Annotated in this window: 49 protein-coding genes and 1 tRNA gene (1 of these 50 running past the window's edge); 33 read left to right on the top strand and 17 right to left on the bottom strand. The window is 41.4% G+C overall.

Annotated elements, in window-relative coordinates:
* Both dnaE and trxA read left to right on the top strand, forming a co-directional pair.
* Positions 1–1,183, top strand: the 3' portion of a protein-coding gene (gene dnaE, locus PGR74_RS03050) for a DNA polymerase III subunit alpha (protein WP_041505294.1). 2,477 nt of this gene lie to the left of the window's left edge; 1,183 of the gene's 3,660 nt are visible here — the last part of the coding sequence; its start codon lies off the left edge, out of view; it ends in the stop codon at positions 1,181–1,183.
* An 88-nt stretch (positions 1,184–1,271) separates the two neighbouring features.
* Entirely contained in the window at positions 1,272–1,589 is a 318-nt protein-coding gene (gene trxA, locus PGR74_RS03045) for a thioredoxin (protein ID WP_041503141.1), read from the top strand.
* Positions 1,590–1,677: 88 nt separating this feature from the next.
* Here the strand turns inward: trxA and PGR74_RS03040 are convergent, their stop codons facing one another.
* Both PGR74_RS03040 and PGR74_RS03035 read right to left on the bottom strand, forming a co-directional pair.
* Positions 1,678–2,607 (bottom strand): DUF3137 domain-containing protein, encoded by a 930-nt coding sequence (locus PGR74_RS03040; RefSeq protein WP_041503140.1) that lies wholly within the window; start codon positions 2,605–2,607, stop codon positions 1,678–1,680.
* 9 nt (positions 2,608–2,616) lie between these two features.
* Positions 2,617–3,168, bottom strand: a complete 552-nt coding sequence (locus PGR74_RS03035) for a LemA family protein (RefSeq protein ID WP_041503139.1) — start codon at positions 3,166–3,168, stop codon at positions 2,617–2,619.
* 214 nt (positions 3,169–3,382) lie between these two features.
* Here PGR74_RS03035 and PGR74_RS03030 point away from each other — a divergent pair, with 214 nt between their 5' ends.
* Positions 3,383–4,237, top strand: coding sequence for an AraC family transcriptional regulator (locus tag PGR74_RS03030; RefSeq protein ID WP_160289140.1), 855 nt, complete (start codon positions 3,383–3,385; stop codon positions 4,235–4,237).
* Here the strand turns inward: PGR74_RS03030 and PGR74_RS03025 are convergent.
* The 3 genes from PGR74_RS03025 to araJ form a co-directional block, all read right to left on the bottom strand.
* Positions 4,234–4,770, bottom strand: a complete 537-nt coding sequence (locus PGR74_RS03025; protein ID WP_041503137.1) for a chromate transporter — start codon at positions 4,768–4,770, stop codon at positions 4,234–4,236. The two genes, PGR74_RS03030 and PGR74_RS03025, sit on opposite strands and share 4 nt — an antisense overlap.
* A gap of 20 nt (positions 4,771–4,790) precedes the next feature.
* Positions 4,791–5,360 (bottom strand): chromate transporter, encoded by a 570-nt coding sequence (locus tag PGR74_RS03020; RefSeq protein ID WP_041503136.1) that lies wholly within the window; start codon positions 5,358–5,360, stop codon positions 4,791–4,793.
* 93 nt (positions 5,361–5,453) lie between these two features.
* On the bottom strand, positions 5,454–6,605 hold the full coding sequence (gene araJ / locus PGR74_RS03015) for an MFS transporter AraJ (RefSeq protein WP_041503135.1): 1,152 nt from the start codon (positions 6,603–6,605) through the stop codon (positions 5,454–5,456).
* Positions 6,606–6,762: 157 nt separating this feature from the next.
* Between araJ and PGR74_RS03010 the strand changes: the two genes are divergently transcribed.
* A complete protein-coding gene (locus tag PGR74_RS03010; RefSeq protein ID WP_041503134.1) occupies positions 6,763–8,883 on the top strand; it encodes a DUF3352 domain-containing protein in 2,121 nt (706 codons plus the stop codon).
* Between the two features lie 10 nt (positions 8,884–8,893).
* Here PGR74_RS03010 and PGR74_RS03005 read toward each other — a convergent pair whose 3' ends face one another.
* From PGR74_RS03005 to PGR74_RS02970, 8 genes are all read right to left on the bottom strand, one after another.
* Positions 8,894–10,144: a peptidoglycan DD-metalloendopeptidase family protein gene (locus tag PGR74_RS03005; protein WP_041503133.1), complete on the bottom strand. Its 1,251-nt coding sequence runs from the start codon at positions 10,142–10,144 to the stop codon at positions 8,894–8,896.
* Positions 10,145–10,289: 145 nt separating this feature from the next.
* Positions 10,290–11,738, bottom strand: coding sequence for a carbon starvation CstA family protein (locus PGR74_RS03000; RefSeq protein ID WP_041503132.1), 1,449 nt, complete (start codon positions 11,736–11,738; stop codon positions 10,290–10,292).
* Positions 11,739–11,819: 81 nt separating this feature from the next.
* On the bottom strand, positions 11,820–14,099 hold the full coding sequence (rnr, locus tag PGR74_RS02995) for a ribonuclease R (protein WP_270516679.1): 2,280 nt from the start codon (positions 14,097–14,099) through the stop codon (positions 11,820–11,822).
* Between the two features lie 248 nt (positions 14,100–14,347).
* A complete protein-coding gene (locus PGR74_RS02990; protein WP_041503129.1) occupies positions 14,348–15,316 on the bottom strand; it encodes an NAD-dependent epimerase/dehydratase family protein in 969 nt (322 codons plus the stop codon).
* A gap of 101 nt (positions 15,317–15,417) precedes the next feature.
* Positions 15,418–15,903 carry a ribonuclease HI gene (gene rnhA, locus PGR74_RS02985; protein ID WP_110688445.1) on the bottom strand — a complete coding sequence of 162 codons (486 nt, stop codon included), beginning with the start codon at positions 15,901–15,903 and terminating at the stop codon, positions 15,418–15,420.
* A 1-nt stretch (position 15,904) separates the two neighbouring features.
* Entirely contained in the window at positions 15,905–16,915 is a 1,011-nt protein-coding gene (locus tag PGR74_RS02980; protein WP_270516678.1) for a DUF3089 domain-containing protein, read from the bottom strand.
* A gap of 219 nt (positions 16,916–17,134) precedes the next feature.
* Positions 17,135–18,463: a metal-dependent hydrolase family protein gene (locus PGR74_RS02975; RefSeq protein ID WP_041503126.1), complete on the bottom strand. Its 1,329-nt coding sequence runs from the start codon at positions 18,461–18,463 to the stop codon at positions 17,135–17,137.
* Positions 18,464–18,627: 164 nt separating this feature from the next.
* Positions 18,628–18,801 (bottom strand): hypothetical protein, encoded by a 174-nt coding sequence (locus PGR74_RS02970; RefSeq protein ID WP_270516677.1) that lies wholly within the window; start codon positions 18,799–18,801, stop codon positions 18,628–18,630.
* 208 nt (positions 18,802–19,009) lie between these two features.
* Between PGR74_RS02970 and PGR74_RS02965 the strand changes: the two genes are divergently transcribed.
* From PGR74_RS02965 to PGR74_RS02945, 5 genes are all read left to right on the top strand, one after another.
* Complete coding sequence (locus tag PGR74_RS02965; RefSeq protein WP_270516676.1) at positions 19,010–20,890, top strand: heavy metal translocating P-type ATPase; 1,881 nt, start codon at positions 19,010–19,012, stop codon at positions 20,888–20,890.
* A gap of 5 nt (positions 20,891–20,895) precedes the next feature.
* The gene (locus tag PGR74_RS02960; protein ID WP_041503123.1) at positions 20,896–21,318 is read left to right on the top strand and encodes a Fur family transcriptional regulator; all 423 of its coding nucleotides are present in this window, start codon (positions 20,896–20,898) and stop codon (positions 21,316–21,318) included.
* Between the two features lie 537 nt (positions 21,319–21,855).
* Positions 21,856–22,623: a DUF1573 domain-containing protein gene (locus PGR74_RS02955; protein ID WP_160289138.1), complete on the top strand. Its 768-nt coding sequence runs from the start codon at positions 21,856–21,858 to the stop codon at positions 22,621–22,623.
* A gap of 26 nt (positions 22,624–22,649) precedes the next feature.
* Complete coding sequence (locus PGR74_RS02950; protein ID WP_041505300.1) at positions 22,650–23,471, top strand: hypothetical protein; 822 nt, start codon at positions 22,650–22,652, stop codon at positions 23,469–23,471.
* An 87-nt stretch (positions 23,472–23,558) separates the two neighbouring features.
* Positions 23,559–23,969, top strand: a complete 411-nt coding sequence (locus PGR74_RS02945; protein ID WP_041503121.1) for a hypothetical protein — start codon at positions 23,559–23,561, stop codon at positions 23,967–23,969.
* 325 nt (positions 23,970–24,294) lie between these two features.
* Here PGR74_RS02945 and PGR74_RS02940 read toward each other — a convergent pair.
* Positions 24,295–24,369, bottom strand: a tRNA-Val gene (locus PGR74_RS02940).
* Between the two features lie 375 nt (positions 24,370–24,744).
* Between PGR74_RS02940 and PGR74_RS02935 the strand changes: the two genes are divergently transcribed.
* The 4 genes from PGR74_RS02935 to PGR74_RS02920 all read left to right on the top strand — a co-directional run bounded on the left by PGR74_RS02935 (position 24,745) and on the right by PGR74_RS02920 (position 27,697).
* Positions 24,745–25,218, top strand: coding sequence for a Dps family protein (locus PGR74_RS02935; RefSeq protein ID WP_041503468.1), 474 nt, complete (start codon positions 24,745–24,747; stop codon positions 25,216–25,218).
* Between the two features lie 174 nt (positions 25,219–25,392).
* Positions 25,393–26,271, top strand: coding sequence for an energy transducer TonB (locus PGR74_RS02930; protein ID WP_052649413.1), 879 nt, complete (start codon positions 25,393–25,395; stop codon positions 26,269–26,271).
* A gap of 188 nt (positions 26,272–26,459) precedes the next feature.
* Positions 26,460–27,371, top strand: a complete 912-nt coding sequence (locus PGR74_RS02925) for a DnaJ C-terminal domain-containing protein (protein ID WP_041505301.1) — start codon at positions 26,460–26,462, stop codon at positions 27,369–27,371.
* A gap of 11 nt (positions 27,372–27,382) precedes the next feature.
* Entirely contained in the window at positions 27,383–27,697 is a 315-nt protein-coding gene (locus PGR74_RS02920; protein WP_041503119.1) for a chaperone modulator CbpM, read from the top strand.
* 82 nt (positions 27,698–27,779) lie between these two features.
* Here PGR74_RS02920 and PGR74_RS02915 read toward each other — a convergent pair whose 3' ends face one another.
* Complete coding sequence (locus PGR74_RS02915) at positions 27,780–28,703, bottom strand: DMT family transporter (RefSeq protein ID WP_041503118.1); 924 nt, start codon at positions 28,701–28,703, stop codon at positions 27,780–27,782.
* Between the two features lie 282 nt (positions 28,704–28,985).
* On the opposite strand from PGR74_RS02915, the gene PGR74_RS02910 reads away from it, so the two are divergent.
* The 17 genes from PGR74_RS02910 to PGR74_RS02830 all read left to right on the top strand — a co-directional run bounded on the left by PGR74_RS02910 (position 28,986) and on the right by PGR74_RS02830 (position 50,732).
* Positions 28,986–30,206 carry a dicarboxylate/amino acid:cation symporter gene (locus tag PGR74_RS02910; RefSeq protein ID WP_041505302.1) on the top strand — a complete coding sequence of 407 codons (1,221 nt, stop codon included), beginning with the start codon at positions 28,986–28,988 and terminating at the stop codon, positions 30,204–30,206.
* 463 nt (positions 30,207–30,669) lie between these two features.
* Complete coding sequence (locus tag PGR74_RS02905; RefSeq protein WP_052649414.1) at positions 30,670–31,239, top strand: DUF6973 domain-containing protein; 570 nt, start codon at positions 30,670–30,672, stop codon at positions 31,237–31,239.
* An 11-nt stretch (positions 31,240–31,250) separates the two neighbouring features.
* The gene (locus tag PGR74_RS02900) at positions 31,251–31,634 is read left to right on the top strand and encodes a hypothetical protein (protein ID WP_041505303.1); all 384 of its coding nucleotides are present in this window, start codon (positions 31,251–31,253) and stop codon (positions 31,632–31,634) included.
* A gap of 11 nt (positions 31,635–31,645) precedes the next feature.
* On the top strand, positions 31,646–32,035 hold the full coding sequence (locus tag PGR74_RS02895) for a hypothetical protein (protein WP_041505304.1): 390 nt from the start codon (positions 31,646–31,648) through the stop codon (positions 32,033–32,035).
* A gap of 165 nt (positions 32,036–32,200) precedes the next feature.
* Positions 32,201–32,800 carry a TetR/AcrR family transcriptional regulator gene (locus PGR74_RS02890; RefSeq protein ID WP_041505305.1) on the top strand — a complete coding sequence of 200 codons (600 nt, stop codon included), beginning with the start codon at positions 32,201–32,203 and terminating at the stop codon, positions 32,798–32,800.
* Positions 32,797–33,399, top strand: coding sequence for a TetR/AcrR family transcriptional regulator (locus PGR74_RS02885; RefSeq protein ID WP_041505306.1), 603 nt, complete (start codon positions 32,797–32,799; stop codon positions 33,397–33,399). The genes PGR74_RS02890 and PGR74_RS02885 overlap by 4 nt, the downstream gene beginning before the upstream one ends.
* 106 nt (positions 33,400–33,505) lie before the next feature.
* Positions 33,506–34,942, top strand: coding sequence for a TolC family protein (locus PGR74_RS02880; RefSeq protein WP_041505337.1), 1,437 nt, complete (start codon positions 33,506–33,508; stop codon positions 34,940–34,942).
* A 26-nt stretch (positions 34,943–34,968) separates the two neighbouring features.
* Positions 34,969–35,964 (top strand): HlyD family secretion protein, encoded by a 996-nt coding sequence (locus tag PGR74_RS02875; RefSeq protein WP_041505338.1) that lies wholly within the window; start codon positions 34,969–34,971, stop codon positions 35,962–35,964.
* A gap of 51 nt (positions 35,965–36,015) precedes the next feature.
* Positions 36,016–37,188, top strand: a complete 1,173-nt coding sequence (locus PGR74_RS02870) for an ABC transporter permease (RefSeq protein ID WP_041505307.1) — start codon at positions 36,016–36,018, stop codon at positions 37,186–37,188.
* A 28-nt stretch (positions 37,189–37,216) separates the two neighbouring features.
* Positions 37,217–38,386, top strand: a complete 1,170-nt coding sequence (locus tag PGR74_RS02865) for an ABC transporter permease (protein WP_041505308.1) — start codon at positions 37,217–37,219, stop codon at positions 38,384–38,386.
* A gap of 73 nt (positions 38,387–38,459) precedes the next feature.
* The gene (locus PGR74_RS02860; protein WP_041505309.1) at positions 38,460–39,527 is read left to right on the top strand and encodes an efflux RND transporter periplasmic adaptor subunit; all 1,068 of its coding nucleotides are present in this window, start codon (positions 38,460–38,462) and stop codon (positions 39,525–39,527) included.
* A complete protein-coding gene (locus PGR74_RS02855) occupies positions 39,524–42,643 on the top strand; it encodes an efflux RND transporter permease subunit (RefSeq protein WP_041503109.1) in 3,120 nt (1,039 codons plus the stop codon). The genes PGR74_RS02860 and PGR74_RS02855 overlap by 4 nt, the downstream gene beginning before the upstream one ends.
* A gap of 34 nt (positions 42,644–42,677) precedes the next feature.
* Entirely contained in the window at positions 42,678–44,087 is a 1,410-nt protein-coding gene (locus PGR74_RS02850; RefSeq protein WP_041503463.1) for a TolC family protein, read from the top strand.
* Between the two features lie 140 nt (positions 44,088–44,227).
* Positions 44,228–45,307, top strand: a complete 1,080-nt coding sequence (locus PGR74_RS02845) for an efflux RND transporter periplasmic adaptor subunit (RefSeq protein WP_052634528.1) — start codon at positions 44,228–44,230, stop codon at positions 45,305–45,307.
* Between the two features lie 66 nt (positions 45,308–45,373).
* The gene (locus PGR74_RS02840) at positions 45,374–48,532 is read left to right on the top strand and encodes an efflux RND transporter permease subunit (RefSeq protein WP_270516675.1); all 3,159 of its coding nucleotides are present in this window, start codon (positions 45,374–45,376) and stop codon (positions 48,530–48,532) included.
* Positions 48,533–48,573: 41 nt separating this feature from the next.
* The gene (locus PGR74_RS02835) at positions 48,574–50,007 is read left to right on the top strand and encodes a TolC family protein (protein WP_041503107.1); all 1,434 of its coding nucleotides are present in this window, start codon (positions 48,574–48,576) and stop codon (positions 50,005–50,007) included.
* Positions 50,008–50,015: 8 nt separating this feature from the next.
* Positions 50,016–50,732, top strand: a complete 717-nt coding sequence (locus PGR74_RS02830; protein ID WP_041505311.1) for a head GIN domain-containing protein — start codon at positions 50,016–50,018, stop codon at positions 50,730–50,732.
* On the opposite strand, the gene PGR74_RS02825 is transcribed toward PGR74_RS02830, so the two are convergent.
* On the bottom strand, positions 50,719–52,059 hold the full coding sequence (locus PGR74_RS02825) for a S41 family peptidase (protein WP_041505312.1): 1,341 nt from the start codon (positions 52,057–52,059) through the stop codon (positions 50,719–50,721). The genes PGR74_RS02830 and PGR74_RS02825 overlap by 14 nt on opposite strands.
* Positions 52,060–52,470: 411 nt before the next feature.
* Here PGR74_RS02825 and PGR74_RS02820 point away from each other — a divergent pair, with 411 nt between their 5' ends.
* Positions 52,471–52,830, top strand: coding sequence for a hypothetical protein (locus tag PGR74_RS02820; protein WP_052649415.1), 360 nt, complete (start codon positions 52,471–52,473; stop codon positions 52,828–52,830).
* A 224-nt stretch (positions 52,831–53,054) separates the two neighbouring features.
* On the top strand, positions 53,055–54,392 hold the full coding sequence (locus tag PGR74_RS02815; protein ID WP_041503103.1) for a sigma-54-dependent transcriptional regulator: 1,338 nt from the start codon (positions 53,055–53,057) through the stop codon (positions 54,390–54,392).
* Here PGR74_RS02815 and PGR74_RS02810 read toward each other — a convergent pair.
* Complete coding sequence (locus tag PGR74_RS02810; RefSeq protein ID WP_270516672.1) at positions 54,387–56,870, bottom strand: hybrid sensor histidine kinase/response regulator; 2,484 nt, start codon at positions 56,868–56,870, stop codon at positions 54,387–54,389. The genes PGR74_RS02815 and PGR74_RS02810 overlap by 6 nt on opposite strands.
* A 304-nt stretch (positions 56,871–57,174) precedes the next feature.
* On the opposite strand from PGR74_RS02810, the gene PGR74_RS02805 reads away from it, so the two are divergent.
* Positions 57,175–57,660, top strand: coding sequence for a hypothetical protein (locus tag PGR74_RS02805; RefSeq protein ID WP_041503101.1), 486 nt, complete (start codon positions 57,175–57,177; stop codon positions 57,658–57,660).
* Positions 57,661–57,671 lie beyond the last annotated feature (11 nt).

Genomic DNA, 57,671 nt, shown 5'->3' with positions numbered 1-57,671 from the left:
AACCGGTTTTTTGAAGGCTCATTACCCGGCTGAATTTATGGCGGCCAACTTGAGTTGTAACTTATCCCAAATAGAGAAGGTGACCACTTTTATGGATGAGTGTAAACGAATGGGATTGAAGGTGCTGGCTCCTGACGTGAACGAGTCGGATAATGACTTTACGGTAAATCATAAAGGTGACATTCGTTTCGGAATGGCGGCAATAAAAGGAGTAGGGTTGGCGGCAGTAGATTCGATCATTAAAGAGCGTACGGAAAATGGCCCTTATAAAGATGTGTTTGACTTTTTTGAACGTATCGATTATCGTACCGTAAACAAAAAAACGTTGGAAAATTTAATTACGGCCGGAGGATTGGATAGTTTCGGTTTGCACAGGGGACAGTTTTTTTACCAAGTTGACGGGCATACTTCTTTGCTCGAGAATTTAGTAAATTACGGACAGAAGAAACAGGCCGACGGGCTGAAAATGCAAGCGACCTTATTTGGGGGGATGGACGGATACGAGGTGACAAAGCCCTCTATTCCTTTGTGTGAACCTTGGACGGATATGGAAAAGGCCCGAAAAGAGAAAGAATTAATCGGTATTTACCTCACTTCTCATCCTTTGGATCCCTATAAATTGGAGATAAAAACGCTTTGCACTCCTTTGGAAGAGTTGAATAGTAATTTCGCCTCTTTTAAAAATCGGGATGTTACTATTGCCGGGATTATCATCGCCATGAGGCAGGGAAAGACCAAAAAAGGAAATGATTTTGGTATTTTGACGATAGAGGATTTTAGCGGAACCTACGAGTTGCCTTTCTTTGGTGAGGATTATATAAAATTCAGGAACTATTTTATTTTGGAAACGGCAATATATATTAAGGGAAAGGTACAAACGAAAAAGTGGAACAATGAACTGGCCTTTAACGTAATCAGTATGGATCTGCTCAGCGTTATCGGAGAAAACCTGATTCGTTCCATCACGTTGCAGGTCGATATAGAGAATCTGACACACGAAATCGTAACGGAGATTCATAATCAATTGGTAAACGAAGCGGGAGACATCCCGTTGAATTTTATCCTTTACGACCGGGAAGGGCATAGAGTTAAGATGTTTTCAAGAAGCTGTAAAATAAAACGTTCGAGAGAATTATATGAATATTTTGAAAATAATGATGTGATTAAGATGAAAATTGATTAATATTGCACGGTAAATAAGGGTATTTTTATTCTTAATTATAGTGATTTTCATATAGATAAGAGAATGTAAACTTAAAAGATAAAAAAGTATGGCTATTGCAGTTAATGATTCAAGTTTTGAGGAAGTGGTTTTGAACTCAAAGCTTCCCGTATTGGTAGATTTCTGGGCGGAATGGTGTGGACCATGTAAAATGATGCTGCCGATTGTAGAAGAATTGTCTAAGGAATACGAAGGTAAGATTGTTGTTGCTAAAGTAGACGTGGACAATTGTGCTGGGACATCCGGAAAATTCGGAATCCGTAATATCCCGACGATTCTTTTCTTCAAAAACGGAGAAGTGGTTGACAAACAGGTCGGTGCTGTGCCTAAAACGGCTTTGGTTGCAAAAATCAATGCACTGCTTTAAAATTGTTGAAATATGATATATAATCCGTCTAACTTCAGGTTAGGCGGATTTTTTGTTTAATATTGTTTTCGGGAGGTGGAGGAAGAAGTTATTCTTTGCTCCAAATCCGTAGGTTTAGATTCAGGTCGTTGACAATACCTGTCAAGGCCGAGAGGGTATCGTACTCCTGTTTTAAACTGTTGTTATGGAGTTGAGAACGCCAAATACTGGTTTCGAAATGATCGGTTCGGTCGGGAATAGCGATGATAATATTGGAGTTATAGAAACTGACTGTAATTTTTCCCGGGAATTTTCGGTCGAGCATCAGAAGTTTTTCCATCATTCCCGGAGTCAATAGATAACGGGCTTCTACCTGATCGGTAGAATAAACGTCGAAACTTTTCTCGAAGTCCGGATTTTCCAATTTAACCCGTCGGTTGTTGAAATTCAGCTTAATCCAAGCATTTCGATAAATGATGGTTTGTCCTTTGAAATCTTTGTGGAAATCGGCAATAAAGAAAAAACCCCGGAAAATATCCACCCAACTTTCATGTCTGTGTCCTTTGGAATCTACTGTCACGTGCTTTTCTTCAGCGTGGACTTCCGAACATACGAAAGCTGTTTTTTCGAGCTGTCCGGTTATCATGTCTTCGGAATGATAGCGGTCGGGCGTGGTGGAAAATAATCCGCTACTCATAAAAGCGGTTTTCGAGATGCCTTTCTCGGGTTGGAACGAGGAATCCTTGCATAGGCTCGTTAACAACGTGGTAATGATATCCTTTTTATAATATCCGGATAGTACGGCAGATTGGCTATTGATACAGAGGAACAAGACGATTATTCCGATGAGGGTAGCAATTATGATTCCCGTATAGCCGGCTTCGATCCCAAAGGTTATGCCTGTTCCGACCATAAAACATATACCTCCGGCTATCAGACCGTTCTGAGTCCCTTTCTTTTTTAATTCCAGTCTTTTATCTTCCAGTTGTTTAAGGGCCGGGGTCAATTGTCCGTACAATCTGTCGAAATTATTATCCATACAACCGCTTTAGGATTGGAACAGATCTTTTACATCGGGTACCGCTTTTTCCTCTTCCGGAATACTCAGTACTTCTTTCTTGTAAAAATTGAAAAGGTTGGCAATGATATTCGAAGGAACGGTCGTGACAGCATTATTGTAATCAGTGACACAGGCATTGTAAGTTCTTCTGGCTGCCGCTAATTGTTCTTCTGTTTCATTTAGGGCTTTTTGTAATTGCATAAAATTCTCCGAAGCCCGTAATTGGGGATAATTTTCGGCGACCAGAAAAAAACTTCGTTTGGCCGTATTGAATGTTCGGTCGAACTCGCTTTTTTCTTCCGTGGTCAGTGAATCGTAATTCCGTGAACGTAATTCCGTGATCCTGGTAAAGGTATTTTCTTCGTGTTTGGCGTATTGTTGTACGGTTGCAACCAAATTCGGAATCAAATCGAATCTTTTTTTCAACATGGCATCGATCGAACCGAATGCATTTTCGGTGTTGTTGCGTTTACGTGTCAAATTATTGTACGCAATGATGCTGTAACCGAAAATAACGATAAGAATAATAAGTGAAATCATGGTGTCGACGGTTTAAATAATTTACAAAATTAGTTTTTTTATAAAACAGAGATCGTATTTGTTGAAATATTTTATGGTTGGAATATTTTTTTCCTCCGGGGAGATGATCTTAAAGAGCCTGTTTAGTTTATAAAAGAACTTATAAAATGTAATTTGTAGGCAATAAAAAAACGGAATGCTTATATTTGTTTGTACTATAAAGGAAAAGGGGCAAATGAATACGAGAATATGCGAGCAATCTACGTGTGAAAAATATGATCCGAAAAATAAATACGGCTTCGTTTTACAGGAGGTAGAAAGAAATACTCAAAAAGTTTACCAGGGAAGCAAGTTCTGTCATGAACTGATGGTCGTATTGGAGGGAGACATTTCTGTAACTTTTAAAGGACGACAGATTGTTTGTGGAAAGGAGGAGATGTTTCTTGTTCCCAAAAATTGTGAAGTGGAGATAAATACGTCGGATAATCCATGTAAATTATTGTGTATCCGATCTAATATGGAAGAGCAGATCTGCCTGAAAGATCATCAGGAAATTCTTTCGGGGTTGAAATATTTTCGGTGGGAGTATAGCTCTTTAAAAGTGAATGAGCCTTTACGGCTGTATTTAAATTACTTATTGTATTCCATTCATAATGTCATGCCTTGCCATTATTATTTGAATGTCTATAAATTGAATATGGCGGCCATTTTTTCTCAATATTACACGAAAGAAGAGATATATAAACTGTTTTATCCGGTATTGGGTGATGATTATTCCTTTAAATTGCTTGTGTTTAAACATTATCAATCCGTTACGTCGTTAAAAGATTTTGCCGAAAAAACGGGGTGTAGTTTGTCTACTTTTAAGCGGAGGTTTAAAAAAGAGTTCAATACTTCCGCCTATAAGTGGTTACAGATAAAAAAAGCGAAAGCAATTGAAAGCGATTTAGCTAATTTGACTCAGGATATTCAGATCATTATAGATAAATATCATTTTTCGGGGCATACCTCTTTTTATAATTTTTGTCTTAAATATTTAGGAGGAACACCCTCGGAGATCAGAAAGAGGTTGTTGAATAAAAACGATTAATAGAGGATATAGCCGACGATTCCCGCGATAACGATCATGAGTATCGGATCCATTTTGAATTTGAAGGTTAGTAAAAAAGCCCCGATAAAGATAAGCCAGCTTTTGTAATCGATGAAGTTGTTTTTATTGATTAAAAGCAGTGCTGCAGCCCCGATTAACCCGGTGACGGTAACTTTCAAGCCATTCATGGCCATATCCACGTAACGATTTTCCCGGAAGGCAAAAAAGAATTTGGAGATGGTAATCATGATTATCAGGGAGGGAAGACTGACGGCAATGGTACATATGATAGAGCCCCATATGCTGTTGGTGGCCGTGTAGCCGATGTAGGTTGCCGTGTTAAAAGCAATAGGTCCCGGGGTTGTTTGAGAAATAGCCACGATATCCGTGAAATCGGAAACACTGATCCATTGGTGAACCTCGACCACATCATGTTGTATCAAAGAGAGCATGGCATATCCGCCCCCGAAACCGAAAAGGCCGATTTTAAAAAAAGTGATGAAAAGACTGAGATATAAATCGAATTCTTCCATGAACGTTGTTTCGAATTTGCTTATTTATTTTTATCCTTAGGCGTTATTTTGTTTTTCCCGCTTCTGAATAAACCGTAACCGACACCTCCCAGTATGGCTAAAATGATGATGTAAATGGGAGATATTCCGACTTGCCATATCAATAGGGCAGCTAAGATAGGTATGATCACCGTCTTCGGTGTCACCCCGGCTGCTTTGCCCATTTGCCACAACGGGGCTGCAATCAGGGCTACTACGGCGGGACGTATGCCTTTAAACACCCGTTCGACGACCGGGTTATCTTTAAAATCGGTAAATAAAATGGCGATCAGCAGAATGATGATGAAAGAAGGTAAGATGGTGCCGAGGCTGGAAAAAACCACCCCTTTACCTTTTCTGGCTTTATAACCCACGAATATGGCCGTGTTCAGGGCTATGGGGCCGGGGGCAGATTGGGCAACCGCTAACATTTCGATAAACTCTTTCTCTTGAAGCCATCCTTTTTTATCAACCACCTCTTTCTGTATGAGGGGAATCATGGCATAACCACCTCCTAACGTGAATGTTCCGATTTTGAAAAAAGACCAAAAAATTTGCCAATAAGATGCCATAATAGTTGTTTTTCTATATCGAACAAATGTACATGATAAGATTTACTTTTTATTAGAAACAGGTGAAAAAAACAGGTAAAAATCCGGGCTTATCTATGCTTTTATCGTTTCGTATTTCCGGGTGAAAACGAACAGTAACATAAAACCGGTCAGCGCGAATGGAGTTCCCGCGAGAGCCGAGTATTGATAGCTTAATCCGGCTTGTAAGGGTAGCCCCCCGCAATATGCCCCGATAGCATTTCCTAAATTGAAGGCGATCTGAACGCTTGCTGCTCCTAACATTTCTCCTCCTTTGGAATAACGAATGAGTAAAACTTGTTGCGGCGTGGACAAGGCGAAAAGGCAAGCCGTACATAGGCACATGAGTGTTGCCGAAATCCAGGATACCCGCGCTAAAAAGAATATAAGCAACAGAATCGTGAATGCACAACCTTGGGTGAAAAAGGCTACCCGTCCCGGAGTGTATCGATCTGATAAACGACCGCTGATCAAATTTCCGGCAACCATTCCCGCTCCGGCTAAAATCATAAGTAATGAAATACTGTCGACTGGAAATCCGGAAATTTGTGTCAGTAACGGGTTGATGTAACTATACCAACAAAAGATGCCTCCGTTTCCCAATAGGGTGGCAAAAATTAGTAACCACGGAGCCGGGGATTTTAAAAAACGGAATTGACCTGTAAAGCCGGTATCGGGTAGGTTTTCTACCGGAGGGATCCATTTCCAGATGTAATAGAGAATGACGATCCCCCATAGACCGACGAGTAGGAATGTGACTCTCCAGGAAAGGAACGTACTCAAGAAAGTTCCTAAAGGTACTCCGAAGAGGTTCGCGATTGTCATGCCGGCAACCATGATGGAAACAGCTTCCGAACCCTTCCCTTTGATAGCTAATTTTTCGGCAACGATGGAACCTACTCCGAAATAGGCTCCATGCGGGAGTCCCGAGATAAAACGGGAAATCACCAGGGTCCAATAATTGGGGGCAAGGGAAGCACAAATATTGCCGATCATTATTACAGAAACCAATCCCAAAAGGATGTGCTTTAATGGAAATTTACGGGCAAGAATCAGTACCGGAGCTCCGAAGCAGACTCCTAAGGCATAGGCCGAGATCAGATGGCCGGCGGTAGCGATGTCGATGTGTAAAGCACGTGCAATGTCCGGTAAGATTCCCATGATCACAAACTCGGCAATACCTAATCCTAATGTTCCGAAAGCTAATGCGATGAAACTTTTTTTCATATTTATTTTTTTCGGGGCGTAAAATTAAAATATATATTTATTCTTTGTTTTCTCATTTTCTTGCTTTTTGTAAAAAATAATACGTGATATGGCGTGAATGGTTGTATAATATTGTATACTTGTATTTTGTACGGTGTTTTAAGTTGATGACTTTATCATGAGAAGCAAACTTATTCTTGTAACGATTCCATTAGTGACCTTGATCGTTTTGATCTGGTTGGCTTTTTATAAAGATGCCGGGCGTTATAAAATAACACAAGCTTTACCGGAGAATGCAGTTTTTACGGTGGAAATACCTTCTTTCAATCATATACACGAGAGTCTAAGTCGGAATAGAATATGGCAATCGCTTAAAACTTATCCTTATTTTGAAGCGTATCACGACTATTTTGAACGGGCCGATTCTTTGTGTAAAGTCTATCCGACGTTGAAGCGAATGTTGACGGATAGACCTGTTTCTATTTCCTGTTATGAAGTTACTTCTTTTAATTATGATTTCTTATATGTATGCGATTTGGGTAAGTTGAACGTGATCAGGACTTTTGAAGGCATGGTTTCGGTATTGTTGAATAACGGTGATTTGAAAATAACGAAATTAAAAGGCGAGGGAGAAAAATTTCATGAACTGACGGGCAAAGGGTTTAAATTGTATTTCGCCATAAAAGGGAATCTTTTAATTACCTCCTGTTCCCGGGAATTAGTTGAGCGTTCTCTATCCGCATGCGAAGGTCTGGTAAAAATAAAAAAAGACCTACCTGGTGGAGATGCCGTAATCGACGTTGACCATAAACGGATAGGGAATGCAATCGATGCTTTTTTGGAAACGGCGTCTATAACGGAAGAAGAGCCTTTGCTTGATTTTACTCGTTTAGTATTGCAGTTGAATGATCGAAATCTTCGTTTCTCCGGTATTACCAAATCGAATCGCGATGTATTTTCGATACTTAATTTGTTGAACCGGACCAAAGGGAAGGCTTCCGGAATTGACCGGATTGCAGGAGAACACACGGCGGCCTATGTTTCTTGGTGTTTTTCTTCTTTTTCCGAGTTACAAAAAATCTTGATTGAGAATTATAGGTCGGAACGGGAAGAAGACTATAAAGCGATAGAGCGTTCGGTCGGGAAAATAAATAGATTTTTGAATCTTGATATTTTAGATCTGTTTACTTCCTGGGTCGGGCATGAAATTGCCCTGATCAAACCGGCTCTCGATGAAGAGAATCGGCAGGACAATATTATTTTGGCTATTCAGGCGAACGATATTATTTATGCGCGAGATCAGTTGAACTATTTGATGGAACAAATAGATCGTAAGACTCCGGTCCGTGAGAAAGCTATGGAATTTAACGGGTATAAGATTCATTATTTTAGTTTGAAGGGATTTTTTAAACTGTTTCTGAAATCTAAGTTCAACCGATTGGATCGTCCCTATTATACTTTTATAGGGGATTATGTCGTATTTAGTAATTCGCCTCTTTCTTTGGCGGAGATGATCAGGGATTACTTGTTAGGCAAGACATTAGCTCATGATGAAGAATACATCGGTTTAATGCAAGATTTAGGTAACGGAAGTAATATTTATGGTTATATCAATACTTCCAACGCGTACGACTTTTTGTATCATGATTTAAAATCGGATGCCCGGCAGGAGTTAGAAAATAATAAAGATGCATTTTTGAGTTTTGAAGTTATCGGACTGGCGTTGTCGGCACAAGGTGAGGATTTTAAAACCAATGTAATTGCAAATTTTAATAAAAATGCTCCGGAAGAGTATAAGATACGGGAACTTAACCGGGAATTGGAAAAACAAATAGACCGGATCGAGTCCGGTTTTTATTATCCGAACATTCCGGATAGTATCGCTGTAGGAGTGAAAGATTTTTATGTATACAAAACTTCTCTTTTCACGGTGAAAGGAGCTTTGAAAGATGGAGATCCGGACGGGTGTTGGAGTATTTACGATCCGCTTGGAAAAATGATAGGACTCTTCCCGTATGAGGAGGGTAAAATAAACGGAGAAGCTCGTTTTTTTTATAAGGATGGCAAGTTACAAGGGAAGGTCGTTTACCGTAAAGGAGAGATTCAATTCTATAAAGAATATTTTCCCGATGGGACATTGAAATTAGAGATGCCTTACCGTAAAGGAATGCGTCACGGTGTGGTAAGATTTTATTACAAAACCGGTCATTTATTGTGTGAGGGACGTTATAAAAAAGGTCATCCTGTTGGTAAATGGCATTACTACCGAATTACCGGGGAAAAAAGAACCGATTATTGATTCCGGTCGGTTATAACTGTTTTAATCGTCGAGTTAGAGAGTCCCGCACGACAATGAATTGAGGCATGTTCTCTTTTGAAATCGGTTCTTTCGGAGGAGATACCATTTTCAGGGGATTGATGGGAGTTCCGTTTTTATATACCCTGAAATCCAGGTGAGGACCTGTCGCTAATCCGGTACTGCCTACGTAACCGATGACTTCTCCCTGTTTAACCCGTTTTCCCGGGGCAATTCCCTGGGCGAACCGGGAGAGATGCATATAGGTGGTGGAGTAGACGCTGTTGTGTTTGACGGTGACATAATTTCCCCCTCCTCCTTTTTGGAAAGCCTTTTTGGTAATGACTCCGTCTCCGATTGTATAGACAGGGGTTCCCGTGGGAGCGGCATAGTCTATTCCGTGATGGGAACGATATTTCTTCAATACCGGATGGAAACGGTTGTTTGAAAATCCGGATGAAATCCGCGAATATTTAAGAGGAGCTTTTAAGAAAGTTTTTTGCAAACTATTCCCGTCTTCATCGAAATAGGAGAATTTTTCGTTTTGAACGAAAGGGATAGCGTAAAAATCCCTACCGGCATGGGTGAAGATAGCACCCTTTATTTTGAAGTCCCGTAAAGGTTGTTCTTCGACATAGGATTCCTCGTAGATCACCCGAATGGAATCTCCTTTGGCAATGCCGTAGAAATCGATAGACCAAGCGTATATATCCGCTAAACTAATGGCTAATGTAGGGTCTGTTTGTGCCTCTACCATCGCATTCCATAAAGAGGATTGAATGCCGACTTTTGCGGATAGCTCCCTTACTTCGACCTCTTTTTTCCCGATATAAACAGGCGAGGTCTCTTTGAAGTCAATGACAACAAATTCTAATGCATTGTTTTCATAAATGAAAAATTCCGGAGATTTCAAACTGTCTTTGGCGAGAAATAAAGTGTATTTTCGTCCCGCTTTTATTTTCCGGACATCGAAAATATCTTTACAACGTTGAGAGATTTCGTGTATTTTTTTAGGAGAAACTCCGTATTTGGCCAAGATGGCCGAAAGGCTTTGGTTGCGTCCCACGACTCCTTCCTCTACTTCGAAATTATCGGAAGGAATACCGTATTTGTAATGTTCTTGTTTTAACTCCGTCGTGTCGACTACCTCTTCCACTGCTTCGGCTTCCAATACAGCTTCTTTGTACTCTTTAGGCCAAAAAATAACGATAGCCAATACAACGCCTACGGCTGCCCAAATCCAGATCCATTTTGTTTTTTTCATTCTACAAAATATTCATATATTCATAGATAACACCTTACCTTCGGGATAAGATGTGTCCCTTTTTGTTTGTTTTGTATGTTGATTTTTCCGTTTGCAATTTAGAGTAAACTCTTATAAACTGCAACCCGTTTTTTATTATTTTAAACTAAATCTTTTTCCCTTTTTTTAGTTTGCTGGTTCTCAGAAAGAAAAGAATCAATAAGCCGATGCCCGCAGCTATTCCGATCGGGTAACCGACAGACGGTTGAATGAATATTCCCCCGGCCTTGTATGGAGCTACAAGGATGTAGGTAACGCATACGATACTTAAAAAGGTGGCCGGAATAGAGAGCATCCAATGGGGTTTCCCTGTTTTTGCCAAGTAGGTGGCAGCAGTCCATAGGGTTACCGTGGCTAAAACCTGATTCCCTATGCCGACATATTTCCATATGGTGGAAAAATCAAAACTGCAAAAGAAATAAGCCAGAATGAAGATAGGAATCGAAACGATCAGTCGATTCTTTACAGGCTTTTGAGTGAATTTAAGAGCATCGGCAATGATCAATCGCATGCTGCGGAAAGCTGTGTCTCCCGAAGTAATAGGGCATGCGACTACTCCTATGATGGCAATAACGGCTCCCAAACGTCCTAACCAGGAACGACATACCTCATTGACGATTATAGCCGGATCGCTACCGGAACCTGCTGCCGCATTTAATCCTTCCGCTCCCCCGAAGTAGGCCATGGCGGCTGTGGCCCAGATCATGGCAACAATACCTTCGGATATCATGGCTCCGTAGAAAATAGGTCTTCCGTATTTTTCATCGGTCATACAACGGGCCATCATGGGGGATTGGGTAGCATGGAACCCGGATATAGCCCCACAGGAGATGACGATAAACAGCATCGGGAAAAGAATGTTTTCCTGTGGATTAACGTGCAGGTTACGCATGGTGTCGAAAGTGAGTTCCTCTAATTGGAGTTCCCCGCTGAATCCTCCGTACAGGAGATAGCCGCCTACACTGAGTGCCATAAAAATCAAGGCTGCTCCCATAAAAGGATAAATACGCCCGATGATTTTATCTATCGGCAATAAAGTTGCCAGTATGTAATAGGCAAAAATAATGTACAGCCATGGGGCCATACTTGTTCCGGTTAAATTGCCTAAGAGTCCCGCGGGACCGTTCACGAAGGAAACTCCCACCGCTAATAAAAGAAATCCGGTAAAGAATGTCATGAATTTCCGGATACCGTTGCCCATGTATTTACCCACGATATCCGGAAGGCTCATACCATCGTTCCGTACGGAGAGCATTCCGGAAAAGTAATCGTGTACAGCACCCATGAAGATACAACCGATTACGATCCATAGATATGCCATGGGACCGTAGGCTGCTCCTAATATAGCCCCGAAAATGGGACCTAACCCCGCGATATTCAGAAATTGAATGACGAAAATCCGCCAGGGTTTTAGTTCGTGGTAGTCAACACCGTCAGCCAGTCGTTTAACCGGAGTTTTTATTTCAGATGATGCACCGAAAAATCGTTCGACAAATTTCCCGTAAGTAAAATAAGCGACGATAAGCAACGCGATGGAGATAATAAAAGTAATCATTGGTTTAGTCGTTTTTCACACCTCCCAAAGATAGAAAAAATGTTTTTTTATTGTTCTTCATTCAAGAAAGAACTTAAAAAGTTAATTCCTTGTTTTCGATTTATTCCTCCCTTTGTTTTTGTTGCTTTCATCTCCTCGTCTTCCTCGACGTGATTTTCGTACAGAACGGGGCGGCGTTATAGCCTTGGAGCGAATAACGGATGGAGAGGTCTCCGTTTTTTCGTTACCTACCAAAGTGAAGTCCAATTGACGGGCAACTAAATTAGCTTTCGCCACTTTGACCATTACCTGATCTCCCAATTGGTATACCTTTCGGTGGCGACGACCGACAATGCAGTAGTTCTCTTCGTCGAATTCGTAATAATCATCCTCTAACTCGGTCATAGAGACCAATCCTTCGCATTTGGTATCGTTCAATTCGACATAAAAACCCCATTGGGTCACTCCGGAGATGGTTCCCATAAAGGGTTGATCCAGTTTGTCGGACATAAATTCCACTTGTTTGTATTTGATGGAAGCTCTCTCCGCGTTGGCTGCCACTTGTTCCATTTCGGAACAATGTTTACATTCTTCCTCGTATTTTTCCTGATTGACCGAACGTCCTCCTGCTATATAACGTGCCAGCAGACGATGGGTCATTACATCCGGATAACGCCGGATTGGAGAGGTAAAATGGGAATAATAGTCGAAAGCTAAACCGTAATGTCCTACATTCTCTGTGGAGTAGGCGGCTTTGGCCATGGTACGTACGGCAAGTGTCTCGATCATATTTTGTTCCGGCCGATCCTTCACATCGCTCATCAATTTGTTCATGGAGGAGGAGAGGGTTTTGGGGTTGCTTGAACGTAGATGATAGCCGAATTTCGCGATGAATCGTCCGAATTCTTCTAATTTATCCGGGTTCGGCTGTTCGTGTACACGGTAGACGAAAGTTTTGGGTTTTTGTCCGGGCTTAAGCTTTCCGATTCGTTCGGCTACTTTTTTATTGGCAAGCAACATAAATTCCTCTATCAATTTATTGGCTTCTTTGGATTGTTTGAAGTAAACCCCGGTAGGCTTTCCCTTTTCATCTATATCGAATCTTACTTCCACCCGGTCGAAGTCGATGGCTCCGCTTTTAAATCTTTCCGCTCTTAATTTTTGGGCCAGGTCGTTTAATTCCAGGATCTCCGTCTTGTAATCGCCTTCGCCTCCTTCGATCATTGCTTGTGCTTCTTCGTAAGTGAAACGGCGATTGGATTTTATAACCGTGCGGCCGAACCATTGGTCCGCTATTTCCGCATTATCATTTAACTCGAAAACGGCGGAGAAACATAGTTTTTCTTCATTCGGACGTAAGGAACAGACCCCATTGGAGAGCCGTTCGGGCAACATAGGAATCGTACGGTCTACCAAGTATACGGAAGTGGCCCTTGCGTCAGCTTCTTTATCCAATACGGAGTTCTCTTCGACGTAATAGCTCACGTCGGCGATGTGTACGCCAACTTCATAATGACCGTTTTTTAATTTTCGGATGGAAAGGGCGTCGTCAAAATCCTTGGCGTCTTTGGGATCGATCGTGAACGTTGTTATTTCCCTGAAGTCTTTTCGTGTTTTATACTCCTCATCGGGGATCGTATCCGGGATTTTTTCTGCCGCTTTTTCCACGTTTGCCGGAAATTTAACGGGAAGTTCGAATTCCGCCATGATGGCATTCATCTCCGTATCGTTGTCTCCCGGTCTTCCGAGGACCTCCAACACGGTTCCTACCGGATTTTTTTGGTTCTCAGGCCATTCTGTGATTTTTACTATGGCTTTATCCCCGTCTTTTGCCCCGTTTAACTCGTTGAGGGGAATGAAGATATCATAAGGAAGTTGTTTGCCGGAAGGAACTAAAAAAGCATATTGCCGGGAACATTGTATGATTCCCACGAAGGTCTCTTTTTTTCTTTCAAGGATTTCGACAACCTCTCCTTCCGGTCTCCTGCTTTTACTTCGGGCATAGACGATGACTTTTACCTTGTCCCCGTTTAACGCGTGATTTAGGTTTACCTGAGGAATGAAAACATCCTCTTTGGTTTCATCCGAAACCAGGTAAGCGGTTCCTTTTGCAGTTAAATCGATAATTCCGGTAATATATGTGCTGACGGCTTTTAATTTGAATTTTCCTGTCGATTCTTCGGATATCAGTCCGTCGATCTTCATCTCGTAAAGTACCTCGTTGATCAGGCGCTTTAATTCCATGTTTTTGATGCCCAGCTGCAAGGCTAATTGCTTGTAATTGAAATATTCGTTGGGCTTATGAGTAAAGATATCGAATAAGGATTGGTAAAGTTCTTTTTTCCCGATACTTTTATGTGGTTTTTTCTCTTTTTTTGACATACACTACTGATTTATGAAGGATATATAATCCTTTAAAGTTTAATGTCACTAAAGTAATATTATTTTTTGATATCTGTTTTATGATGAGGCAGTCTATTTTAAATAGCACTTTGACCCCGTCCCAAAGTGCTATTATAATTGCTCGTTCAGACGGCTGACGGAGGTATTCGAAATAAAATTCGGAAGAATAAAAAATGGCTTTCGGATTATTACACCCGAAAGCCATTTATGAGTAAATAGGGAAGTTCTTATTTGATCAATCCCTTATCGAATTTTTCTTTTACCTTAACGAGCATATCGTTTGTCATGCTGGTTAAATCGTATTTCGGAGCCCAACCCCACTCTTGGCGGGCACAGGTATCGTCCATGCTGTTAGGCCAGCTGTTGGCGATAGCTTGTTTTACCGGGTCGATTTGGTAGTCCATCTTAAATTCCGGTATGTGTTTGCGGATTTCTGCGGCTATTTGCTCCGGTTCGAAACTCATGGAAGCGATATTGAAGCTGTTCCGGTGTTTTAACTTGGTCGGATCGGCTTCCATCAATTGAACCACGGCATTCAATGCATCCGGCATATACATCATATCCATATATGTACCTGCTTGAACGTTGCAGGTAAAGGAACCTTTGCGAATGGCATCGTAATAAATTTCAACGGCATAATCGGTGGTGCCTCCGCCGGGTAGGGTTACGTAAGAGATCAACCCCGGGAAACGTACGCTTCTCGTGTCGACTCCGAAACGATGGAAATAATAATCGCTTAAAAGTTCTCCCGTTACCTTGCAAACACCGTAAATGGTCGTGTTGGACCGTTGTAAGGTGTCTTGAGGTGTTTTATCTTTAGGGGTGTCGTTACCGAAGGCACCGATAGAACTCGGCGTGAACACGGCGCAATTGTTATCTTTAGCGATATACAAGGAGTTGGTTAATGCTCCGATATTGATATCCCAGGCTAATTTCGGGTTTTTTTCTCCGGTAGCGGATAATAGGGCCACCAGATTGAAAATGGTATCGATACCGTATTTTTTAACGATAGCGGTGTAAGCTTCTCCATCCAAAGCGTTTAATGCTTCGAATGGTCCGGCTTCTGCCAATGCTTTACATTTATCAGCGCTGATATCGGCTGCCACTACATTGTTGTTTCCATAAATGGATCTTAAATGAGGAACAAGTTCTGAACCGATTTGTCCCCCTGCTCCGACGATTAATATTTTTTTCATCCCAATTGTTTTTTGATGAACGATTTACTTTTGTTTGTTCTCGCGAAAGTAATTATTTAATGTGATCGTTGGATTAACAAAACGAAATTTTTTTTTGTCTTTCAACTAAAAATATTTTCGTCGGATCGACCGATAGCTTCGTAATAGTCATCTATTTGTAGGTGTGTACTTTTATAAGCTTCAACGGCGAGTTGGTCGCATCTCTCGTTTTCCGGGACATTGGCATGACCTTTTATCCAAATAAATTTCACCTGGTGTTTTCGGTAGAGAGATAAAAATTTTTTCCATAAATCCGGATTTTTCTTGTTTTTAAACCCTTTTTTTTCCCATCCGAAAACCCATCCTTTTTCTACCGCATCGACTACGTATTTCGAATCCGAATAAACAGTCACGTTACAATGATCGAACCTTAGCGCATTCAGCCCGATGATAACGGCAAGTAATTCCATGCGGTTATTGGTGGTAAGGCGAAAGCCTTCCGATAGCTCCTTCCGGTGGGGACCGGAGATCAGGACTACCCCATAGCCTCCGGGGCCGGGATTGCCGCTTGCTGCTCCGTCTGTATAAATGGTAATATTGCGAGACATATTATAGAATAGGTGTTTTTTGATAAGCGTGGATTCTGTCGATCACGTTTTTTCGAAGATTTTTGAAATAGAGATTTAATTCCTGTACATGTAAATTTCCTTTGGGAAAAATGCGGGCAATGGAAGGAATGAAATAGGGATCGGGATCGATGTCCGGAACAATAAGTACATGATAAACCGGGTCTATACGCGCTCCGGTAAAGCAGGCTGAATCTGATTTGATATTTCCCTTTCTGTCAAAAAATACGGTTCCCCGGTTCAATGACCGGTTAGCATAGGTCGTATCGGTTTTCCAGTTGAGAGGATTAATACACACCTTGTTATCTTTGAATAATGGAGCGATAGCATTGGTGTTCGTAACACTATTGAAACAGACGATTACACCCGTATCCGTGGAGTCTTTGGCCGGGCGTAGATGGGGATAGTGGTCCAGTTCCTCTTTTGTAATGAAAAAACCGATCGGATAAGCGGCCACAAGTTGCCGGTAATTGGCGGCGTTTAATTTGTGTTTGAGTAACTCGATAACCGATTTCGCCCCTTGACTATGACCGGCCAGAATAAAAGGACGTCCCTGATTATAGTGTTTGAGGTAGTAATCAAAAGCATGTTCGATATCTTGTAAAGCTATCGGATAACGTTGGCTCGTAATTCTCTCTCCGTTCATCCACGATTCCATGGTAATCTGTCGATAATAGGGGGAGAAAAAGTTACAACTGTCGGCAAAAACCCGTTTCCCCAACAAAATGGCGGGAGTTAACATGAGGCGTTGCTTTTTATTTTTGATATCCATATGGTGAAGGGTATCTCCCTGATCGTTTTTCCAATCCCATATACAGGTCGGAGCGATATAAAAAACATCCGTTTTTTTATCGAAAGTCATTTTCCCGGGTTGAAACCAACTGATGGTGTCGGCATAATTCGGAGGAGCCGGTAGTTTCGGGTTTGACGTTCGGCAAGCATAAACCATCAGCATGCATGAAATCAAAATAAAAAAGAGTTTGTCTTTCTTCATAAAGCGGGTAATCGGTTCGTGAACGAGACAAAAGTAATGAATTTGTTTTTAGTTTACCCCGGGAGAGGCCCTTATTTAAAGTGTGCAAATAAAAAGTCGGCCGAGAGGAGATGAATGAACAAATATCGAAAATACAGCAGGTAGTTGCGTCATTTGCTGTTGCTATTCTCATTTTTATCCGCCCGGCCGATAAATTATGTTTGTTGTATGAAAAAAATATTATAATTCGTTTTTGTAGATTTTACCGTCTTTCATAATGAATTTCAGATTCTTTTGAAAATCGACGACCACCTGAATATCTTGCAAGGGGTTACCTTCGTATATCAACAGATCGGCATAGGCACCTTCTTTGATAACTCCCAATTCTCCGTCGGGGTAAGGATTGAGTTTTCCTGACAAGGCGAATAGTTCGGCATTCAGAGAGGTAGCTTGTTTCAACACTTCTACCGGAGTATACCATCTTACTCTACTGGTGAATTCTGCCATACTTTGAGGTGCGATACCGAGATTCCCGAATACATCGCTTCCGAAAGCAACTTTAACACCGTATTTTTTGGCCAGATTCATTTCGTTTTCCGCTCCTTTTCGTACTTCGAGAAATTTTTGTGGATTCGAAGAAGTTGCCGGATCTCTCATTGTCCAATAGCTTTGAGGAACTAAAAAAGCATCCTTTTCTTTGATCATTTTCATAGCCTCTTCATTGATCAACTGCCCGTGTTCGATACTTTTTACCCCGGCATTAAGTGCCCGGATGATAGCGGCAGGGGTATAGACGTGGACTCCGACATAAGTACCCCAATCGGAAGCCGCTTGTACTCCGGCTTCTAATTCTTCTTGCGTGAATTGAATCGTATGTATGGGGTCCGATTTACTTGTAATTCCTCCTCCTGCCATCATTTTGACTTGAGTGGCTCCGTGCCGGAAGTTTTCTCTAACGGCATTTAGAATTTCACTGCGTCCGTCTACGATATAGGACCAACCCTGTAGTTGGAAAAAGTTTGCGTTGTTTCCTGTCCAATGCGGGTTCATATCGTTAGGGTTTCGCATATCCCCGTGTCCGGCGGTTTGGCTGATGATCGCTCCTGACGGATAAATACGAGGTCCGGGAATTAACCCTTCGTCAATGGCTCGTTTAAGTCCTTGTACGGGACCACCCATATCCCTGATCGTCGTGAATCCCTGCATTAGAAATTGTTCTGCCATTTTGGTCGCTCTGATAGCCAAATAGGCCCAATTGGCGTTATTGTAGGCTTTATCCATGGGCATGGTAAACATCAGGTGAAGATGGGCATCCGATAATCCGGGAATTAGCGTATTGCCTTTACCGTCAATGATTTTAGCGCCGGCAGGTATGGTAACACGCGGGGCTACTTGTTTGATATGGTTTCCTACAATTAAAACCTGATAATTGTTTTTTAAAGAGTTGCCTATCCCATCCCAAACATTTACATTGGTGATGATAATAATTTGATCTTGAGTCGGTTCGGCTTTGGATGTCGAATACCATAAAGTGATCATTAACGGGAGAATTAGACGGAATATTTTCATAAAAATTCATATTATGTTGAATTATTCGTTTTCCAGTGTAAAAAAGTTACACCGAAAACGACAAATGATAGTTATTTGTAAAATCGAGAAAATTTTAATGAGATGGGCCGAAAAGATTTATTTCAGGGTATTTTACATGTTCTTCTCGGTCCATCGTTATGGATTTAAATCTCATTGCTTTTTTTCTTTTTCTTGAATTCCTCTTCATCGAACTGGGTTTGTTCCATTTGCGAGGTTCCTACCCAAGGTTTGTCTTGTTTTGACGAAATGTTCTTGACAGCGTGTTTGTCTTCTTCGTGATCCTTTTTTCCTTTGGTTTGTTTTTTCTCTTTTTCCATGATAGTTTATTTTGATGTTAGCGTTTGTACCAAAGAAACGAGTCGGCCTGAGAACAGGTTTCCAAAATTCCTCCTTATTATTATTAAATATAGTATTGAAAGTTGAAACGTTCTCTTTGAGATAAAAAATACCTGTTTCGATGGCTTTCTGCAATTTTGCAACTTAGTTGCAAGGGTTTGATCTTATTTTTGTCATAAAAACAATAAGATGATGAAAAAATATAGAGCAGAATTGTTTTCCTTCCTGTTTTTGATAGGTGGGATTTTAATGGACGAATTCGGTGGAGAGTGGTTTCGGCAACCCTATGTGCGGTTTATATGGTTCTTTGTTGCGGCTCTTCCGGTTACGCTTCCGGTCTTAAAAGAGGCGTGGGAAAGTATTTGTGAAAAAGACTTTTTCAACGAGTTTATGTTAATGGGATTGGCTGCGATCGGAGCCTTTTATATCGGAGAATACCCGGAAGGAGTAGCGGTGATGTTGTTTTATGCTGTTGGCGAACGGTTTCAGGATCATGCCGTGGGTAGAGCGCGGGATAATATAAAGGCATTATTGGATGTCCGGCCCGATACGGCATCCATAATAAGAGAAGGTGAACGGTTGAAAGTATCTCCCGAAGAGGTGGAGGTCGGAGAAATCGTAGAGATCAGAGCGGGGGAGAGAGTTCCCTTGGATGGCGAATTATTGAGCGAAAAAGGCACTTTCAACACGGCGGCTTTAACCGGAGAAAGCGTTCCCCGGGTTTTTCGCAGGGAGGAGACCGTATTGGCCGGAATGATATCCACCGATAGAACGGTGGAAATACGGGTTACCCGAGCGTATGACCAGAGTGCGTTGGCCCGAATATTGACTTTGGTGCAGGAGGCATCCGAAAGAAAAGCTCCGGCTGAGCTGTTGATCCGTCGGCTTGCCCGTGTTTATACTCCTGTCGTGACCGGCTTGGCATTGTCGATTGTCTTGATCCCGTTTTTCTACTCTTTGATGCGTCCCGGATTCGAGTATGTGTTTAACGATTGGTTATACCGGGGATTGGTCTTTTTGGTGATTTCATGTCCTTGTGCTTTGGTGGTCAGTATACCTTTGGGATATTTCGGAGGGATCGGGGCAGCTTCCCGTTTAGGAGTACTTTTTAAGGGGGGTAATTATCTGGATGCCATTACGAAGATCAACACGGTAGTATTCGATAAAACGGGAACGTTGACTCAAGGGGTTTTCGACGTGCAAGCTATCGATAATGCCGGAATCGTTTCGGATAGAGAGTTGCTTCGTTTGATCGCCTCTGTGGAGGAAGGCAGCAATCATCCGATAGCCAAGGCTATTGTGAAATACGCACGGAACTGCAAGGTGGAGTTTTCTCCGGTAAAAGACGTGACGGAGATGGCCGGTTACGGGTTAAAGGCGTCGATAGCCGGGAAGGAGATTTTGGTCGGTAACGCTCGTTTGCTGGTGAAAGAAGGGATCGCTTTTCCGTCAGCCATTAGGCAGATTCCGGAAACCATCGTGATTTGTGCGGCGGATAAGCAATATATCGGTTATCTTCTTTTGGCTGATGCCGAAAAAGAAGATGCGTTGATTGCCGTTAAAGGACTTGAAGAATTAAAAATTCATAATATTCAGATCCTGTCCGGCGATAAACAGGCAATTGTTTCTAAATTAGCAAAACGTTTGGGTATCGGTAGAGCGTACGGGGATTTATTACCCGAGGGTAAGGTAGAACATATGGAGGAGTTGAAGAAAGATAAGGAAAATCGGATTGCTTTCGTGGGAGACGGATTGAATGATGCGCCGGTTTTAGCTTTAAGCGATGTCGGTATCGCCATGGGAGGGTTAGGTAGTGATGCCGCAATAGAGACGGCAGACGTGGTTATTCAAACGGATCAACCGAGTAAGATCGTAACGGCCATACAAGTAGGAAAACAGACGCATCGGGTGATCTGGCAAAACGTGACCTTGGCATTCAGCGTGAAAATGATCGTGTTGTTGCTGGGAGCCGGAGGCTTGGCTACTTTATGGGAGGCCGTATTTGCGGATGTCGGAGTCGCTTTGTTAGCCATATTGAATGCCATAAGGATACAGAGATTAATAAAATAAGAGTTATGGATGACAAGATTTATTTGGATAAGTTCGCTCAAAGGGGGATAAAGCCCACTGCCATACGGATATTGATACTGAAAACAATGATGCGGTTTCAACGGGCCGTCTCTTTACTCGATATCGAAAATGCTTTGGATACGGTCGATAAATCGACAATATTCAGGGCGATTACCTTGTTTCTTGCTCATCATCTTATTCACGCGGTGGACGATGGTTCGGGTTCTTTGAAATACGCGGTATGCAGTAACGATTGTTCCTGTGAAGTGGACGATCTGCATACCCATTTTTATTGTGAGAAATGCCACCGCACATTTTGTTTTAAGAACGTCCATGTGCCCGTTGTGGAAATTCCCGATGGATTTTCCGTGCGAAGCGTGAATTATGTTTTAAAAGGTTTGTGCGCGGATTGTAGGGGTCATGAATAGAATATGAGATCCGAATGGAAATTTTATCGCAAATTTAAATAATGATAAAAATGGATTCCCTTTTAAAAAGAATAACTTGCGATTGGGTGATTGACTTCTCGATTTTCAGTATGCCGTTTTTATTCTTTCTGTTTTAATATTCTCGAGAGGATCTCTTTTTTACTGATGATAATGGACATGTTGAGCTTTATGCGCATTTTCATGTAAGTATAGTGGTAGTACGTTTTCGGAGACATGGTATTCAAATTATGTATTAATTTTAGATGTTTGTCAAAAATATTTTATAGTTTTCTTAGAAAGTTAGTGGAATGGCATGAATGGTGACGGATTAAAGTCTCCAAGTGAATGAATGTGTTATTGATGTATATAGTTGAAATTGAATGATAATAGTCGATGATTAAACATTGGTATCTTTTATTTTTGTCACAATTCTAAAAATATTAATTAATGTAAAGTGTATATAAAAATATTTTTATATATTTACAATATAATATGATTCTTTTTGACGAAAATATTATTGTGCTAATTTTTAAAATTATGATTCCAAGAGCATTACTAATTATAGCTATACTATATTCTTGTTGTACACATAAGGCTCCTGTTGATTGCACTAGTCGAATTGATTGTCTGTTGTTGAATCGAATTAAATTGCAATGGGGAGAAACACAACAGAGGAAAGAGTATACTAATTATATAAAGTTATATAACCCAACTGCGAAAAGTGTTTTTATCAAATTGCACAAAAAAAATCCTTTATTCCGGATTATTAATTTGAATCATGATTCGTTAGATATTTCTGAATCTTCTTTTAGATTAGCCCCTAAAACCTGCGAGATGATTCTTGTGATATTTGAACCGAGTGATACTCTTGAATTGGGTGATTTCTTACAAAAACTGTATTTTGAATTTAATGGTGAATTGTGTCTCACGCCTTTAGAAATGAATGCTACTATTACTGAAGATTTTGACATGGTTAAACTTGATAAGTCATTACCTAAGGTTGAGATAGTACAGGATTTCTTTAATTTTGATACTGTTGCGAAAGGGAAAAAGGTTTCGGCTACTTTTCAAATTAATAATTCTGGGGAAGGAAATTTGATTATTAGGAAAATAGAGACTACTTGTACATGTACCAAATACTTTGTTACTGAACGAGTTGTTCCTTCCGGTAAATCAATGACGTTAAATGTTGAATATAGTACAATGGGCTCAACAGGATTACAACGTAAGTTTGTTAGAATCTTTTGTAATGATCCGACTCATTCTGTTGTTGAATTTGTCGTGCAAGGATATGTTGAGAATTAATAGTAATTATACTTAAAAATCAATCTATGAAAACAAAAATTGCCAATACAAATGTAAACATAGTATTGTTTAGTTTTGTAACTGTGTTTATGATGGCCTGTCAACAAGATGAAAATTTCGAGCAAATGGAAGAATCATCTTATGCTATAATGTATGCAGATTCAGCCTATCTTGAAATTGAAGGAAATTTGTATGATCCGGAAGTAATATGGGGAAATGTTGAAACTTATATCCCGGCATTTAACAGGATGCAAAGTCACTTAAAATTTAAAGATGGTCGATTATCATGGGAGTTTGGAAGTGCTTCTGATTTAAAAATTTCTGAAAATATTTATAATTATGTGATAAGAAAATGGGAAAACAAGAATAAACTTTTAGAAAGTGGGACTTGTGAATTAGCATTCACGAAGGAAGGAAATTATGTTATAAAACCGATTAATAGGGAAAAATATAAGGGGGTAAGTCGTGGAGGAGGAAGATATGAGCTATATATAGGAATGGACTCTCGTAATATGAGTTATCTCAAAGAAATTTATGAAAATTATGGTCCTGATGGAAATACTCCTTTTACTAATTTAAATAATGTAATTGATATAGAACATTCAGACTTCCGAGGGAATGGAATGGGAGATATGAGTATTGATGGAACAGGAACTACTAACAAAAAATTCTGGGGGTATTATTGTTGTAATGCTTGTGGATATGATAAAACAGATAGATATAGTTGTTATTATAATGAAATGAATGGTTGGGATAATAGAAAAGAAGGAGGAATTCTCTATGAGATGATAGATGGTCCACAGCAATTACCGTTAATAACTCTTAGGAATAGGCATAACTTCAATTAATAAGACATTGGATTCTAATTTAATGAAGATTTAAAAGGAGTAATCGTTCAATTGATATCAGATAATAAATTATAACGTGGTCGTATTATGAAATATATTGTTATATATATAATATCCATTTTAATTTGGGCTTGTTCTTCAACTTCTAAGAAACAACAGGATACTTTAGTATCTTATAAAGATTCTGCTTATTTGGAAATACAAGGAAATTTGAATGATGCCAAAATTTTATGGGGAAATAAGGATGTGTATACACGTGCATTAAAACGTATGGAACAAAATGTGTTGATAAATAATAATCGTTTTGAATCATCTATGAAGAACGGAAGGGAACTAAATGTTTCCGAGAACTTGTTTAATCATTTTGTTTCTAAATGGGATTACTGGAATAAATTACTGGAAAAAGGCGATAAAGTAATTGTTAGAAACAAATTAAATCACTATTCTGTCGTGAATAAAACTGAAGCGGGAGATACCGCGAAATGGAAAAAACTTTAGTAATATAGCTATGTGATATGTATAAAATAGCACAGAAGGAACGGGTGAAGTTGATTATTTTTAATTGCGGATTTTAGATTAAAAGATGGGATGATTCGGAGATTTAGTGATTGGGGAGATAAAGGGATTCTGTGATTAAAATGATTTATGGTTGGTTGATTATAAAGAAATACACGCTTTTGGGACACTATCGGCGCTGAAGGATGACGACTCGCTTTGCTCGTCGTCAACGCGTCACGAACCCGCTTTCCCTTCGTTCGAACCTTTTATGTTATGAGTAAATTTTTGTGGAAATAAAAAAGAGGCTCTTTTGAACCTCTTTCTGTGGGCGCTGAGGGAGTCGAACCCCCGACCCTCTGGGTGTAAACCAGATGCTCTGAACCAACTGAGCTAAGCGCCCGTGCTATCTATGCGATTGCGGGTACAAATGTACAGCAAATTCCGAATAATCCAAAAGATTGGAGATTTTTTTTAATGAAGAGAGTGCTTCGAGTGAAAGTGCATTTACATGTGATTTTTATTATTTGCGGGTAAATGGAAAAAAAGATGTCAAAAATAAAGTTTAATAAGATGTATATATAACTAATTTTCTATTGAAAGGTAAAAAAATCAGATCGATTTTTTATAAAATGTAAATATAAGTATTTGAACAACAGTTGTTATAAATGATGTATATATAATTGTAAATATAATCGATTTGATTTATATTAATAAGCGACTTACATTTGTAACAGAAAAAATAACAAGAGTATAAACAAATTAAAAATAAATGAATATGAAGACGAATTTTATCGGATTGGACGCGCAAAAATCAAAAGAAATCGTAAATCAGTTGAATGACCTTTTGGCTAATTACCAAATATTCTATCAAAATTTAAGAGGTTTCCATTGGAATATCAAAGGTAAGTTGTTTTTCGGTTTACACGCGAAATTTGAAGAGTATTATCGAGATGCGATGGATAAAGCGGATGAAATAGCAGAACGTATTCTTGCCTTGGGAGAAACTCCGCTTCATGCTTATTCCGATTATATGAAAAAATCGGATATAAAGGAGGTTGTCGGGGTGAGTGATCCGAATGTTTGTATAGAGGATATCGTTAAAAATTTGTTGATTCTTCTGAAGAAAGAACACCAGATTATGGCTTTGGCTGCCGAGGCGGGAGACGATGGGACTCAGGATATGATCAATCCTTATATTTCCGAGCAAGAAAAGACTTTATGGATGCTTCGTGCATATTTAAATGAATAGTTAAGTTTTGAATTTGAGTAATGACCGCCCGATGTAAATAGGGCGGTCATTTTTTGTAGGGGAGGAGAAAATGTATAAAAGACCTAAATTTATAGGGGACAATTAGCAATTTTGTGATATAAATTGTAAGTTTACCTGATTTTTATAAAAAGAATTTCAAATAAACGAGCAACTATGAATCATTTGAAAATGTATTACAATTTAGCTAAGACGGGAATAGTTTTAGGAATGATGCTGTTTGTCGGCCATGTATCGGAAGTGCGGGCTTCCGAGGTACGATTAGTCGATGAGGATACGACGATATGTGTGGTTGTCGACCAGAATCCGGTGTTTAAGGGAAATATAAATCAATGGATCGGGGAGAATGTGGTTTATCCGGAGGATGCCCAGAAAGAGGGTATCGAAGGACGGGTTTATATCTCTTTCGTCGTGGAAAAGGACGGGTCGATTACAAATGTAACGGTTGCTCGTTCGGTACATCCGCTATTGGACAAAGAGGGTATTCGGGTAATGTCCATGATGCCCAGATGGTCTCCGGCGTTGTTGGAGGGGAAGCCGGTACGCTATATGATAACTTATCCGATTACGTTTAAATTGCAAGCCGAAGAGGTTCCGCAATTGACCTATGAGCAATACATAGAGAATTTAATTAAAGAGAAGGAAGCATTGGCTGTGGAGAAGGCTTTATCGGCTGAAGGGCAAGCTAAGCGGGTTGAAGAATTAAAAAAAGAGTTAGGAGACGATGCTACCGTCTATGATCTGATGCTGAACAGATGCAACGAAATTAAGGGAGAGATCGATGGCCGGGTAAAGGAGGAAGCTAAAATATTAAAGTTGAAAAAAGCCGATGCTAAACTATTGGCTCAAATTTATCAAAAAGAGATTGACGGGAAAGTAGCTTTAATTCATGATTTCGGAAAAGATGGATTTATTAGTAAATACGTGGCGGGTGAGTCTGGGATGAGGAAGTTGGAATTGAATAAAATATTGGATATACAATCTTTATTGAAAGATAAATTCAAAATCTATTTCGAACAGATTATTTTGAAATGATAGGTTCAATGTATTAAAAAACGGGGGGGACTACTGACTTTTTGTCGGAGCCCCTTTTTTTATATGTCAATTTTTACGCGTAAAAGTTTTCAGCCTGTTTTTTATCCGAACAGAAAATGAATTTTGTACGTATAATTATTATTAGGTACGATATTTGTTATTTATATAAAGTCTAAATTAATCAAAGCATGGCCTATATAGATTATTACAAAATTCTGGGGGTAGATAAAAAGGCTTCTCAGGAAGATATTAAAAAAGCATTTAAAAAATTAGCGCGAAAGCATCACCCCGATTTAAATCCGAATGATCCGAATGCGCAGCAACGATTTCAAGAGATCAACGAGGCAAACGAGGTGTTGAGCGATCCTGAAAAGAGAAAAAAATACGATCAATACGGGGAGAATTGGAAGCATGCCGATGAGTTTGAGGCGCAAAAACAGCGCTACGGACAACAGGGAGGTTTCGGGGGAGGTTCTTATCAGTGGTCTTCGGAGGGAGGTTTTTCCGGTATGGGAGGAGACGGAGAGTTTTCTGATTTCTTTGAATCTTTGTTCGGTTCTCGCCGGGGAAGAGGGGGTGGAAATGCCGGTTTCCGCGGGCAGGATTACAATGCCGAGTTGCATTTGAGACTGCGAGATGCGGCTAAAACCCACAAACAGGTATTGAGTGTAAACGGGAAAAATATCCGAATTACCGTTCCTGCAGGCGTTGCAAACGGACAAATCATCAGGTTGAAAGGACAGGGAGGTCCGGGTGTAAACGGGGGGCCTGATGGAGATTTGTATATTACTTTCGTGATTGCGGAAGATTCGGTATTCAAACGTTTGGGTGACGATTTGTACGTCACGGCACCCTTGAACCTGTACACGGCTGTATTGGGTGGAGAGCAAACGGTAGAAACGTTGGACGGAAAAGTAAAGTTGAAAGTAAAACCCGGAACACAGAATAACGCTAAGGTCAGGTTACGGGGAAAGGGCTTTCCGGTTTATAAGCAAGATGGAAAATACGGAGATTTGATTGTGACCTATTCCGTGGAGGTTCCCACGAATTTGACGGAGAAGCAGAAAGAGTTGTTTAAAGAAATTCAGGGATTAAATTAAAAGACATTGTTATGGAAACAGATTTGATAATTGTTAGTGAATACTGTCAGAAATGCCATATAGATCCCTCGTTCATCGTGTTGCTGGAAGACGGAGGGCTTATTGATGTCCGGATCATTGGAGGTGAACACTATTTGTTGCTTTCTCAATTGCAAGAGTTGGAAAGATATACCCGGATGTATTATGATTTATCTATTAATATCGAAGGAATAGATGCCATTCGTCATCTGCTGGAACGAATGAAAGACATGCAGAACGAGATGGATCGGTTAAAACAAGAACTTCGGGTACTTCGTTCCGGGGAAGTGGAGTATTCGGAAGATTGATTTTGAGTGCAATAAAATGCCGTATACCGTGTGCCGATAAATGGGATGCGGTATTTTTTATGGAAAGAAGGGATATGACGGTTTATTGTTTTTCTTCCTGTTCGATGTCTGCACGAGACTTGCTTTGGGTAACGAAATAAACACCCGTAAAGACCAAGATAGCCGCAATCGGCTTGTCCCAGGACAGGTTGTCTTGTCCGATCAGGATTGCCACGACGGAAGCGATTAAGGGTTGGGCGTAATTATACATGCTGATCGTGGTCGGCCGGATTCGTTTCAATGCGACCGGAATGAGGAAATAAGCGAGGAAGGTAGCTCCGAATACGACATAAAATAGGCTTAGAATGGCGTTCCAGTTCGTTTCGTAAGTAAAGATTTTGGCTTCCTGCATGTCCGTGATACTAAATGGAATCGTGAGTAGAGTAGAAAAGAGAAACATCCATTTCATCAGGGTGACAGGAGTGTAGCGTTGGGCGATGGGGCGGGAGATCACCAGATAGGTGGCGTAGCTGACAACGCTCAGAAAGCAATAGAGGTTACCGAGAAGCGAACTGCCTTGTCCTGCGGATGCGGATGCCGATTGCCAGATAATCAATAAGGCCCCACAGGCCCCGATAAATACTCCTCCCGCTTTTTTAGAGGTGATGGGTTCTTTTAGTATAAGGGCCGAAATGATCATGACTACCACGGGATTCATCGTGACGATAAGTCCGGCGTCGATAGGGGAGGTCATACCTAATCCGATAATAAAAAAGAGTTGGTTGACCGTCGTCCCGAGTACGGCACAAAAAAACAGGATTAATAAATCTTTTTTTGTAACTTTTTCGTTTATAAAGAAGATGGAGGCGAACCAGAAAGCGATGGCTCCGAATGCCATACGCGCGAAGGTAAGTCCCATGGGGCTAATCCATTCCGGCATCAGTGTTTTGGCGATCGGAATGTTCAGTCCGAAAAGAATGTTTGCGGAGAAGATGGCGATATGCCCGTGCCATTTATCTTTTGTCATGGATTATGTTCTTAATTTATTGCGAAAGTACTCTTTTTTAAACAGATTGTTTATGAATGGTAAAAAAATAGGAGGAAAAAGGCCTAACAAGCAGGGCTTTATTTTTTCTTATTTCTTTTTATGAACAAGGAGGTTGCGTAATAGGTGAAGAGGTATTAATTTGGGCGAGTTAAAAATTAATGTGATGCGAATTGGCGGTAACGTATTTGGGGTGGTAGAATTTTTGGGAGTAAACAAGGATGAGGGTGTAGCTGATTCGTGGAAAATAAATGATAAAAAAATATGAAAAAAAAGAGATTGGGTTTGTTACCGAAGGTGGCAATAGCTATAATACTCGGGGTAGTTTGTGGCTTCTTTTTTCCGGATTGGTCGGTTCGGATCTTTTTGACGATAAACGGATTATTCGGAAACTTCTTGGGCTTTATTATTCCTTTATTGATTTTGGGATTAGTGGCTCCCGGTATTGCAGATGTCGGTAAAGGAGCGGGACGTCTGTTAATGTTTACGGCTCTTTTAGCCTATGGGTTTACTATTTTTTCGGGCTTCTTTACTTATTTTACCTGTGATTTGACTTACCCGTGGTTGCTCGATACTGCGGAGCAATTGCATCCATTGGAAACGGCAAAAGGGGAGACTTTGACTCCCTACTTTACCGTGGCAATGCCGCCGTTAATGGATGTGATGACCTCCTTGCTTCTGGCTTTTACTTTGGGTTTGGGAATGTCTGTTATTAACGGGGTCACGCTGAAAGGGGCCATGGAAGATTTTAAAGATATCATCAATAGGGTAATCACGGGGGTTATTATTCCTTTATTGCCTCTTTATATTTTCGGTATTTTTTTAAATATTACCGGTTCCGGTCAGGTTTCCGGGGTAATGGGTGTGTTCGTGAAAATTATTGTCGTAATTTTTATAATGACGATCATTCTATTGTTCATGCAATTCTTTATCGCCGGTTTTGTTTCCAAATCGAATCCTTTCCGGCTTTTCAAAAATATGCTTCCGGCCTATATGACAGCCTTGGGGACACAATCTTCTGCAGCCACTATTCCGGTTACGTTGGAGCAGACGATTAAGAACGGGGTCAATCGAGAAGTTGCCAGCTTTGTCATACCGCTTTGTGCGACCATTCATCTTTCCGGCAGTACGATGAAAATTGTTGCCTGTGCGATGGCTATCATGCTGATGTCGGGAATGGATATCTCCTTCGGGCAATTTGCCGGATTTATCTTGATGTTGGGTATTGCTATGGTGGCGGCTCCGGGAGTCCCCGGCGGTGCGATTATGGCGGCCTTGGGGTTGTTGCAATCCATGTTGGGATTCGACGAGACGGCCCAGGGATTGATGATCGCCTTGTATATAGCGATGGATAGTTTCGGAACGGCTTGTAACGTGACCGGAGACGGTGCGATTGCCGTAATCATGAATCGGATCAGCAAATACGAGTTGAAAACTCATCCGGGAACCCGGGAAGAGCTGGAAAAGATCGTTTCGGTAGAGTAGGTTATTTTTCAGATATAGATAAACATGCCGCCTAATTATTAAGCGGCATGTTTTGTTATGTATTTCGTGTAATATAGGATGATTCTGGATTTGTGATTCGATTTGATTCTCGATTCTTTTTGCAGATAATTTTCTATTAAACAATTAAATATGCGCCTTGTGGCGTAATAGAGTAGTGTTTATTGTTGATATATGTTTTAAAATATTTGCAATAGATAAAATAAGTTGCAATATTGCAATTGGTTTAGATGATATATTGTTAATTAAAAGCAAGTATCATGAAAAGAGTGATTTATTTTTTTATTCTCTCTATTTTATGATATGGATGTGTTCACGAGTTGGGAGAGACTAATAAAGTTGAAAGTATTTATTATGATGGTGATAACAAAGCCGGATTAAATCTTGTTAAAAAACCTGATGAACTAAATCAAAAGGAAGAATTAGAAAAGGTCCTTGATCTTAAGTGTATTCGTTTGGTATTGGACAACATCTGTTTTGGTATGGGGTTTCGGGAGGAAGTGGTAGTTCGGGCAGTACTTCAGGTGAATATGAACATACGGAAGCGGAGTTGGCGGAATTAGGGATAGATTTGGAGACATTTCAGTTAGACCCTTATGATGAATATAAAAAATTAACGCAAGATGAAGTAATTTTAATTATGAGATTTCCTTTACAAGCATTGGAGATAAGGAAAAATGCTGGAATAGCGGAAAAAGAAACAAAAGCTATATTTGGAAAAAATGGAAGGCATGATAAAAGTGATGCTTTTCGACATTGTTATTTTAATATTTTAAACTCCATTAGTTGTGGTGTCGTATTGGCAAGACGTTTTGGAAATGCACATGAAGAGCGTTCGGATCAAAGTGCTTTGGAAAAGAGAATGGATTTGCATAATAATAAAGTCGGATATGATATATTTAAAAAATATTCGGGTCTGGATAAAAGATCTGCCAGTGATAAAGCAATGGATGCCTTAAATAATGGCGATTTATTATATGAGAAAAATGGAGAACTTATTCCAACGAATCAATAAAAATAAGTAAGATGAAAAAGAAAAGTATTTTTTTTATTGTATTGTTTGTTTGTGTCATTTTATTGATCATCTATAATTATAGTGGTATAGAATTATTTAGTTCTTACGAGAAGGAGTTCGTAATCGAAAATCAGGAGGTCTGGCATCAACAGCTTTCTTTTAAAAAGTCGCTTTCGTTGGGGCGTGCTTTAGTAAAATTGAAAGGAGATGTAGAGGGTGATCTTGAATTTATTTATAGTGATGGAGAAAATGAGTGGAAAGTAGATATTTCTCAGCAGGAAGTCAATCGTTATAGAGGGACTTCGTTTTCGTATGATTGGTATTCGGAAGACATGACTGTAACAATAAAGTCAAAGAAAGGTAAAATCAAAAAGTTAAAGGTATTTTTTGATTAATATTAGTAAGTATGAAAAAGAAGTGCGTTATTTTAATTTCACTATTTGTCAGTTTTGTCTTATTTATGCTCTATATGGATAGTGGTATTCGTTTTTTTAAAACGTATGAAAAAGAATTTTTTATAGAGAATCAGACTATCTGGCATCAACAATTTTTTTTAAAAAAGGAGCCTATGTCCAGTATTTCTGTCAAATTGAAAGGAGAGGTGGATGGAGATCTCGAACTGATTCTCGGTGATGGAGAGCAAGAGCGGAAAATAGATATTCCTCAACGGAAGGTAAATCGTTACACGGGGACCTCTTTTATTTATGATTGGTATTCGAAAGAGGTAACGGTGACAATACAATCCAAAAAGGGTAAAATAAAAGAGTTGAGAGCGTATTTTGATTCGTTTTCATAATAGGTGTTTTAATGTTAGAGAAGAAGATCGTTTCGTCATTTGGGCGAAACGATTTTTTTGTGGTCGGGCGGATGAGGTTGATTTTTTAGTTTTTATCGTTTATAACCGTTGGATTCCATTTTTTTATATATTTGCAGAACTATTTAGCATACCAAAAAGTATAAAATGGCCGAATTACGGGAGGAGATTATCAGCAAATCGTTTGTGCAATTCCTGACGAGGGGGTATAAAGCGTGTTCTCTAAAAGATTTGGAACAGGCTACCGGTTTGACCAAAGGGGCTTTTTATTACTACTTTAAGGATAAAAAAGAGATACTGAAGGCAGGAATTGAGAAATATTTTACCGTTATGCGTGAAATCGGGGATAAGGAATTGGTTCAGATTTCTTCATTGCGGGAATTTTTCGGGTTGGTATTACAATATAAGGAAGAGAGTGCCGATCTTTCGAAAAAATTATTCAATACCTACGTGATAGAGGTTTTATTTTTTCAATTGGTATTGGAAGTGTCTTCGCTGTTTCCCGAATTTAGAGAGCGGATATACGGTATTTCCAAAAATCGATTAGCCTGTTGGGAGTATATTATTTTGAAGGCAAAGGAAAAAGGTGAAATCCGTGAAACGTTAGATACTTCCGTATTGGCGAAGAATTTAATGTCCGTGTCGATCAGTATGCTGAATTTGAAGTTCGAAGAGGCGGATATGAAATTTGTTTTTTCGGATATGCGGATGCAGTTTGAACAATATTATCTGTTGATAAAAAAATGAATAGTACCAGGGAAACGATCATTGAAACGGCTTTCTTGCTTTTTTTGAAGCGGGGCTATAAAGCCGTGACCTTATCGGATTTGGAACGAGCCGTGGGGATGACGAAGGGTACGTTTTACTACCATTTTACCAATAAGGAAGAGGTATTGAAAGAGGGCATCCGCGAATACTATCGTTTGTTGAACCGGAAGAGGATGGAGGAGTTTAAGCAAATACACTCGTTACGTGAGTTTATAGATGTGACGATACGCCATTTGCTGGAGATCGATAATTATAGCGCCAAAAGTTTTGATAGCGATATTCCGGAAATTTTATGCCTTTCGTTATTGGTAGAAGTGATTTCCATTTATCCCGAGTTTCGGGAAGTCGTGTTGAATACGAAAGTTTCCTGGTTATCTAAATTGGAACAATTGATATTGCAGGCGAAGAGGGAGGGAGAAGTGAGAGATGACGTGGATACGTCTATTTTGGCAAAGAATTTGCTGAATATAGGGGTCGGGGTGATCAATTATCTGATCATGCATCAGGATATTTCTTATGCGTTATCGGCTGTTCGATCGCAATACGAACAATTGTATTCCTTGGTAAAAGCAGGGTAATTTTTTTGGTAAACCACATACCGAAAAGTATAATAAAAAGAGACGAGATTACGTTGAATATTGAAATCGGTTTTTGTTAATGTTTGCATAACTAATGTTTAAAGATATGAGAAGGGTTATTTTTAGTATTGTTTGTATCTTCCTATTTATGAATTTATGCGCCCAGCGGGAAATGAGCTTAGAAGATTTCCGTCGTTTGGCGATAGAGAATAATAAAAACCTGAAGATAGCCGATGAAGAGATTCGTGCAAGCCGGGAGCAGAAAAAAGAGGCTTTCACGAAATATTTACCCGGAATCGATGCGATGGGTACGTATATGCGGAATCAAAAAGAGATCAATCTTTTAGCTGAAGACGCTCATTTGCCTGTAGGTACGATAGAGAATGGAAAGTTTACTTTTCGGCCGGATCAATTGATGTCGGGGCCGGATGGAAAACCGGTCGTAGTGAACGGTCAGTATGTTCCGAAAGATTATGCTTTATTGCCAAAGAGTGCCATGACGGTAGACGAACGTAATTTAGCCGTATTGCAGATCGGTTTGACACAGCCGTTGTATATGGGGGGAAAGATCCGGGCTTATAATCAGTTGGCGGGATTGTCCGAGAAATTGGCGGAAAGTAATCGGTCTCAGGAGTTACAGAATATTATCGTTGCCACGGATGAGGCGTATTGGCAGATCGTCTCTTTGGTGAACCGGAAACAGATGGCGGAAAAATACGTGGAGACCTTGAAAAAATTTGAGCACGATGTATTGTTGATGGAGGAGACCGGAGTGGCAACAAAGGCGGATGTCCTTTCCGTAAAGGTAAAACTGAATCAGGGAGAGATGATGTTAACGAAGGTGGAAGACGGGTTAAGTTTGTCGCGTATGGTGTTGAACCAGATTTGCGGGTTACCGATCGATACGGTGATCCCTTTAAGGGAGGAGCATATGGATATGAAGTTAAAGGAGGTCTCGGGTGTGGATATCCGGCAGGTTTTTAACCGTCGTCCCGAGGTGGCCAGTTTGACCTTGGCAACCGATATGTATAAAAAAAAGGAAAAAATAGCGTTATCGGAGTATTTACCGACGATCGCTTTGATGGCTAATTGGTTTGCAAGTACTCCCTCTTTTTATGATGGGATAAGTGCTAAGTTCGATGGAATGTGGAGCGTCGGGATCGGGATAAAAGCTCCGATTTTTCATTGGGGAGCTTCCCGGAAAAGCCTGAGGCACGCGAAGGCCCAGACTAACATTATGAATTATAAGCTACAAGAGGCGAAAGAAAAAATAGAGTTGCAAGTAAATCAATCCGAGTTTAAGGTCAAGGAGGTAGCTAAAAAATTGGAGATGGCACGTAAAAACATGGAAAAAGCGGAAGAGAATCTTCGATTTGCCCATTTGGGATTTCAAGAAGGGACCATTCCGGTTTTAAATGTATTGGAGGCACAGACGGCTTGGTTGTCGGCCAACGCCGAGCTAATCGATACGCGGATAGAGGCGAAATTGAGCGAAGTTTATCTGCAAAAAGCATACGGAACCTTGTTGGAGATTGATAAATAAGGTATAACTATAATTACGATATGGTGATGAAAAATGAAAAAAAGGAAAACGGTAAGGTAAAAATTTTTGCCGGAATTGTTTTGATCGTCCTTTTGGTAGGAGTTTTCGGTTTTATTTTTAGAAAACCGCTTCCGGAGATCATACAGGGAGAAGCGGAGGCGAATGAGGTCAGGATTTCCGGGAAAGTACCCGGAAGAATTGCCCTTTTCTTAGTGGACGAAGGGGATCGGGTTCGGAAAGGCGATACTGTCGCTATTCTGGATAGTCCGGAGGTGATAGCAAAATATTCTCAGGCCCGTGCGGCGGAAGAGGCGGCGCAAGCGTTGAGTGATAAAGCTCAGAAAGGGGCTCGGGAAGAAAAAATCACTATGGCGTATCAAACCTGGAAAAAGGCTCAGGCAGCCTCGGATGTTGCCAAAAAATCTTATGAACGCGTGCAGAAATTGTTCGAGAACGGGGTTATGTCAGCTCAGAAAAGAGATGAGGCCGAAGCGAATTATAAAGCGATGTCAGCTACGGAGCAAGCCGCCCAAGCCCAATATGAAATGGCTATAAACGGGGCTGAAAAAGAGGATAAATTGGCAGCGGAGGCTCAGGTGAACCGGGCTAAGGGAGCCGTGGCCGAGGTTAGTTCGTACGTGAACGAGACATTTTTAATTTCTCCGATAGACGGTGAGATATCCGAACGCTATCCTCACGTGGGAGAGTTGGTCGGAACGGGTTCTCCGGTCATGGATGTATTGGATTTATCCGATACGTGGGTCGTTTTTAATGTCCGGGAAGATTTACTGAAAGATTTACAGGTGGGGGTTACTTTCAAAGCCTACGTTCCGGCTCTGGATAATAAGGAGATTACTTTAAAAGTGACCCGGATGAAAGACATGGGAAGTTATGCGGCCTGGAGAGCGACCAAGACGACCGGACAGTATGATGCTAAAACTTTTGAAGTAAAGGCTGTTCCGACAGAACCGGTAGAGGGTTTGCGTCCGGGGATGAGCGTGTTGAAAAAAGTGAAGGGTTAAGCTACCGGAAAACGGAGTTCTTAGTCGGAAAATCTTAAATCTTAAATAGAGATGCAAAAGGATATACGGGCTTTGTGGGTTTTGATGAAGAGAGAGTTTAGGATTCTCTCGGGGCGTTGGCTGTATTGGTTTGTGATGGTGGTCGCCCCGATGTTCTGTTTCCTTTTTTTTATGGATTTACTGAAAGACGGCTTGCCGACGAATTTACCGATAGCCGTTGTCGATGAAGACAATACGGCTATGTCCCGTCAATTGGTCCGCACGCTGAATTCTTTTGCACAATCGGAAGTGGCGATGCAGACTACCTCTTTTAAGGAGGCAAGGGAGGCCATGCAAAAGAGCGAAGTGTACGGTATTTTCCATATTCCTGCAGATTTCCGGCGGGATATTTCCACGGGAAAAGAGCCGGTTATCTCTTTTTACACGAATGATACCTACTTTCTTCCGGCCTCTTTGGTATATAAAGATATGAGAACCCAAACCTCTTTGGCCAACGGTGCAGTTCAGCAAACATTATTATTGGCAAAAGGAGAGGGAGGTCCTTTGTTGTCTGCCCGGTTGATGCCTGTCGCTTTGGACTCTCATCCGTTGAATAATCCGTGGCTGAGTTACTCCGTATATTTGGCTAATTTTCTTTTACCGGCTTTTCTTTGCATGTTCGTGATGTTCATGACTGCATACAGTATCGGGGAAGAGGTAAAGCGGGGAACTTCCCGGAAATGGTTGGAAATGGGGCGTAACTCGATCGTGTTGTCGTTGATGGGTAAGCTTATCCCTCAAGCTGTTGTCTTTATCTGTATGGGGATGTTTTATTTGTCACTACTTTATGTTTACGCTCGTTTCCCATTGAACGGCGGTTTTTTCCCGATGTTTTTAGGAATGGTAATGATGGTGCTTGCATCTCAGGGAGTGGCCTTGTTTTTAACGGGACTGGTTCGGCGTAATCGAATTGCTTTGAGTGCTTGTGCTTTGTGGGGAGTGCTTGCTTTCTCCATTTGCGGTTTTACTTATCCTGTCCGTTCCATGCCTTTTTTAGTTCAAGCGATGAGTAATCTTTTTCAAATGAGGCATTATCTTTTGATTTATATCGATCAGGCTCTTAATGGCTTGGATATGATTTATTCCTGGCAGTCTTATTCCGCCTTGTTGGTATTTATGTTGTTACCGTTGGTGGTCCTGAAAAAATTGAAATTGGATTTGTTGAAATTTAAATATATGCCGTGATCGGTAGAATGATTAATTTGTGAAATGGATGATTGATTTCTGGAAAGATATATATTATGTGCTGAGACGGGAATTTTACATGATCTTCCGGGATCATGCCGTGTTAACTTTTTTCGTGGCTCTGACCCTGGCTTACCCGATAACTTATGCTTATATTTATAGCAACGAAGTGGCTCGGGAGATCCCGGTTGCCGTAGTGGATCAGGATAAATCGTCGGAGAGTCGGGAGTTTATCCGGAATTGGAATGCCACGCCAGGGGTGGATGTGGTAGCTTATTGCAGTAATATGGAGGAGGCGAAGAAGTTAATGTACCGGAAAAAGATCTATGGTATATTGGAGGTTCCTTCTGATTTTAGCAGATGGATAGCCAGGGGAGAACAGGCTCATGTTTCGCTTTTTTGTGATATGAGTGCCTTGTTGAATTATAAGACTTTATTGACGGCAGCTACGGACGTCTCTTTGGCTATGGGGAAAAAGATACAAGTAGACGGGATGGAATATGCCTCGAAAATCCAACAACAACTAACAGCTTCTCCTGTTAAAGTACGTGAGGTGAAGATGTATAATCCTCAGAGCGGATTTACCTCTTTCCTAATCCCGGCTGTTCTGATTTTAGTAATACAACAGTCTTTATTATTGGGAATGGGAACTATTGCGGGAACAGAGAGGGATCGTAATATTAAAAAGCGAATGATCCCCCGGAATATGCATTACCGTTACCCTTTGCGGGTCGTGTTGGGAAAGGGCATGATTTATCTCCCGATCTATTTTGTGATGGGTTATTGGATTTTATTCATCGTCCCCCGTATATTCGGGATGACTCAAATCGGGGCGAAGTTGGAACTGATGTGGTTTCTCTTGCCTTTTTTACTCTCGTGTATCTTTTTTGCCATGATACTCTCTTTTTTGTCCAAGGAGCGGGAAATGCCTTATCTTTTATTTGTTTTCACCTCTGTTCCTTTGATGTTTATTTCCGGAATCTCCTGGCCTAAAACGGCGATTCCGGAATATTGGCTTTGGATAAGCAATGTATTTCCTTCTACACATGGAATAAACGGTTTTATCTCTATCAATAATATGGGAGCAACTCTATCCCAAGTCTCTTGTGAGTTTTACAGCTTGTGGATTTTGACATTTATTTATTTCGGATTGGCTTATTTTTTGTATAAAAAAGAGGTGGAAAAAATCTGGGGATGAGTGGGATAGCCGTAAGATAGAGAGAACGACTTTTTAGCGTGGTGGTTAATAAACGAATATAAAAACAGCGTGTATGACGAATAAGTTTATTCTTCTGGTATTGAGTATGGTGTTATTGCTCGGGGCGTGCCGTACGTCAAAGACGGGCCGTACTCAGGGAAAAATGGTGGTAAAAGCGGATACGGTAAAAGACCATCAAGGGGAATTATCTATTGTGTATCCGGGAAAAATAAAGGCGGCTTCCGATGTGAATCTGGCTTTTCGGGTGGCCGGTCCTATTTTGAGAATGCCGTTGGAGGTAGGAGCCTTCGTAAAGAAAGGCACTGTAATTGCCGAAATAGATCCCCGGGATTATGAAATTCAGTTTTCTGCCACGGAGGCTGAATTCCGACAGGTAAAAGGAGAGGCCGAGCGAGTGATTGAGTTGTATAATCGGAAAAGCGTTCCCGTGAACGATTATGAAAAAGCCGTATACGGTTTAAGACAAATAACAGCTAAATACAACGCTCATAGAAATGCGTTGGAAGATACCCGTTTACTGGCTCCGTTCGACGGGTATATTCAAAAAAAGATTTTTAATCCTCATGAAACGGTAAATGCCGGTATACCGGTAATTTCTATGATCAATAGTGCTTATTTCGATGTGGAGATCGATATCCCCTCGAGCGACTATGTTCGTCAGGCTTTGTTCAAATCTTTTTCTTGTACTATCGATGTTTTTCCGGATAAGGTATTCCCTTTGGAATTGATAGAAGTTACCCGAAAGGCTAATTTAAACCAGCTCTACAAGATGCGTCTTCGTCTGAGACCGGAAAAAGGATTTGATATAGCTGCCGGGATGAGTGTAAACGTGAACATCGAATATAATCCTCAAATTAGCGAGTTAACGATTATTCCGTTATCCGCTGTTTTTGAAAATAGGGGGGATGCTGCCGTTTGGGTGTATAATCCTTCGACTCGAACCGTTTCTACGAGAGAGATAAAACTTGGTAAAATATTGAAAGACGGGACCGTTATTGTCGCACAAGGGTTGAAGGTGGGAGAGATCGTTATTTCAGCCGGAGTCCACGGGTTGAACGAAGGTATGGAAGTGGAACTTTTGAAAGGAGTGTCATCGACTAACGTGGGAGGATTGCTATGAACTTGACGGAATACGCTTTGAATAATAGAGCGTTGGTGAAATTTTTTATTGCCGTGCTCGTGATTGGCGGTGTTTTTGCTTTTATCTCTATGAGTAAATTGGAGGATCCGGAGATAAAGGTAAAACAGGCGATGATTCTTACTGTTTATCCCGGGGCTTCTGCTCATCAAGTGGAGTTGGAAGTGACCGATGTATTGGAAAAATCGATTCGTTCCATGGGAGCTATATCTACTATCGAATCCAAATCGGTAGCGGATATGTCTTTGATAACCGTGGAGTTGGAGAGTACGGTCAGCGGAGATGAATTAGAACAGAAATGGGATATTTTACGGCGGAAGGTGATAAATGCACAGGCCAGTTTACCATCGGGGACCCGTCCTTCCGTTGTCATGGATGATTTTGGGGACGTGTATGGTATGTTTTACGCGATAACGACCGACGGCGTATCAGATGAGGAGTTGATGGATTATGCCCAACTGGTGAAACGGGAGTTACAGGATGTTGCGGGGGTACGTCGGGTCGAACTGTACGGAGATCGGAAACCATGTATCAATATCGAGATCCTTCAGGATCAAATGGTGAACCTGGGTGTACATCCCATGGAGGTTTTGGCTACGTTGAATAATCAGAATAAGACGGTTTATCCCGGTTATTTTAATAGCGGTGACCAACGTATCCGGGTGGCCGTGAATGATAGCTATCACTCTATTGAAGATATTCAAGATTTAATTATTCAGGGGCACGAGGGAGATCAATTGCGATTACGGGATATTGCTACCGTGACCAAGGGATACGAGGATCCTTCTCGTAACGAGATGCGCTATGATGGAAAACGTGCTTTTGGATTAGCCGTTTCTATGGAAAAAGGGGGAAATATTGTTTCATTGGGGCGTATTGTCGATAAAAAACTGACAGATCTCAAAACTTCCCGGATTCCGGTAGGTATTGATTTCCATAAGGTCTTTTTTCAACCGGAACGGGTAAGTGAGGCTATCGGCGTATTTATGGTGAATTTAGTGGAATCCGTTGTTATTGTCATATTGATTCTGATGTTGACGATGGGCTTCCGGAGCGGTGTTATCATAGGAACCGGTTTGGTGATTATTGTGTTGGGTTCTTTTGTGGTGCTCTATCTTTTTGACGGAACATTGCAGCGAGTTTCATTGGGATCGTTAATTGTAGCCATGGGAATGTTGGTAGATAATGCCATCGTTATTGTGGACGGGATTTTGGTCGACCTGGAACGGGGAATAAAACGTCCGGCGGCTTTGACAAATATTACGAAGAAGACCGCTATGCCTTTATTGGGGGCCACCTTGATAGCCATATTGGCATTCTTCCCGATTTTTATTTCTCCGGATACGACGGGCGAATATGTTCGGGATCTATTTATCGTGTTGGCCGTTTCTTTGTTGCTGAGTTGGATATTAGCCTTGACTCAAATTCCTATCCACGCGGATAGATCGTTGAAAATACAACCGAAGGAGGGTGGTGAAAAACTTTTTGATAGTAAGATTTACCGTTTGTTTCGAACTTTTTTAACTTATATTTTATGGCATAAGAAGTTAGCTGTTGCTGTCGTTGTTGTTTTATTGGCGATCACGGCTTATTGTTACCGTTATATCCCCCAGGGTTTTTTCCCTGATCTGAGTTATTCCCAGTTATATGTAGAATTTAAAATGCCTGAAGGAACCAGGATAGAACGAGTAAAATCCGATTTGGCCGAAATCGAGCGTTATTTATTGAATCGTCCGGATATTACCCACGTGACAACGAGTTTGGGAGGAACTCCTGCCCGCTATAATTTGGTACGTTCCATAGCAGAACCTTCCATGAGTTATGGGGAATTAATTGTGGATTATACCAGCCCCGATGCATTAAAAAGTTCATTATCGGAAATCCAGGATTATCTGGAGGCTCATTATCCGGATGCTTACGTGAGGATGAAGCGTTATAATCTCATGTACAAAAAATTTCCGATCGAATTGATGTTTTCCGGTCCCGATCCTGCCGTTTTAAAAGAGTTGACGGCTAAAGCCGAACGTGTTATGCGCGATGAACCGGCAGTTATGCTTGTCACGAGGGATTGGGACCCGATGGTTCCCGTGTTGATGGTGAACTATTATCAACCGATAGCCCGCTCCGCGGGACTTTCCCGTTCCGACGTGGGATTGTCTATGTTGTCGGCAACGGATGGACTGCCGGTAGGGGCTTACTACGAGGGAACCCGTTCTCTGCCTTTATACATGAAGAGCCGGAATAGCCGGGGAGAAAAGGTCGAAGCGTTGGATAATATTCCCGTGTGGAGCGTGATGCCTTCTGCTTCTGCTTTAAACGAGGAATCTTTGAAAGGATTATTGATGGGAACGACCTCGGGAGAGGAGTTGTTGGCTCGAACCATAGGTTCGACCCCTTTGAATCAGGTTACCCGTGGTGTGAGTATGAAGTGGGAAGATCCGGTCGTACGGCGCTATAACGGGCAACGGGCGATGCGGGCGCAATGTAATAACGCTTTGGGCTATACTGCCGAAAGTGCAAGGGTTCTTTTGGCCGAGAGAATAGATACGATTGCTCTACCGGAAGGCTATACGATGCAATGGTTAGGGGAGCATAAAGCGAGCGGGGAATCGATGAAGTATCTTTTCGCCAATATTCCGTTGGCTATTATCTTGATGGTTGCCATATTGATTATGTTGTTTAAAGATTTTAGAAAACCGATAATCATTTTCTTGTGTTTACCTTTGGCGACGATCGGTATTGTGGCGGGAATGTTATTAAGCGGTAAAGAGTTCGGGTTCGTGGCTATCGTCGGAGCTCTCGGATTGATCGGGATGATGATTAAGAATGGAGTGGTATTGTTAGATGAGATCGGTTTGCAGATAGCCTCGGGAAAGAGTCAATTACAAGCGTTGTTAGATTCCTCTTCTTCCCGTTTCCGTCCGGTAATGATGGCCTCTTTAACGACTATATTAGGAATGATTCCGCTTTTAGGGGACGATATGTTCGGCTCTATGGCGGTAACGATTATGGGAGGATTATTAGTCGGAACAGTGATCACGTTGGTATTTATTCCGGTTTTATATGCAATCTTCTTTGAAGATAAAAAAGAGGAATAACGTTTAGCGAATGATAAATTTAAATCAAGGAAAAATGCGCTTTTTATTTGTAGTTATATTGTTGGTGGGTTTTATACGGGTACAGGCTCAGGTATCATTGGATTTAAAAAAATGTCGGGAAATGGCCTTGGAGAACAGCAAGAAAATAGCTATTGCGGCTCAACAAGTTGAGAAGTCCGCTTATGACGTGAAAAGTTACAGGGCTAATTTCTTTCCGAAGTTTTCGGCCACTGGCATGTATGCTTATATGCAAAAGAGGTGGAAGTTTAAGATTAACGGCGGTTATTTGCCCACGTATATTCAGGACGGACAAGGGAATTTAGTTCCCAATTTATATCTTGATCCGACAACGCATTTGCCGGTGATGGGAAAAGACGGTATGTTTCTTTTTAATGAATATGCTTTTATGCCTGATATCAATTTGGCTTTGGGCTTGAGGGGTATTTATACGGCGGGGATTTTGTTGGAGCAGCCTCTTTTTATGGGTGGAAAGGTGCGTTCTGCTTTCAGGATGGCAAAGATAGGGAAAGAGATGGCGGATCTGAATCAGGAATACAATCGAAAGGAGGTAATTTTAGAGGCCGACGAGGCGTATTGGCAATATTTGAAAGTGTGTGAATTGGTAACTTCTGCCGAGAAATATAAGTCGGTTGTGAAAGAGTTGGTACTTAACCTGGTAAATGCTTATGAAATCGGAATGAGTTCCCGTAATGATTTATTGAAAGCACAGGTAAAGCTGAATGAGGCAGAGCTTATGTTGCAAAAGGCTATGAATGGTAAGTCTTTGGCCCGTATGAATTTATGTCGGATTGTCGGGATCGATTTTTATTCGGAAGTACAGATTAGTGACACTCTTCAAGAAGGGATTACTCCGGGGTTATTCGAGGTGAAGGCGGGAATCACGGGACGGCCCGAATATAATTTGTTAGAAAAGGAGGTCGAGTTAAAAGTAAAAGAGGTGGAACTGGCCCGTTCCGATTTTTTACCTCAACTGGGAGTTTCGGCTTCTTACGGGTATTCCGATGGAATAACCGTGAACGGACAGGGTTCTGGTATATCTTCTTTTACGGCAATGGCTTCCTTAAAAATTCCGATTTACAATTGGGGAGAAGGCAGAAATAAGGTTCGTTCAGTGAAGGCGGAAAAAGAGATGAGCCGTTTGAGACAGGAAGACATGGCACAAATGATGCAGTTAGAGATTGCCCGGGCTCGTTTTAACGTGGAAGATGCGGTAACCCGGGTAACATTGACCCGTCAATCGTTATCTCAGGCGGAGGAAAATTTGACTGTTAGTAAAAATCAATACGAAGTCGGGATGGAAACATTGACCGACTATATGGAAGCACAGGCTCAGTGGCAAAAAGCATGGAGTGACTGGATTGATGCCAAGGCTGAATTACGTTTAAGTGAAACCCGTTATTTGAAAGCGACAGGGCAATTGTAAAGATTCGTTCAGATACGATCGATTGAAATAATATACCTGTTTTCGTTTTTTGTTTGGATGTTTTTATAGAGTTTCGGAAAAGAAAGTGAAACATTTGTTTAGTCTTTTGAGTATATGGTTATGATCTTTAACTGTATATTATGAAGATGATGTTTTTTTCTGTATTGAAATGGGCTCCGGTGATAGGAGCTTTATTTGTAGTCGAATCCTGTCGCAGAGCGGCGCCTGGATTAGAGATCCCGCAGTTGGTTAAAACGGCAGAGATTCAAAAATATGAAGGAGAGAGTAGTACGAATTATCCGGGGAAGATAAAAGCGGCTTCGGATGTAAAATTGGCCTTTCGGGTGGCGGGTCCGATCGTAAGGTTTAGAGCAAAAGAGGGGGAATACGTGAAGAAGGGACAAGTATTAGCCGAAATCGATCCCCGGGATTATAAGTTGCAATTTGATGCTACGGCGGCCGAGTATAAACAGATCAAAGGTGAGTCGGAGCGAGTGATGGAGCTTTATCGCCGGAAGAGTGTTCCGGTAAATGATTATGATAAGGCGGTTGCTGCATTGAAACGGATTACGGCTCTTTACGAGGCGCATCGAAATGCTTTGAACGATACGAAATTAAGGGCTCCTTTTGACGGGTATATCCAAAAAAAGTTTTTTGATGCTCATGAAATCGTTAATCAGGGATTACCCGTATTGTCGATGATCAATGATAATTACTTCGAGATAGACATAGATATTCCCTCGAGTGATTATATTCGCCGGGAGAACTTCGTGAGTTCTTATTGCGTTGCCGATGTGTATCCGGGAATGAAAATTCCGTTGGAACTATTGGAAATCGCACAACAGGCTAATTACAATCAACTCTTTAAAGTCCGGTTTCGTCTGAAGCCGGAACAAAAATTGAATATCGCTGCAGGGATGAGCGCTACTGTCACCATCGACTTTATGCCGGGGAAAGACGATTTGGCCTTGATTCCTATTTCCGCTCTTTTTCAAAAAGACGGGAAGTCGTATGTGTGGTCTTACGAAAAGAAGGAGGGGAAGATAAGTAAATCTTTAGTAGAGATCGTTGAAATTCAGAAAGACGGGATGGTTTTGGTTCAATCCGAACTGCTACCCGGATCTTGGATCGTTACAGCCGGGGTCAATCATTTGAAAGAGGGACAAAAAGTTCGTCAACTTCCCCCCGTATCAACCTCTAATGTCGGAAAACTTTTATAATGCTTTGTCGGTTACGATTTATAGACGATGGTAACCGGCGGGTAGGCAACTTGTAATTTTGATAATATGAACTTTACGGAATATGCATTAAAAAATAAAGCCTTAGTTTATTTTTTCGTCTTCGTGTTGGTGGTCGGAGGAGTTTATTCTTTTTTTACCATGAGTAAACTGGAGGATCCGGCTATTACGGTGAAGCAGGCTTTGGTGATAACCACTTTTCCGGGAGCCTCGGCTTATCAAGTCGAATTGGAGGTAACGGATGTTCTGGAGAAATCCATACGTTCCATGGGAGATTTGGATCATGTCTCTTCTCTTTCGATGGACGATGTGTCGATGATTACGGTGGAACTGAGCAGTACGGTACCGCTGGCGGAGTTACAACAAAACTGGGACATTTTGCGACGGAAGGTGGCAAATGTTCAAGCTCAATTACCGGAAGGGGCCAATGCCTCTTTGGTGATGGATGATTTCGGGGACGTATACGGAATGTTTTATGCCATGACCTCGGACGGATTCGGATATCAGGAGATGTCCGATTATGCCGAATTGGTCCGTCGTACGGTATTGGATATAGACGGGGTAAGCAGTGTGGATATATACGGGGAGCGGCAGGCTTGTATCAATATCGATATACGGGAGGATAAGATGGCCAATCTCGGCGTTCATCCCGCGGAGATTATCATGACGCTGAACGGACAAAATAAAACGGTTTATTCCGGCTATTTCGATAGCGGAGAAAAGCGGATAAGGGTGAATGTAGACGGAGCTTATAAAGCCATAGAGGATATTCGTAACCTTCTGATAAAAGGGCATGAGCAAGATCAGATCCGGCTTTCGGATGTGGCAACTATCACGAAAGGATACGTGGAACCCCAGCGGGAGGGATTAATCTATGATACGATTCCTGCTATCGCCATCTCTATTGCCATGGAAAAAGGAGGGAATATCATTCAATTGGGTAAGAAGGTGGACGAGAAATTAGCAGAATTGAAACGGGAAATTATTCCGGCTGGAATTGATTTTCAAAAAGTGTTTTTTCAACCTACCCGGGTGCAGAGTGCTATTAACGTATTTATGGTGAATCTGATAGAATCCGTCCTGATCGTTATTTTGGTCGTGATGTTATTCATGGGTTTCAGAAGCGGTTATATTATTGGTATCGGTTTGGTTGTCGTGGTTTTAGGGTCTTTCGTGATACTTCATATGATGCATGGAACGTTACAACGGGTTTCGTTGGCTTCGTTTATCGTGGCCATGGGAATGCTGGTGGATAATGCTATTGTAATCACGGATGGGATATTGGTAGATTTGAAACGGGGACTAAAGAAACCCGATGCTTTGGTCAATATTACCAAAAAAACAGCATGGCCTTTGTTGGGTGCAACGACGATCGGGATCTTAACCTTTTTACCGATTTATCTCTCTCCCGATACGACGGGTGAATATGTCCGGGATCTTTTTATCGTACTGGCGGTCTCCTTGTGGTTGAGTTGGGTGTTAGCGTTGGCTTATGTCCCGATTCAGGCGGATAGGGGATTGAAGGTAAACCCGGCCAAGCAGGTTAGCGAAAAAGAGATGTATGACACGAAGGTATACCGGATGTTTAGGGGGGTGTTGCAATTTTCCGTGTATAACCGGATCGGTGTTTTGGCTGCGACAGTCGTTCTGTTATTAGTCAGTGTGTACATGTTTCGGTATATAAAACAAGGGTTCTTCCCTGATTTGAGTTACAATCAATTGTATATAGAATATAAGATGCCTTACGGGACGAATCCGCAGACGGTAAAAGAAGATTTGGCTTCAATCGAACGGTATCTCTCTTCCCGTCCCGAGATCACGATGGTAACGACGAGCTTGGGAGGAACACCTTCCCGATATAATTTGGTCCGGACCGTGGCCGAGCCGGCTTTAAGTTACGGCGAGTTGATCGTGGATTTTACTTCTCCGGAGACATTGAAAGCGAATCTGAACGAGTTACAGAAATATTTATCGGAACATTACCCCTCTGCTTACGTACGCATGAAACAATACAATCTGATGTACATGGACTATCCCGTGCAGTTTATGATTTCAGGGCCTGACCCTGCCGTCTTAAAGCGGTTATGTGCCCAAGTGGAGGAGATCATGAGGGATGATTCGACCACGATGCTGGTGACCAATGACTGGGGACCCATGACGCCGGCTTTGAACGTGGAGTATTATCAACCGATAGCACGGGTGGCCAATCTTTCCCGCGAGGATGTCGGAATGGCCTTGTTGGCGACGACAGACGGTTTGCCGGTAGGATCCTATTACGAGGGACAGCACGATTTGCCGATTTATGTAAAAAGTGTGGGGCAGGATAATCAACGTTTGGGTAAATTAGGAAACGTTCCGGTTTGGAGTTTGGTTCCTTCCACGAATCTGTTGAACATGGAGACCATAAAAGAGCTGATAAGCGGAATGATTTCGGCAGACGAGTTATTGATGGCTGCAATCGGGTCAACGCCTTTAAATCAAGCGACCAATGGAATAAATGCCGTTTGGGAGGTTCCCGTGGTGCGTCGTTATAACGGCCAGCGTTCTATATCCGCCCAATGTAACAATGCTCCGGGATACACCAGCAATGAAGTACGGAACAGCCTTCTTACTAAAATCGACACGATTCAATTTCCTCCGGGGTATACGACCGAGTGGCAAGGGGAGTATTTGGCCAGTACGCAGTCCAAACAATACCTGTTTAAGAATGTGCCGGTTGCTATTGTTCTCGTGTTGGCTATTTTGATTGCACTTTTTAAAGATTTCAAACGTCCGGCGATGATTTTATTGTGTTTGCCGTTAGCGATTACCGGAGTCGTTTTCGGAATGTTGTTGGCCGGAAAAGAGTTCGGTTTTGTTGCTATCGTGGGAGCACTCGGGCTTGTCGGGATGATGATTAAAAATGGTGTGGTGTTGGTGGATGAGGTCGATATCCAGATCCGATCGGGGAAAGATCCTTTCCAGGCTTTGTTGGATGCCTCTTCTTCCCGCTTGCGTCCTGTATTTTTAGCCGCGATGACAACCATATTGGGAATGATTCCTTTGGTTAACGACGATATGTTCGGGGCTTTGGCCGTGACCATAATGGGTGGGTTGTTTATTGGGACCGTGATCACGTTGGTTATTCTTCCGGTTCTTTATTCTCTCTTTTTAAAAATCAAACATCCGAAACGGGAGAAGAAAGATTTTCACATGGGATTAAGTTAATGAATGAGTTTTGAACGATAGAATTTAAATAATAGAAGAAGATGCGATTTTTATTTATTACCCTACTGGTGTTAGGACTGATTCCGGTGAAGGCGCAGGTCGTGCTGAACTTAGAGCGCTGTCGGGAAATGGCACTTGAGTATAGCCAACAATTGGCTATTGCCCGCCAACAGGAACAAAAGGCCGTTTGGACCAAAAAAGAGTATAGAGCCAATTACTATCCGAAACTTTCGATTACCGGTATTTATTTTTATAACCAGAAAAAACAGAAGTATAGTTTGGATGGGGGATATTTGCCGACTTACGTGCCCGGAGAGAATCAAAAGTTAGAACCGAATTTAGTTGTCGGTCCGGACGGGAAACCTATCTTCGGTCCCGATGGAAAACCCGTGTTTAAAGAGTATGCTTTTTTACCGGATATTCCGATTTCTCTTTCGATGAGAGGAGTATATATGGCCGGCGTGCAGTTGCAACAGCCCCTTTTTTTGGGAGGGAAGATCCGGGCCGCTCATCAGGCAGCCAAAGCGGGAGAAATATTGGCAAAGGAGAACGTGCGCTTAAATCGTTCGCAAGTTCTTGTTGAGTTGGAACAGGCTTATTGGCAATGTATACGGGTTCGGGAGTTGGTTCTCGTGGCCCGGAAATACAAGGAGGTCGTGGGGGAGTTGGTGAAAAATCTGGAAGATGCTCAACAAACCGGAATGACTTCTTTAAATAATGTGTTGAAAGCACAGGTGAAATTCAATGAGGCTGTTTTGCAATTACAGAAGGCCCAACACGGGCAGGAACTTTCCCGGATGAATCTTTGTCGTTTGGTCGGATTGGATTTGGAGACGAGGATAGAATTGACAGATTCGTTATCTTCAACATTAAGTCCGCAAATATGGGCTTTACCCGATCATCTGGAGCAACGTCCCGATTATAATATGTTAGAAAAGGAGATCGAGATGAAACAGAAAGAGATCCGTATCGCTCGTTCCGGTTTCTTGCCTCAGGTCGGAGTCTCTGTAGGGTATGGTTTTAGCGGGGGCTTGGAATTAAACGGGGATGGTGCCGACGATCATTCGTTTAATGCATTGGCTTCGGTACAGATTCCCGTATTCAATTGGGGGGAAGGTCGGAACAAGGTCCGTTCTGCAAAGGTAGACGAGGAGATAAGCCGTTTAAATAAAGAGAAAATGGGGGAATTGATGAGATTGGAAATTGCCGGAAACCGATTTAAACTGAAAGATGCTCAAACCCGTATTCAATTAACCCGTACGGCATTGGTTCAGGCGGAAGAAAATTTAAAGATTACGACAAACCAATACGAGGTAGGAATGGAAAATCTGACCAATTTGTTAGAGGCTCAAGCTCAATGGCAACAAGCATGGAGCGACTGGGTCGAAGCCAAGACGCAGTTGAAACTGAGTGAAACCGAGTATCTGCAGTCTATCGGTTTGTTGGAGGGAAAAAATGAATATGAATATAAATAATTCGAATGATGAAAGGTCTATTATGGGGATTGTGTTTTTTGCTTTTTGCGGTAAGCGGATGGGCAAAAGACAAAAAAGTAACGGGAACGGGTTATGTGTTGATGTCGCAACGACCTTCGGAGGTCCGTTTTGAAAAAATATCCGTTCAACAGGGGATTACACTTTATGTGACATTGGATAAGACGGCAACGATATCCGTGGAGTCGGATGATAATATTCTGCCATATATCAAGACGGAGATAAAAAATAATCAGTTGAATGTATATATAGAACCGGGTATTAGCATTCGCCGCTACACGGTAATGAACGTATTGGTGACCTTACCGCGACTTGTTCGTTTGGAGGCTGCTTCTGCGGCACGGATTGAGGGCTCGGCGCTGTTGCGGGTCGATCAATTGGAGGTGGTCGCTTCCGGTGCATCCAATATGAAATTGGAGGTGAAGGGAAACGAGTTACAGGTGGAAGCTTCCGGTGCCTCCCGTTTGGAATTGAAAGGGGAAGTAAAGCAGTTGGATTTGAATCTCTCAACGGCATCCTACCTGAAGGCATGGGAATTATCAGCGGATACGTGTAATGCTGACATAAGCAATGCTGCTAAAGGAGAGATCTTCGTGCGTCAGAAATTAAACGCGGAGATATCTTCTTCCGGTTTGCTTTTGTATGACGGGAGCCCTGTTATTACTCGTAATTTGAGTAGTGGAGGGTCTTTAGTTAAAAGGAGATAATATAACGTCCTTCTGGCTCCAAGGTTTCGGGAACTGCTTGTTCCGATATCGTGCGGGCCGAACGGAATGAGCTTCGGCCGGTTATTTGGTTAAGCGTGTAAGCGATTAAATATTCGTTTTTATCACCCCAGTCGTTCTGGTCCCGGAAATAAGCGTTATCGCTTTCTTTTATGTAGTAATCGGGGACAATCCCGTTTCTTACGGATTCACGGTTACTGTTGGTATATTCGAATGCGATCAAATAGACATTCCATTGGTCGATGCTTGCATCGGAAGGAGTATAAACGATTCCTCCGGCATTTTTACCGGTAGTGGTTTCTCCTACGGTAATAACATCCATATAAGGTTTTAGGCCCGATATGACAACTTCGGAAGCCGAAGCGGTGGAGTTGTTGGTAAGAATCCATACCTTTTCCAAACCTAACCGGGCATTCTCTGGAACTTTGGCATTCAAATGTTCTTCTGTCATAAGAGAAGAATTTTGGTATATCGCCTGGTATTTTTCATTCCATTGTTTATAAATCAACAACTTCTTTGACATAACTGCGGATGTCGGGGCGATAAGAGAGGCCAAATGAACGGCCGCATGATTGTAACCCCCCCCGTTGTAACGAAGGTCTAATATTAATTCGTCTATTTCCTGGGTTTTGAATTCGTTGAAAATTCGGGTTAGTTCATCTAAAGAGCTTTGATTTTTATAAACGAAGCTGGCATAGGCGAGGTAACCGATTTTTTTGTCTCCCTCTTCGATTACCGTATTTTTTAGGATCGGATTGACTTCATATTTTTGGGCATTCAGACTGATACTTTCGGAAGAACCGTTTTTATGGGTCACTTGAATCGTTATCTCTCGGGCGTTTAATGCCGTTTGTATATTAGAGAGATTCGGGGTTAATCCGTTTACCCGTGTAATAATATCCCCTTTACGCAGTCCGGCTTTCCCTGCGGGGGAATCCGGAAAAACCATATTGATTTTGGAAAAAAGGGTATTGCCGGATTGATCGCTCCAAATGGTTACGCGTATGCCGAAACCGTAATCATCTCCGTCTTCAATGGCAGAGAGAGTCCCGTCAGCCGATTCGTCGGTTAAACGAGACCACCTGTCTCCTTCGTATTTTAGGGCATTGAAAAAGCTGGACGGAGCTGTTTCTTTATCCACGTTTTTCGTTTGGACCTCTTTGGCCCAAAAATACTCTTCTTTCATGTGGGACTCTACAAATTGATTGATGTTGTAGTTTTCCGAAAGATCCTTCTTATCCCCTATCTTGTCGTCCTGACAGCCGACGAGTAGTCCTGCGAACAGGAACCCATATAGTAATGTTTTCATATATTTAAATAAACAACAATACTACGATTTTTTGAAGAATAATAAAAGTTTTTTCGACGGATTAATTCGTAAAGTGTGGAATCACGGAATGGGTGTGGAAAATCGCCACAGTTGTTCCCCGTTTTTCTACAATCCGGGAAACGGTGTATGGCGATAAACGATATTGTATAGTATTGATTATTAGCATGAAATCTTGGAAGCGGCGGAAATTGTATGTTTTGGCATACTATTTCTTATAGAAAAGACAAAGAGGTTAAAATTAAAAATTGAAAGTATGGTAGTTTTTGGATTTTTTATCGTTGTGGCCGTATCGGGGTTGTTATTACCGCACTTTTTAACGGAACCTGATCATAAGCTGGAATCTAATAAGTGAACTGAATATATATGAGTTTAATTTTAAAACGGGAAATTATGAAAAATGTGTTGAAAAGTATCGTAGTCGTAGCAGTTGTTGTGTTTGGTTTTTCAAATTATGTTGTGGCAGCGTCCCACCAGACTATTGCCAGAGATACGGTTATTCCGGATACAACCAAGCAGGAAGTTATGTTGAGTCTGATCACTCGGGCAGATGTGGTTTGGACGAAAATTGACGTAGCCGATGTGCCGCAAGCAGTAAAGGATGCCGTTGCGAAAAAATACGAGGGCTATACGATTGAAGAGGCTTATAAAGGTGATAACGACCAATATAAACTGATTTTGAAAAAAGATGAACAAACAATCACGGTCATATATGATAAAGACGGGAAATTCATTAGTGAAGGGGAGAAATAAGTGAGGTACATAATCGTGCATTTGTAGGAGGCTGTTCGGATCTATTCCGGGATAGCCTCCTTTTTATTGTATATGTAGATAATAATCAATTTCTGATCTGTATCACCGAATGTGTGGAGGTGATCCGAGGCGTAACGCCTCAAGATTCTTTATTTATTAAATAGCGTTAAATCTTTTTTTGTTTAGTCGTTTAAGGTTATTTTCGTAAGATAAATAATCGATCTATGGCAAAAATTTTAGTAGTCGATGATGATACGACTTTCTGTATCATGTTGAAAAATTGGTTGGGAAAGCGTAAATTTGAAGTAGAGAATGCTTTTACCTGCAAAGAGGCTGTAAAAAAATTGGAGGGAACCGCTTTTGATGTGGTTCTCACGGATCTGCGCTTGCCGGATAAAGATGGGATAGATCTGCTTCGTATCATTAAAGAGAAAACTCCTCAGGCACAGGTTATTTTAATGACCGGTTATGCCGACATTCAAACAGCCGTTACGGCTATTAAATTGGGAGCCTTCGATTATGTATCCAAGCCGGTTATCCCCGATGAGATTCTGAAAAAATTGCAGGAAGCCCTGAAATTGGAAACAAAACCCAAGGAAAAGGGAAAAACCTCTACCGCGAAAACATCGGAAATCACTTATATTAAAGGAATAAGCGAGAAGGCCGATCAGCTGTATGACTACATTCGTTTGGTAGGACCCACGAACATGAGTGTACTGATCAATGGAGAGAGCGGAACGGGAAAGGAGTATATCGCCCGTTTGATTCATTCGATGAGTAGCCGGAAGGATGCTCCTTTCGTGGCTGTGGATTGCGGTGCGGTTCCGAGAGATTTAGCCGCGAGTGAGTTTTTTGGTCATATAAAAGGTTCGTTTACAGGGGCTGTTTCCGATAAGGAAGGTTACTTTGTATTAGCGTCGGGGGGGACTATTTTCCTGGATGAGATCGGAAATCTCTCCTATGATGTACAAGTGCAACTGCTACGGGCGTTGGAAGAACGAAAGGTTCATCCGATCGGGGGCCAGAAAGATATATCTTTCGATGTCCGTATCATTACCGCCACGAACGAGAATTTAAAGGAAGCCGTAGCTTCCGGAAAGTTCCGGGAAGATCTGTTTCACCGGTTGAATGAATTTTCCATTCAGGCGATACCTTTAAGAGAGCGGAAGGAAGATATTATGGTTTTTGCCAATCATTTTTTAGATAATGCCAATGAGGATTTAGGAAAAGAGGTTGTCGGTTTTGACGAGAGTGTTGCCGATATTTTCCGGAATTACAGGTGGCCGGGGAATCTTCGCGAGATGCGAAACGTGGTGAAAAGAGCGACCCTTTTGTGTCCCGGAAAACTTATTGTTAAAGAGTGTTTGCAGCCTGAATTATGGCAGCAACAAACCCCTTCTCCCGAGAAGAGTGTCGGAAGTCGTAAGGATATGGAAAAAGAGTTGATTCGGGACGTAATGATTCGGTGCAAAAATAACAAAAGCGAGGCGGCCCGCATCCTTCAAATCGATAGAAAGACTCTTTACAGTAAATTAAAACATTTCGGGTTGGAGGATTTATAACTCTTTTTTCAATTCTTCCAAGATCGTTTTTCCTTGCCGGATGATTTTTTCAACTTGCTCTTTTATTCGGGTTTCCGGGGTCCGGGCAGAATCTGTTTGCTCCAAAAAAGCCAGGAGCGGTATGATCTCTTTTATGGCAAATTGTCTGAACATGGGCAGCATCTTATGGGACAGCCTGCCGATTTGTTGGAACTCTTTCTTATCGAGAAGTTGAGCTAATGTCGAGAAATTGGTTTCGCAGTCCCTAATGAAGGAGCGGATGATTTCCTTTATAGCCTGAGGATCGTGGTCGGCAAATATTTTTATGCTGTTTAAATCGTAAGGAAGGTTATTTGTCACGGACTCTCCTTCCGTGTTTTTTATTTTTACTGAAAATCCGGTTAGTTTGGCGATGCATTCGAAAAGTTGTTGCGGTGTAAACGGTTTATTCAGATAGGCCGAGAAACCCGATTTTTTATAATGGTTTTCTTTCATATCTCCTCTGGCGGAAAGGGCTATTGCCGGGATTTTTTGAATGTCCGGGTCCGGAAATCTCCGGATTTGCTCGATCAATTCGAATCCGTCCATTCCGGGCATTTGAATATCGGAAAGAATAATATCGAACCTTTCCTTCTCTAAATATTCCAATACTTTTGTCGGATCATTGCAAGATGTACAAACAATCCCTTTTTGCCTGAGCAGTTCGGTGCTCATGTGGAGTTGTAATGGGTCGTCATCTACTAACAAGGCTTTCAATTGTTGAACCTCCGGAAAATTGGTCTCCTCTTTTTCGGGCAGCTCTTCTACCGGGGATACAGCTTTCAGTAGGGGAAGTTTGACCGTAAAGCTACTGCCGATCTCTTTCTCGCTTTCAAGGCTGATTTCTCCGCCCAAAAGTTGAACCAACTGTTGAGTGATCGTTAGTCCGAGACCCGTTCCTTCGGCTCCGTTATTGTGTTGTGCATCTAAGCGCGTGAATGCTTTGAAAATCAACTCCTGCTCTTCCCGGGTCATTCCCGGTCCGGAGTCTTTAATGACGATAATTAAGGTCTCTGCCTGCGTGGGGCTCACGAAGGCGGATAACTCGATTCTTCCTTCCCGGGTGTATTTAATGGCATTCGATAGCAGATTAATGATTATTTGCCGGATTTTCATCGGATCTCCCGAATATGAGGTATCCAAGGCCGAGCTTATGTTGCTTTGTAATATTAACTCTCTTTTCGCTGCTAAAGGTTGTAAACTGTCGCTTGTCTCCTGTAGCAGACGGGCCGGATTATACGGAACGTGGTCTACGTCCATTTTGTTGGACTCCAGTTTAGAGAAGTCCAACAGATTATTGGCCAAATGAAGAATGTGTTCGGAGGAACTTTTCATGTTTTGGAGAAAATAACGTTGACGCTCTTCTAAAGATGTGTTGTTCAGAAGTTCAATATATCCCATGATGGAGCTAAGAGGTGCTTTGATGTCGTGGGTAACCGTCAGCATGAGTTGTTCCCTGCTTTGTAAAAGTTTTTCGGTAAATGATTTGGCTTCCTCTAAAGCTTTTCGGTACCGTTGGCTTTGGGATATGTCGCTTATGATCAGTGAAATAAATACGATGACCAATACGCAGGATATGATGGCAATCCATGCTATCGTGCGTGTAATACTGTGAGTCAACTGTTGTTGCTGTTCCATCTTCGTGATGGTATGATCGAATTCCTCATTTTCCAGATCGCTGAGGATGCGTTTTATTCTTTCCGTGATATTTTGTCCGCTTTGAATAACGGCAATCTCTTTCCGGTAGACCTCTTTGGCCATCTCCTGGTTCTGTTGCTGAAATTCGTCCCAGGCCGATTTGATTACCGTGACTAATGAATCTGTCTTTGCCACGGGTTTTTCCTGTGTGATCGTATCGACTGGGATATGCTTGATCGTAACTTGAAGCGTGGTGTCCCGGCGGGAGAAAAGTCCCATAAAGCCTTTTCTTTTCTTCACGGTATACACGCTATCATATGTGGTGATCGTTTGGGGTGTAGTCTCTTCCGGTTCCACGGCGGTACTGTCTTTTATGGCTTCGACCCGTTCGATGGCGATATTGTAGAAATCTTCCGGAAGGGAAATTTGCTTTACCTCCATTAAAGCCTTGAGGTTATCGATTTTTTGGTTGAGAAGATAATTGATCGTATCTATTCTTTTTTTCTGAAGTTTTATGGTAGTCAGGTTCTTTAGCGTATCCATATTTCTCCGAACCTCTTTCATCAAGTTTATATAACGATTGAATTTCGTTTTGGAATTGGTCTGTGAGAAAGCGATACCGATGCCCTCCGCTTCATAAAGTTTGGCCAATGTATTGCTGATGATGAATAGTTTTGTTTGCGTGATGGTTTCTTTGGGATCTTTTTCTGTCAATTGCAGCGTCTCTTTGTAGATAAAGATAATGGCTACAGTTGCCAGAAAGAGCAGGATAAGATATCCGGCAATCAGTTTCAGTTTGGTGAATTTGAAAAGTTTTTGCATGTCCCGTGAATTCGTTTTTGCGAATATACAAAAAGATCACGAAATGTACACTCGTCGTCCCGGATGAAAGGGTAAAATAAACAAGTACAGATGCTATTAAAAGAGTATGAATACGAAACGTTTTTTTTTGTGAATTACTCGTGTTTTGTTGTTATATTAATATAAATTATATTATAATAATGAATATTATACGTGCATAGTGTATTGATATGAAAAATAATTATCTTAATTTTACACAAATATTATCTTTTATGATAATATTCATTTAAATAACTATCGTACTAAACTTTTAAAATTAAGAATTATGAAAAAAACGATTCAACTAGTAGTATTAACATTGGTTCTCCTGGTTGGGGGAATATCAACGGGTATGGCACAGGTTTATCCTGTTGAGCGAACTCAATTTTGTTACGAGGGAGAAAATTGGGTTGTCAGTTTTACAGGTATTCAGTTTAAATCAAATGAAATGATTTATATTAGACATCATATTTTTGAGGATGTTTACGAGACTTGGGATATCGGTACAGATATAGGAATGTATTGTTACGTTGGAGTAACTTTAGAAGAGAGCGGAGTGTATGAATTTGGCCATTGGTCGTCTACTGTTGCTTTTGATACAAAATTAATAGTGACGCTTGTTGTTATGCCGAAGCCTGACGCTTCCATGGCTTCAAGAATGGGTAAAACGGATGATGTAAGAGGTGTCGATCACGGTCTTCTTTTTTCCCGGTTAGCTTGTATCGAGGAAAAAAGTTTAGTTTGGCAATCCAACCTGTTTGTATTAGCGTAGCTTAGAATTAA

It is taken from the genome of Sanguibacteroides sp. AM78-02pH3A, from assembly GCF_027666085.1.
Lineage (GTDB): Bacteria > Bacteroidota > Bacteroidia > Bacteroidales > Marinifilaceae > Gabonibacter > Gabonibacter massiliensis.
This window is presented reverse-complemented; position numbering and strand designations above follow the sequence as displayed.

Coding starts and splice junctions, on each gene's coding strand:
- PGR74_RS02815 (WP_041503103.1), top strand. CDS start 53,055: ATGGCAAAAATTTTAGTAGTCGATGATGATACGACTTTCTGTATCATG.
- trxA (WP_041503141.1), top strand. CDS start 1,272: ATGGCTATTGCAGTTAATGATTCAAGTTTTGAGGAAGTGGTTTTGAAC.
- PGR74_RS02855 (WP_041503109.1), top strand. CDS start 39,524: ATGAACTTGACGGAATACGCTTTGAATAATAGAGCGTTGGTGAAATTT.
- PGR74_RS02895 (WP_041505304.1), top strand. CDS start 31,646: ATGAAAAAGAAGTGCGTTATTTTAATTTCACTATTTGTCAGTTTTGTC.
- PGR74_RS02820 (WP_052649415.1), top strand. CDS start 52,471: ATGAAAAATGTGTTGAAAAGTATCGTAGTCGTAGCAGTTGTTGTGTTT.
- PGR74_RS02945 (WP_041503121.1), top strand. CDS start 23,559: ATGAAATATATTGTTATATATATAATATCCATTTTAATTTGGGCTTGT.
- PGR74_RS03020 (WP_041503136.1), bottom strand. CDS start 5,360: ATGGCATCTTATTGGCAAATTTTTTGGTCTTTTTTCAAAATCGGAACA.
- PGR74_RS02845 (WP_052634528.1), top strand. CDS start 44,228: ATGAAGATGATGTTTTTTTCTGTATTGAAATGGGCTCCGGTGATAGGA.
- PGR74_RS03025 (WP_041503137.1), bottom strand. CDS start 4,770: ATGGAAGAATTCGATTTATATCTCAGTCTTTTCATCACTTTTTTTAAA.
- PGR74_RS02935 (WP_041503468.1), top strand. CDS start 24,745: ATGAAGACGAATTTTATCGGATTGGACGCGCAAAAATCAAAAGAAATC.
- PGR74_RS03035 (WP_041503139.1), bottom strand. CDS start 3,168: ATGATTTCACTTATTATTCTTATCGTTATTTTCGGTTACAGCATCATT.
- rnhA (WP_110688445.1), bottom strand. CDS start 15,903: ATGTCTCGCAATATTACCATTTATACAGACGGAGCAGCAAGCGGCAAT.
- PGR74_RS02960 (WP_041503123.1), top strand. CDS start 20,896: ATGGATGACAAGATTTATTTGGATAAGTTCGCTCAAAGGGGGATAAAG.
- PGR74_RS03030 (WP_160289140.1), top strand. CDS start 3,383: ATGAATACGAGAATATGCGAGCAATCTACGTGTGAAAAATATGATCCG.
- PGR74_RS02850 (WP_041503463.1), top strand. CDS start 42,678: ATGCGCTTTTTATTTGTAGTTATATTGTTGGTGGGTTTTATACGGGTA.
- PGR74_RS02950 (WP_041505300.1), top strand. CDS start 22,650: ATGAAAACAAAAATTGCCAATACAAATGTAAACATAGTATTGTTTAGT.
- PGR74_RS02930 (WP_052649413.1), top strand. CDS start 25,393: ATGAATCATTTGAAAATGTATTACAATTTAGCTAAGACGGGAATAGTT.
- PGR74_RS02970 (WP_270516677.1), bottom strand. CDS start 18,801: ATGGAAAAAGAGAAAAAACAAACCAAAGGAAAAAAGGATCACGAAGAA.
- araJ (WP_041503135.1), bottom strand. CDS start 6,605: ATGAAAAAAAGTTTCATCGCATTAGCTTTCGGAACATTAGGATTAGGT.
- PGR74_RS02830 (WP_041505311.1), top strand. CDS start 50,016: ATGAAAGGTCTATTATGGGGATTGTGTTTTTTGCTTTTTGCGGTAAGC.
- PGR74_RS03040 (WP_041503140.1), bottom strand. CDS start 2,607: ATGGATAATAATTTCGACAGATTGTACGGACAATTGACCCCGGCCCTT.
- PGR74_RS02910 (WP_041505302.1), top strand. CDS start 28,986: ATGAAAAAAAAGAGATTGGGTTTGTTACCGAAGGTGGCAATAGCTATA.
- PGR74_RS02860 (WP_041505309.1), top strand. CDS start 38,460: ATGACGAATAAGTTTATTCTTCTGGTATTGAGTATGGTGTTATTGCTC.
- PGR74_RS03010 (WP_041503134.1), top strand. CDS start 6,763: ATGAGAAGCAAACTTATTCTTGTAACGATTCCATTAGTGACCTTGATC.
- PGR74_RS02980 (WP_270516678.1), bottom strand. CDS start 16,915: ATGAAGAAAGACAAACTCTTTTTTATTTTGATTTCATGCATGCTGATG.
- PGR74_RS02805 (WP_041503101.1), top strand. CDS start 57,175: ATGAAAAAAACGATTCAACTAGTAGTATTAACATTGGTTCTCCTGGTT.
- PGR74_RS02875 (WP_041505338.1), top strand. CDS start 34,969: ATGAAAAATGAAAAAAAGGAAAACGGTAAGGTAAAAATTTTTGCCGGA.
- PGR74_RS02965 (WP_270516676.1), top strand. CDS start 19,010: ATGATGAAAAAATATAGAGCAGAATTGTTTTCCTTCCTGTTTTTGATA.
- PGR74_RS02870 (WP_041505307.1), top strand. CDS start 36,016: ATGCAAAAGGATATACGGGCTTTGTGGGTTTTGATGAAGAGAGAGTTT.
- rnr (WP_270516679.1), bottom strand. CDS start 14,099: ATGTCAAAAAAAGAGAAAAAACCACATAAAAGTATCGGGAAAAAAGAA.
- PGR74_RS02880 (WP_041505337.1), top strand. CDS start 33,506: ATGAGAAGGGTTATTTTTAGTATTGTTTGTATCTTCCTATTTATGAAT.
- PGR74_RS02825 (WP_041505312.1), bottom strand. CDS start 52,059: ATGAAAACATTACTATATGGGTTCCTGTTCGCAGGACTACTCGTCGGC.
- PGR74_RS02810 (WP_270516672.1), bottom strand. CDS start 56,870: ATGCAAAAACTTTTCAAATTCACCAAACTGAAACTGATTGCCGGATAT.
- PGR74_RS02925 (WP_041505301.1), top strand. CDS start 26,460: ATGGCCTATATAGATTATTACAAAATTCTGGGGGTAGATAAAAAGGCT.
- PGR74_RS03005 (WP_041503133.1), bottom strand. CDS start 10,144: ATGAAAAAAACAAAATGGATCTGGATTTGGGCAGCCGTAGGCGTTGTA.
- PGR74_RS02840 (WP_270516675.1), top strand. CDS start 45,374: ATGAACTTTACGGAATATGCATTAAAAAATAAAGCCTTAGTTTATTTT.
- PGR74_RS02890 (WP_041505305.1), top strand. CDS start 32,201: ATGGCCGAATTACGGGAGGAGATTATCAGCAAATCGTTTGTGCAATTC.
- PGR74_RS02915 (WP_041503118.1), bottom strand. CDS start 28,703: ATGACAAAAGATAAATGGCACGGGCATATCGCCATCTTCTCCGCAAAC.
- PGR74_RS02885 (WP_041505306.1), top strand. CDS start 32,797: ATGAATAGTACCAGGGAAACGATCATTGAAACGGCTTTCTTGCTTTTT.
- PGR74_RS02900 (WP_041505303.1), top strand. CDS start 31,251: ATGAAAAAGAAAAGTATTTTTTTTATTGTATTGTTTGTTTGTGTCATT.
- PGR74_RS02975 (WP_041503126.1), bottom strand. CDS start 18,463: ATGAAAATATTCCGTCTAATTCTCCCGTTAATGATCACTTTATGGTAT.
- PGR74_RS02955 (WP_160289138.1), top strand. CDS start 21,856: ATGATTCCAAGAGCATTACTAATTATAGCTATACTATATTCTTGTTGT.
- PGR74_RS02920 (WP_041503119.1), top strand. CDS start 27,383: ATGGAAACAGATTTGATAATTGTTAGTGAATACTGTCAGAAATGCCAT.
- PGR74_RS02865 (WP_041505308.1), top strand. CDS start 37,217: ATGATTGATTTCTGGAAAGATATATATTATGTGCTGAGACGGGAATTT.
- PGR74_RS02990 (WP_041503129.1), bottom strand. CDS start 15,316: ATGAAAAAAATATTAATCGTCGGAGCAGGGGGACAAATCGGTTCAGAA.
- PGR74_RS03000 (WP_041503132.1), bottom strand. CDS start 11,738: ATGATTACTTTTATTATCTCCATCGCGTTGCTTATCGTCGCTTATTTT.
- PGR74_RS02835 (WP_041503107.1), top strand. CDS start 48,574: ATGCGATTTTTATTTATTACCCTACTGGTGTTAGGACTGATTCCGGTG.